The organism is Rhizobium altiplani, assembly GCF_001542405.1.
GTDB classification, from domain to species: domain Bacteria; phylum Pseudomonadota; class Alphaproteobacteria; order Rhizobiales; family Rhizobiaceae; genus Rhizobium; species Rhizobium altiplani.
The window spans coordinates 1-57,671 of the sequence record NZ_LNCD01000088.1; the positions used below are offsets into that span (position 1 = coordinate 1).

General features: G+C 59.7%; 48 protein-coding genes and 1 pseudogene (1 of these 49 running past the window's edge). 37 read left to right on the forward strand and 12 right to left on the reverse strand.

Annotated features, from left to right (window positions below; all coding sequences use genetic code 11):
* A pseudogene (locus AS026_RS21305) lies at positions 1–610 on the forward strand (IS630-like element ISRel6 family transposase); the annotation flags it as partial.
* Positions 611–616: 6 nt separating this feature from the next.
* Here the strand turns inward: AS026_RS21305 and AS026_RS21310 are convergent.
* Entirely contained in the window at positions 617–1,645 is a 1,029-nt protein-coding gene (locus AS026_RS21310) for a LacI family DNA-binding transcriptional regulator (RefSeq protein WP_062371609.1), read from the reverse strand.
* A gap of 182 nt (positions 1,646–1,827) precedes the next feature.
* Between AS026_RS21310 and AS026_RS21315 the strand changes: the two genes are divergently transcribed.
* The 8 genes from AS026_RS21315 (at position 1,828) to AS026_RS21350 (ending at position 13,885) form a co-directional block, all read left to right on the forward strand.
* On the forward strand, positions 1,828–3,753 hold the full coding sequence (locus tag AS026_RS21315) for an ABC transporter substrate-binding protein (RefSeq protein WP_062371611.1): 1,926 nt from the start codon (positions 1,828–1,830) through the stop codon (positions 3,751–3,753).
* Between the two features lie 94 nt (positions 3,754–3,847).
* On the forward strand, positions 3,848–5,956 hold the full coding sequence (locus AS026_RS21320; RefSeq protein WP_062371614.1) for an alpha-amylase family protein: 2,109 nt from the start codon (positions 3,848–3,850) through the stop codon (positions 5,954–5,956).
* Between the two features lie 102 nt (positions 5,957–6,058).
* Positions 6,059–7,045: an ABC transporter permease gene (locus tag AS026_RS21325; protein WP_018855635.1), complete on the forward strand. Its 987-nt coding sequence runs from the start codon at positions 6,059–6,061 to the stop codon at positions 7,043–7,045.
* 10 nt (positions 7,046–7,055) lie between these two features.
* Complete coding sequence (locus AS026_RS21330; protein ID WP_062371616.1) at positions 7,056–8,246, forward strand: ABC transporter permease; 1,191 nt, start codon at positions 7,056–7,058, stop codon at positions 8,244–8,246.
* Between the two features lie 10 nt (positions 8,247–8,256).
* Complete coding sequence (locus tag AS026_RS21335; protein ID WP_062371619.1) at positions 8,257–9,966, forward strand: ABC transporter ATP-binding protein; 1,710 nt, start codon at positions 8,257–8,259, stop codon at positions 9,964–9,966.
* 10 nt (positions 9,967–9,976) lie between these two features.
* Positions 9,977–10,756, forward strand: coding sequence for a 2-oxo-tetronate isomerase (gene otnI / locus AS026_RS21340; RefSeq protein WP_062371705.1), 780 nt, complete (start codon positions 9,977–9,979; stop codon positions 10,754–10,756).
* A gap of 17 nt (positions 10,757–10,773) precedes the next feature.
* On the forward strand, positions 10,774–11,649 hold the full coding sequence (locus AS026_RS21345) for a 2-hydroxy-3-oxopropionate reductase (RefSeq protein ID WP_062371621.1): 876 nt from the start codon (positions 10,774–10,776) through the stop codon (positions 11,647–11,649).
* Positions 11,650–11,755: 106 nt separating this feature from the next.
* Entirely contained in the window at positions 11,756–13,885 is a 2,130-nt protein-coding gene (locus tag AS026_RS21350) for a beta-galactosidase (protein WP_062371707.1), read from the forward strand.
* A 157-nt stretch (positions 13,886–14,042) separates the two neighbouring features.
* On the opposite strand, the gene AS026_RS21355 is transcribed toward AS026_RS21350, so the two are convergent.
* Both AS026_RS21355 and AS026_RS21360 read right to left on the reverse strand, forming a co-directional pair.
* Positions 14,043–14,834, reverse strand: a complete 792-nt coding sequence (locus AS026_RS21355) for an aldolase (RefSeq protein ID WP_062371623.1) — start codon at positions 14,832–14,834, stop codon at positions 14,043–14,045.
* Positions 14,835–14,862: 28 nt separating this feature from the next.
* Positions 14,863–15,567 carry a haloacid dehalogenase type II gene (locus AS026_RS21360; protein WP_062371625.1) on the reverse strand — a complete coding sequence of 235 codons (705 nt, stop codon included), beginning with the start codon at positions 15,565–15,567 and terminating at the stop codon, positions 14,863–14,865.
* Positions 15,568–15,657: 90 nt separating this feature from the next.
* Here AS026_RS21360 and AS026_RS21365 point away from each other — a divergent pair, with 90 nt between their 5' ends.
* A complete protein-coding gene (locus tag AS026_RS21365) occupies positions 15,658–16,557 on the forward strand; it encodes a LysR family transcriptional regulator (protein WP_062371627.1) in 900 nt (299 codons plus the stop codon).
* 173 nt (positions 16,558–16,730) lie between these two features.
* Here the strand turns inward: AS026_RS21365 and AS026_RS21370 are convergent, their stop codons facing one another.
* Positions 16,731–18,659 (reverse strand): adenylate/guanylate cyclase domain-containing protein, encoded by a 1,929-nt coding sequence (locus AS026_RS21370; protein WP_082728568.1) that lies wholly within the window; start codon positions 18,657–18,659, stop codon positions 16,731–16,733.
* 141 nt (positions 18,660–18,800) lie between these two features.
* Positions 18,801–19,424: a GntR family transcriptional regulator gene (locus AS026_RS21375; RefSeq protein WP_425349825.1), complete on the reverse strand. Its 624-nt coding sequence runs from the start codon at positions 19,422–19,424 to the stop codon at positions 18,801–18,803.
* A gap of 371 nt (positions 19,425–19,795) precedes the next feature.
* Between AS026_RS21375 and AS026_RS21380 the strand changes: the two genes are divergently transcribed.
* The 23 genes from AS026_RS21380 (at position 19,796) to AS026_RS21490 (ending at position 42,293) form a co-directional block, all read left to right on the forward strand.
* The gene (locus AS026_RS21380; RefSeq protein ID WP_062371709.1) at positions 19,796–20,920 is read left to right on the forward strand and encodes a BMP family ABC transporter substrate-binding protein; all 1,125 of its coding nucleotides are present in this window, start codon (positions 19,796–19,798) and stop codon (positions 20,918–20,920) included.
* An 18-nt stretch (positions 20,921–20,938) separates the two neighbouring features.
* Complete coding sequence (locus AS026_RS21385; protein WP_062371634.1) at positions 20,939–22,069, forward strand: ABC transporter permease; 1,131 nt, start codon at positions 20,939–20,941, stop codon at positions 22,067–22,069.
* Positions 22,069–22,995 carry an ABC transporter permease gene (locus tag AS026_RS21390; protein WP_062371711.1) on the forward strand — a complete coding sequence of 309 codons (927 nt, stop codon included), beginning with the start codon at positions 22,069–22,071 and terminating at the stop codon, positions 22,993–22,995. Before AS026_RS21385 ends, AS026_RS21390 begins: the two co-directional genes overlap by 1 nt.
* 10 nt (positions 22,996–23,005) lie before the next feature.
* Entirely contained in the window at positions 23,006–24,022 is a 1,017-nt protein-coding gene (locus AS026_RS21395) for a formamidase (protein WP_062371636.1), read from the forward strand.
* Positions 24,023–24,031: 9 nt separating this feature from the next.
* A complete protein-coding gene (gene biuH, locus AS026_RS21400; protein WP_062371714.1) occupies positions 24,032–24,733 on the forward strand; it encodes a biuret amidohydrolase in 702 nt (233 codons plus the stop codon).
* Entirely contained in the window at positions 24,733–25,794 is a 1,062-nt protein-coding gene (gene atzD, locus AS026_RS21405) for a cyanuric acid amidohydrolase (RefSeq protein ID WP_062371638.1), read from the forward strand. Before biuH ends, atzD begins: the two co-directional genes overlap by 1 nt.
* Positions 25,791–27,341, forward strand: coding sequence for an ABC transporter ATP-binding protein (locus AS026_RS21410; protein ID WP_062371639.1), 1,551 nt, complete (start codon positions 25,791–25,793; stop codon positions 27,339–27,341). Before atzD ends, AS026_RS21410 begins: the two co-directional genes overlap by 4 nt.
* Positions 27,341–28,009 (forward strand): cysteine hydrolase family protein, encoded by a 669-nt coding sequence (locus AS026_RS21415; RefSeq protein WP_062371641.1) that lies wholly within the window; start codon positions 27,341–27,343, stop codon positions 28,007–28,009. The genes AS026_RS21410 and AS026_RS21415 overlap by 1 nt, the downstream gene beginning before the upstream one ends.
* Positions 28,002–28,355, forward strand: a complete 354-nt coding sequence (locus AS026_RS21420) for a cupin domain-containing protein (RefSeq protein ID WP_062371643.1) — start codon at positions 28,002–28,004, stop codon at positions 28,353–28,355. Before AS026_RS21415 ends, AS026_RS21420 begins: the two co-directional genes overlap by 8 nt.
* Positions 28,352–30,181, forward strand: coding sequence for an allophanate hydrolase (gene atzF / locus AS026_RS21425; protein ID WP_062371646.1), 1,830 nt, complete (start codon positions 28,352–28,354; stop codon positions 30,179–30,181). Before AS026_RS21420 ends, atzF begins: the two co-directional genes overlap by 4 nt.
* A 365-nt stretch (positions 30,182–30,546) precedes the next feature.
* A complete protein-coding gene (locus AS026_RS21430; protein WP_062371648.1) occupies positions 30,547–31,872 on the forward strand; it encodes an ABC transporter substrate-binding protein in 1,326 nt (441 codons plus the stop codon).
* A gap of 101 nt (positions 31,873–31,973) precedes the next feature.
* On the forward strand, positions 31,974–32,942 hold the full coding sequence (locus AS026_RS21435; RefSeq protein ID WP_025658500.1) for a carbohydrate ABC transporter permease: 969 nt from the start codon (positions 31,974–31,976) through the stop codon (positions 32,940–32,942).
* Positions 32,939–33,892, forward strand: a complete 954-nt coding sequence (locus tag AS026_RS21440) for a carbohydrate ABC transporter permease (protein ID WP_025658499.1) — start codon at positions 32,939–32,941, stop codon at positions 33,890–33,892. The genes AS026_RS21435 and AS026_RS21440 overlap by 4 nt, the downstream gene beginning before the upstream one ends.
* Positions 33,889–34,104 carry a hypothetical protein gene (locus AS026_RS21445; RefSeq protein WP_062371658.1) on the forward strand — a complete coding sequence of 72 codons (216 nt, stop codon included), beginning with the start codon at positions 33,889–33,891 and terminating at the stop codon, positions 34,102–34,104. Before AS026_RS21440 ends, AS026_RS21445 begins: the two co-directional genes overlap by 4 nt.
* Before the next feature lie 3 nt (positions 34,105–34,107).
* Positions 34,108–35,205 (forward strand): ABC transporter ATP-binding protein, encoded by a 1,098-nt coding sequence (locus AS026_RS21450; RefSeq protein WP_062371660.1) that lies wholly within the window; start codon positions 34,108–34,110, stop codon positions 35,203–35,205.
* Positions 35,198–36,205 (forward strand): ABC transporter ATP-binding protein, encoded by a 1,008-nt coding sequence (locus AS026_RS21455; protein ID WP_062371662.1) that lies wholly within the window; start codon positions 35,198–35,200, stop codon positions 36,203–36,205. The genes AS026_RS21450 and AS026_RS21455 overlap by 8 nt, the downstream gene beginning before the upstream one ends.
* 46 nt (positions 36,206–36,251) lie before the next feature.
* Positions 36,252–37,892: a dihydroxyacetone kinase subunit DhaK gene (locus AS026_RS21460; RefSeq protein WP_062371665.1), complete on the forward strand. Its 1,641-nt coding sequence runs from the start codon at positions 36,252–36,254 to the stop codon at positions 37,890–37,892.
* A gap of 22 nt (positions 37,893–37,914) precedes the next feature.
* Positions 37,915–38,529: a dihydroxyacetone kinase subunit DhaL gene (gene dhaL, locus AS026_RS21465; protein ID WP_062371668.1), complete on the forward strand. Its 615-nt coding sequence runs from the start codon at positions 37,915–37,917 to the stop codon at positions 38,527–38,529.
* Positions 38,526–38,924, forward strand: a complete 399-nt coding sequence (gene dhaM, locus AS026_RS21470; RefSeq protein WP_062371671.1) for a dihydroxyacetone kinase phosphoryl donor subunit DhaM — start codon at positions 38,526–38,528, stop codon at positions 38,922–38,924. The genes dhaL and dhaM overlap by 4 nt, the downstream gene beginning before the upstream one ends.
* Positions 38,924–39,268 carry an HPr family phosphocarrier protein gene (locus AS026_RS21475; protein ID WP_062371672.1) on the forward strand — a complete coding sequence of 115 codons (345 nt, stop codon included), beginning with the start codon at positions 38,924–38,926 and terminating at the stop codon, positions 39,266–39,268. Before dhaM ends, AS026_RS21475 begins: the two co-directional genes overlap by 1 nt.
* Positions 39,252–40,832: a putative PEP-binding protein gene (locus tag AS026_RS21480; protein WP_062371673.1), complete on the forward strand. Its 1,581-nt coding sequence runs from the start codon at positions 39,252–39,254 to the stop codon at positions 40,830–40,832. Before AS026_RS21475 ends, AS026_RS21480 begins: the two co-directional genes overlap by 17 nt.
* A gap of 2 nt (positions 40,833–40,834) precedes the next feature.
* Positions 40,835–41,245: a hypothetical protein gene (locus tag AS026_RS21485; RefSeq protein ID WP_062371674.1), complete on the forward strand. Its 411-nt coding sequence runs from the start codon at positions 40,835–40,837 to the stop codon at positions 41,243–41,245.
* A gap of 55 nt (positions 41,246–41,300) precedes the next feature.
* Positions 41,301–42,293: a dihydroxyacetone kinase subunit DhaK gene (locus tag AS026_RS21490; RefSeq protein ID WP_062371675.1), complete on the forward strand. Its 993-nt coding sequence runs from the start codon at positions 41,301–41,303 to the stop codon at positions 42,291–42,293.
* Between the two features lie 469 nt (positions 42,294–42,762).
* On the opposite strand, the gene AS026_RS44610 is transcribed toward AS026_RS21490, so the two are convergent.
* Both AS026_RS44610 and AS026_RS21495 read right to left on the reverse strand, forming a co-directional pair.
* Positions 42,763–43,053, reverse strand: a complete 291-nt coding sequence (locus AS026_RS44610; RefSeq protein ID WP_082728569.1) for an HNH endonuclease — start codon at positions 43,051–43,053, stop codon at positions 42,763–42,765.
* An 82-nt stretch (positions 43,054–43,135) separates the two neighbouring features.
* Entirely contained in the window at positions 43,136–43,816 is a 681-nt protein-coding gene (locus AS026_RS21495; RefSeq protein ID WP_131815330.1) for a hypothetical protein, read from the reverse strand.
* 168 nt (positions 43,817–43,984) lie between these two features.
* Here AS026_RS21495 and AS026_RS21500 point away from each other — a divergent pair, with 168 nt between their 5' ends.
* On the forward strand, positions 43,985–44,851 hold the full coding sequence (locus tag AS026_RS21500) for a DUF429 domain-containing protein (RefSeq protein ID WP_062371677.1): 867 nt from the start codon (positions 43,985–43,987) through the stop codon (positions 44,849–44,851).
* An 892-nt stretch (positions 44,852–45,743) separates the two neighbouring features.
* Positions 45,744–46,130, forward strand: a complete 387-nt coding sequence (locus AS026_RS41730) for a hypothetical protein (RefSeq protein WP_131815331.1) — start codon at positions 45,744–45,746, stop codon at positions 46,128–46,130.
* 43 nt (positions 46,131–46,173) lie between these two features.
* On the opposite strand, the gene AS026_RS40210 is transcribed toward AS026_RS41730, so the two are convergent.
* Genes AS026_RS40210 through zorA form a run of 5 tightly spaced genes read right to left on the reverse strand, consistent with a single transcriptional unit; the run spans position 46,174 to position 54,421 of the window.
* Positions 46,174–46,962: an ASCH domain-containing protein gene (locus AS026_RS40210; protein ID WP_062371679.1), complete on the reverse strand. Its 789-nt coding sequence runs from the start codon at positions 46,960–46,962 to the stop codon at positions 46,174–46,176.
* A 19-nt stretch (positions 46,963–46,981) separates the two neighbouring features.
* Positions 46,982–50,080, reverse strand: a complete 3,099-nt coding sequence (locus AS026_RS21515) for a DEAD/DEAH box helicase (RefSeq protein WP_062371680.1) — start codon at positions 50,078–50,080, stop codon at positions 46,982–46,984.
* A gap of 8 nt (positions 50,081–50,088) precedes the next feature.
* Positions 50,089–51,396 (reverse strand): EH signature domain-containing protein, encoded by a 1,308-nt coding sequence (locus tag AS026_RS21520; RefSeq protein ID WP_062371681.1) that lies wholly within the window; start codon positions 51,394–51,396, stop codon positions 50,089–50,091.
* Positions 51,393–52,391, reverse strand: a complete 999-nt coding sequence (locus tag AS026_RS21525; protein WP_062371683.1) for an OmpA family protein — start codon at positions 52,389–52,391, stop codon at positions 51,393–51,395. The genes AS026_RS21520 and AS026_RS21525 overlap by 4 nt, the downstream gene beginning before the upstream one ends.
* The gene (gene zorA / locus AS026_RS21530) at positions 52,391–54,421 is read right to left on the reverse strand and encodes an anti-phage ZorAB system protein ZorA (RefSeq protein ID WP_062371686.1); all 2,031 of its coding nucleotides are present in this window, start codon (positions 54,419–54,421) and stop codon (positions 52,391–52,393) included. Before zorA ends, AS026_RS21525 begins: the two co-directional genes overlap by 1 nt.
* Positions 54,422–54,854: 433 nt before the next feature.
* On the opposite strand from zorA, the gene AS026_RS21535 reads away from it, so the two are divergent.
* Positions 54,855–55,799, forward strand: a complete 945-nt coding sequence (locus AS026_RS21535; protein WP_062371688.1) for a metallophosphoesterase — start codon at positions 54,855–54,857, stop codon at positions 55,797–55,799.
* Positions 55,800–55,956: 157 nt separating this feature from the next.
* On the forward strand, positions 55,957–57,671 hold the 5' portion of the coding sequence (locus AS026_RS21540) for a BPTD_3080 family restriction endonuclease (RefSeq protein ID WP_062371689.1). Its footprint extends 1,321 nt past the window's final position; only the first 1,715 of its 3,036 coding nucleotides appear in the window; its start codon is at positions 55,957–55,959; its stop codon lies beyond the right edge, outside the window.

Sequence of the window (57,671 nt, forward strand, 5' to 3'; positions counted from 1 at the left end):
AAAAACGCTGTTCGCCCTTGAGCAGGGCCGCGTCGACATTGCCCGGCGCAGAGCCCGCTGGAAAGCCTGGCAAGACCGCTTCGATCCGAAGCGGCTCGTCTTCATCGACGAGACCTGGATCCGCACCAACATGGCGCCGTTACGCGGGTGGGGGCCGAGGGGCAAAAGATTGCGCGGCTTTGCCCCGCATGGCCGCTGGCGCACCCTGACCTTCCTCGGCGCCCTCCGCTGCGACAAGCTCACTGCGCCCTGCGTCTTCGACGGTCCCATTAATGGCGAATGCTTCCACGCCTATGTCCGCCAGCAGTTGATCCCGACCCTCAAACCTGGCGACATCGTCATCCTCGATAATCTCGGCTCTCACAAAGCCAAGGCCATCCGCGATGCCATCAGGGCCGTCGGCGCCAGGCTATGGTTCCTGCCGAAATATTCCCCCGACCTTAATCCGATCGAGCAAGCCTTCGCCAAGATCAAGCACTGGATGCGCCAGGCTCAAAAGCGAACCATCGAGGAAACGTGGCGCCACCTGGGCTTACTCGCCGACACCATAAAGCCAGAGGAATGCGCCAACTACTTCTCAAATGCCGGCTACGCTTCCGTCAAAACATGAAAGGCTCTAGCGTGACGGCTTCGCAGTATCTTCCGAAATGCGCATGTCCTTGCAGGGACCGGCCGAGCGGCGCTCGATAATGCGCGAGGCGATATTGATGCGGCGAGCGGGGTCGCCTGGCCGCCGCGGCGTCTCGATGCGCTCAAGCAGGAGGCGCAGGCCGACCGCCCCGCACTCCTGACCCTCCATGCGCACGGTGGTTAGCGGCGGCGAGATTTGTGTTGCCGGGGAAAAGTCACCGAAACCGACGACGGAGACGTCGTCGGGAATGCGATAACCCTGACCGAGCAATTCGGAGACAACGGTCAGGGCAAGACCGTCATGGGCACAGAAAAACGCGGTCGGCCGCACGCCACTCTCCTTCAGCGCATGAAAGGCATCGGCGAAGGCTCCCTGTTCGTCGAACTGCATCACGTGAAGCGCGACGTCAGCATGACTTTCGGCGATCTCGCGAGCGCCGTAGAAGCGCTCACGGCGTCCCCTGTATCCGGGCGCACCGGACACGTAGGCAATCGAGCGATGGCCGAGATTGATCAGGTACTGGATGACCGCCTGGCCTGCCTCATGGTCCGTGCCAGTGATCTGATCGGCCTGCTCCAACGGGTCGATCCAGCCGAACCGGACGATCGGAATGCCGGTCGCCGTGGCAGCCGCAATCGCCTCGCGATCATGGGGGCCGACGAGAAGCAGCCCGGCGCAGGCACGGGCCAGATCTTCCAACTGACGAGCGCTATGCGTCCAGTGCACGCGCAAACCCATGCCGAGCCTTTGGGCCTCGCCCTGCATTCCATTCTGGACCTGCATGTAGAGCTCGCTGTTAACTGGATCGAGATCGTGAAAAACAACGGCGATATCGGTGGAGCCCGCCTGGGCCGCCGGTTTGGCATAGCCGAGACGTACGGCCATCTCGCGAATGCGCTCGCGCGTTTCCTCGCTGACGCCGCTCTTGCCCGCCAGTGAACGCGAGACCGCATATTTCGAGAGGCCTACCTCCCGCGCGATCGTCTGCAACGTCACTCGTCCCCTGCTCCCCACTGCGCACCTCTGCGTTGTCGTTCCATCTTCGCCTCGCCTACACTGGCTCATCTAAGAAAGCAAACTTCTTCGATAACGAAACATAACGCTTTACCTAACAGTATCCAAGTGTAATCTTCCCGTCATCCAAGCCTGGGAGCAGAACAACAATAAAGGGGCGCGGATCTTTGGAGGAGATATCCATGATCAAGCTGAAACGTCGTGCGTTTCTGGCCGGGACCTCGGCCGTTCTGATTTTGCCTGCACTGCCGGCTCTTGCGACCGGCTACACGGAAGCGTCCGTCCTCAAGGAAAAGGTTTCGAGCGGCGCGCTGCCACCGGTTGCGGATCGGCTGCCGGTAAACCCGCTCGTCGTCAAACCGGTAGAAACTGTCGGAAAATACGGGGGCGACTGGAATATGGCACTGGTCGGCGGCGGATCGCTCTCCATGCTCTTCCGCTATCAGGCCTATGAGCCGCTGCTTCGTTATACGCCCGATTGGTCAGGCGTCACCCTCAACGTCGCGGAAGCCTTCGATGGCGATGCCGAATCCAAGGTCTATACGATTCGCCTTCGCAAGGGCATGAAGTGGTCGGATGGCCAGCCCTATACGACGGCCGACGTCAAGTTCTGGTATGATACAGTCCTGACGGACAAGCGCGTCGCCGTTACCAGCCAGGGCCACTGGAAGACCGCCGGCAAGCCGGCCAAGCTTGAGGTGGTCGACGAACAGACCTTCAAGGTGATCTTCGAAAGACCTAACGGTATGTTTCCGCTCCAGGTGGCCTGGGCCAACAACGACCACACGACCCGCTGTCCGAAACATTATCTCGAACAGTTCCATATTGACTACAATCCGAAGGCCGACGAACTTGCCAAGCAACGCGGCTTCGAAAGCTGGATCGCAGCCTTCCAGGCGGCGTCCGGGTTTCAGGATGACAACGCATTCTTCCTCAATTCCTCGAAGAAGCCCTGCCTCAACGCCTGGATGTTCACGACGGCGCCCGGCGAAAATACCGAACGCGTCATTGCCGAACGCAACCCCTTCTATTGGAAGGTCGATACCGCGGGCAATCAACTGCCCTATATGGACCGGATCGTCTACCAGATGGTGGCGGATCCGCAGGTGTTGCTCCTGAAGGCCATGCAGGGCGAAATTGACCTGATGGACCAGTATATCGCGACGCCGAATAATAAATCGGTGCTTTACGATGCCCGTGAGCAGGGCGGCTACGACTTCTACACGCTGACCTCGACAGAGGCCAACGTGATGAACTTCATCTTCAACCTGAACCATAACGACGCGACCAAACGGAAGCTTTTCCGGAACAAGGATTTCCGCGCGGCTCTTTCGACAGCGCTTGATCGCCAGACGCTGATCGATGCCGTCCTCGTCGGCCAGGGCGTGCCGGCCCAGCCCTCGATCAAGCAGGGAGATCCGCTCTATAACGAGCAGCTCGCCACGCAGTTCACCGCGTATGATGTCGACAAGGCGAATGCCATGCTCGACCAGATCATACCGAAGCGCGATGACCAGAACTTCAGGTTGGACGACCAGGGCCGGCGCCTGACGATCATCTTCGAGATCGACCAGGCTCGTGCGATCTTCCTCGATCTCTTCCAGTTGGTCATCCCGATGTTCCAGGCAGTCGGTATCGATGCGCAGATGCGCACGATGGACCGGTCGCTTTGGGAAACACGCGTCCGCCAGGGCCGCGATTTCGATGCCACGGCCCACCAATTCGGCGCCAATGGCGGTGTCGCCGCAATGCTCGACCCGCGCTACTATGTGCCGACGGATTCAAACGCGATGTATGCCCCGGCCTGGCAGCTCTGGTATCTCGACCGAAACAATGAAAATGCGGAAGAACCGCCGGAAGAGACCAGGAAGCTGCTCGAGCTTTACGACAAGCTGAAGGCGACCGCCGACCCTGCAGGTCAGCAGGAAGTCATGAAGAAGATCCTGCAGGGCGCTGCCGACAACTTCTACGTCTTCGGTATTTCGCAGCCCCCGGACGGCTACGGCATCGTCAAGAACAACATGAAGAATATCACGCGGACCATGCCGAATTCCTTCGGTTGGCCGACACCCGCTCCCACCATGCCGGAGCAATTCTACAAGGCCTGACGGTCTTTCAGGATCAGACAAGTATCCGACGCCGGCCGACCTGGGCCGGCGCCAGATCCCTCGTTGCCTTTTTGCCAAACGATTGGATGAACCGATGCTCGATGCCAGAAGACAAAACACCGGAACGCTCCGGACACCGGACTGGTTCAAGGACGCGACCCGCTGGACCCAGCTGACCTTCGTCGAGGACGACCCGGAGAAGTACGACCCCGCCTTCTGGGTCGACGTCTTCAAGCGCACGAGATCCAACGCAGTCTGCCTTAGCGCCGGCGGCTACATCGCCTACTATCCGAGCGACGTGCCCTATCACTATGTCAGCAAATATCTCGGCGGCAAGGATATCTTCGGCGCGCTCGTCGATGCGGCCCGCAAGCTCGACATGCATGTCATGGCTCGTGTCGACCCACACGCAATCCATGACGATGCCGCCAGGGCCCATCCGGAATGGGTGATGATCAACGCCGACGGGACGCCGCGCCGCCATTGGGCCTATCCCGATGTCTGGGTGACCAATGCCTATGGCGACTACAATACCGTCTTCATGCCCGAGGTCGTCAAGGAGATCGTCCGCAAATACGATATTGACGCGGTCTTTGCCAATCGCTGGCAGGGGCATGGCGTCGACTATAGCGAAGACAGTGCCCACCGCTTCAAGGACATGTTCGGCCATGCCCTGCCAAAAAAACCGGATGCGGAAGATCCGGCTTGGCAGGCCTGGGTACAGTGGCGGCGCCGGGTCCTCACCGACATGATCGCCCAATGGGACGATGCGGTAAAGGCGATCCGCCCGCATGCAAGCTTCATTCCGAACATGGGCGGTGCCTCGCTGATGGAATTCGACCTGTCGGTCATTGCCCGGCATTGCCCCTTCCTCGTTGTTGACCACCAGGGCCGCAAGGGCCTGGAACTCGGCTGGTCGGCCGGACGCAACGGCAAGCGCATCCGCGCCACTTTTCCGGATCGCCCTGTCGTCCTCATCACCTCGATCGGTCCGGAGGAGGAATATCGCTGGAAGGATGCGGTCACGTCCGGCGAGGAGATGCAGCTCTGGATCAATGACGGCACAGCGCATGGCCTCTATGCCTGGTTCACCAAGTTCAACGGGGTGGTCCCGGACGAGCGCTGGGTCGAGCCTGTCGCCGACGCCTTCGCCCTGCAGGCGGCAGTCGAGCCGGTGCTCGAAAGCATGAAGCCCGCCGCCGAAATCGCCGTCATCGACCCCTCCACGACGTTGCGCCACTGGGCGCCGGAGGAGCGGCCCAACGCCGAAAAGCACGATCTCGGCTTCTACCACGCCCTCGTCGAGGCCCGCCTGCCCTTCGAGCTTCTCTCGGACCAGGTTCTGACGAAGGAAAATCTCGACCGTTTCAAGCTCATTATCCTCGCCAACGCCTCCTGCCTGTCGGACGAGCAGAACGCTGCGATCCGCGCCTATGCCGAACGCGGCGGCAGCGTGATCGCTTCCTACGAGACCTCGCTGCGCGACGAAACCGGCAGGCAGCGCCAGGAATTCGGTCTCTCCGAGTTGTTCGGCGCCAAATTCGTCGCCGGACCGCGTGGCATCGTCAAGAACACTTATGTGGCGCTCTCCGGTGATCATCCGATCAACGAAGGCTACGAAGGCGCCGAACGCATCATGGGCGGTACACGGCTTCTCCACGTCGAGGCCACGAACGGCTCCAAGACCCCGTTCCTCTACGTGCCCGACTTCCCGGATCTGCCGATGGAAGAAGTCTATCCGCGCAAGGCGCCGGAGGGGGCCGCGGTCATTGCGCGCGAGACAGGCACGGGTGGCCGCGCGGTCTATATTCCCTGGAACATCGGCGAAATCTTCTGGGAGGTCTTTGCCGTTGACCATGCCCGGCTGATCGCCAATGCCGTCCACTGGGCACTTGGCAAGACGCCGCGCGTCACTGTCATGGGTCCTGGTGTCGTTGATCTGGCCCTTCGTGAAAATTCCGACGGCATCGCCCTCAGCCTCTTCAACCTCACCAATCCGATGATGATGAAGGGGCCGATCCGCGAAAATTACCCTCTGGCGGCGCAGACCGTTTCGGTGGAAATTCCTGCCGGCAAGTCAGTGGCGCGGGCCTGGCTCGTCGTTGCCGACCGTGCCGCAAACGTCAGCGTCAAGGATGGCCGTGCACAGGTGGAGGTGCCGGGGATCGAGCGGCTGGAGGTGCTGCACCTCTCCTGGAAATGAGGTGCAGTGCGCAGAGGAGCGCTTTCGGCCGCTGCTGGCCGGGAGTGGATGAATATCCGACGAAGGCGCAGGGGCGCTCTCAACGGGAGGAGATACATTCCGATGCTTGGCTATATCTTCAGGCGCGTGCTCTACATGATACCGACCCTGTTCGGCATGTCGCTGATCTCGTTTCTGATCATCCAGCTACCGCCGGGTGACTATCTCACCTCGATGATCGCGACGATGAGTGACAGCGGCCAGGCCGTCGATCCGGCGCAAATCGAACGGTTGAAACAGATCTACGGCTTCGACGACCCCTTCTACGTCCAGTACCTGAAATGGATGTGGGGAATTGTCAGCCGCGGCGACTTCGGCTGGTCCTTTGAATGGAACCAGCCCGTCTCGGGACTGATCTGGGCGCGCATGGGCTCAACGCTGGTCATCTCGTTGCTGAGCCTCCTCTTCGTCTGGATCGTATCACTGCCGATCGGAATCTATTCTGCCGTGCGCCGCCATTCCATCGGTGATCACGTCTTCACTTTTTTCGGCTTCATCGGGCTTGCCGTCCCAAACTTCATCCTGGCGCTGACGCTGATGTATATTGCCTACAAGTATCTTGGCCTGAGTGTTGGCGGGCTGGTCTCGCCCGAATATGCAGAAGCACCCTGGAACCTCGCCAAGATCGGCGATTTTCTCACCCATCTCTGGATCCCGATCATCATCATCGGCGCATCCGGAACGGCGGCGATGATTCGCATCCTGCGCGCCAACCTGACGGACGAACTGCACAAGCCTTACGTCATTACCGCCCGCGCCAAGGGCCTGCCGGAATACAAGGTCATCCTCAAATATCCCGTTCGCATCGCGCTCAACCCCTTCGTGTCGGCGATCGGTTGGGTGCTGCCGCATCTTGTCTCGGGCGTGACGATCACGGCTATCGTTCTCAATCTGCCGACCTCCGGTCCCCTGCTTTTCCGGGCGCTGGTCGCGCAGGACATGTACCTCGCCGGCAGCTTCATTCTGCTGCTCTCCGCGCTGACCCTCGTCGGCATGCTTTTGTCGGATCTGCTGCTTGCGCTGCTCGATCCGCGCATCCGGTTCGATTGAGGAGAGGCTGATGAGCACGCACGAAACATTCGGAGCCCATACCGGCCCTCTTCATATCGTTGCCGATGGTCCGTCGATCAGCCCGCTGAAGCAGGGCAAGACGGTCTCGACCGCCGCAGTCGGTCCCTGGCGGTTGATCGCCGGCAAGCTGATCCGCCAGAAGGTGGCGATGGTCGCCGGCGTTATCATTCTCCTGCTTTATCTCGTCGGCCTCTTCGCCGAATTCCTGGCCCCCGGGCTGCCTTCGACCTCCAAGCCGCAATTTACCTATGCGCCGCCGCAGGGCTTGAGTTTCTTCGTGACCAGGCCCGACGGCAGCTCCGAGTTCAACTTTCATGTGAAGGGCTACAAGGTCGAGATCGACAAGGTGGCGCTCAGGCGCAGCTTCGTCGTCGACGATACGAAGGTCGTGCCGATCGGCTTCTTCGTCAAAGGCTCGGCCTACAAGCTCTGGGGCCTCATCCCGATGAGCAGACGCCTGATCGGCCCGATCAACCCGAACGATCCAATGTATCTCCTCGGCGCCGACCGCCTCGGCCGCGACGTGCTCTCGCGGCTGATCTACGGCACCCGCGTCTCCATGTCCATCGGGCTTGTCGGCGTTGCCATGTCGCTGATCCTGGGTGTCGTACTTGGCTCGATCTCCGGCTTTTTCGGCGGCTGGGTCGATACACTGATCCAGCGCATCATCGAGGTGGTAAGTGCCATGCCGACCATTCCGCTCTGGCTTGGGCTCGCGGCGGCGATCCCGCTGACATGGTCGCCGGTCAGTGTCTATTTCGTCATCACGATCATCGTCTCGCTGCTTGGGTGGACAAGCCTTGCCCGCGAAGTGCGCGGGCGTTTCCTGGCCCTGCGCAGCGAGGATTTCGTGACTGCGGCAAGGCTCGACGGATCAAGTGAAGCGCGGCTGATCTTCCGCCATATCCTGCCGTCGCTGACGAGCCATATCCTCGCCGTCGTGACGCTCGCCGTGCCGACGATGATCGTCGCGGAAACGTCTCTCTCCTTCCTTGGCATCGGTCTGAAGCCGCCTGTGGTCAGCTGGGGCGTGCTGCTGCAGGACGCTCAAAACATCCGCACCGTCGCCACTGCACCCTGGCTGTTGATCTGGCCGTCGCTGGCAGTGGTCGTCGCGGTGCTCTCGTTCAACTTCTTTGGCGATGGGCTGCGCGACGCCGCCGACCCCTATGACAATTGAGGAGGAAGCAATGACCGACCTTCCCGATGACGTTGTCCTGTCCGTCGAAAATCTCTCGATCGATTTTCGGCTGCGCACCCATATCCTGCACGCCGTCGAAAATGTGAGCTTCCAGCTCAAGCGGGGCCAGACACTTTGCCTCGTTGGTGAAAGCGGCTCCGGCAAGAGTGTCACCGCCCGCTCGCTGCTGCAGATCGTCGACAGCCCCGGACGCGTGGTCGGCGGCCGGATCCTGCTTCGCAATGGCAGCGCCGTCACCGATATCGCGACGCTTTCACCTGGCAGCAGCGCCATGCGGGCAATTCGCGGCCGACGCATCGGCCTGATCTTCCAGGAGCCGATGAGTTCCCTGTCACCGGTCCACACCATCGGCTCGCAGATCGTCGAAGCCGTACGCCTGCACAGCAACCTCGACAAGGCGGCGGCGCGCGCCCGTACAGTCGAACTGCTGCGGCAGGTCGAAATCCCGAATCCCGAAAAGATGGCCGATCGCTATACGTTTGAATTCTCGGGCGGCATGCGCCAGCGCGCCATGATCGCCATGGCACTTGCCGGCAATCCCGATATCCTGATCGCCGACGAGCCGACGACGGCGCTCGACGTCACGACCCAGGCTGAAATCCTCGATCTCATCAAGCGCCTGCAGGTGGAGCGTGGCATGGCGATGCTGCTTATCACCCATGACATGGGCGTGGTCGCCGAAGTCGCCGACGAGGTCGCTGTCATGCGTTTCGGACAGATTGTCGAGCGCGGCCCGGTCGACCCGATCTACCACGCGGCGGAACATCCCTATACGCGCCAGCTCCTCGCCTCGACAGTCAAGCTCACCCATCACGTCGAAGAAAGGTCGCCGGCAATCGCGCTGTCGGCTGAGGCGCCGAAGCCGGTCCTTTCGGTGCGCAATCTCGGCAAGACCTTCGGCTGGCACGGCAACGCCAACACGCTGCGTGCCGTCGACGACGTCAATTTCGATCTCTATCCCGGCGAAAATCTCGGCATTGTCGGCGAAAGCGGCTCCGGCAAGACAACGCTCGGCCGGCTCATCCTGCGCACTGTCGAACCGACCACGGGCAGCGTCATCTACCGCGGCAAGGGCGGAGAGGAGGTCGAGGTCACGAAGCTCGGCAAGAAGGAACTGCGCGGGTTCCATCGCGAAGTACGGTTGGTCTTCCAGGACCCCTTCGCCTCGCTCAACCCGCGCATGACGGTAAAGGAGGTGATCGGCGATCCCCTCATCGTCAACGGGCTTGCCAAGGGCAAGGCGCTGGAACAACGGGTCGCCGAGCTCATGCGGCTCGTCGGTCTCGATCCATTGGGCATGGAGCGCTATCCGCATGCGTTCTCCGGCGGTCAGCGGCAGCGTATCGGCATTGCCCGCGCACTGGCGCTCGATCCGCGCATCATCATCGCCGACGAGGCGACATCGGCGCTCGATGTCTCCATCCGCAGCCAGATCCTCGATCTGCTGCTCGATATCCGCCAGCGCCTGAATCTCAGCTTCATCTTCATCTCGCACGACATTTCCGTGGTTCGCTACTTCTGCGACCGCGTCGCCGTCATGCATCGTGGCAGGATTGTCGAACTCGGCGAAGCCGAGCAGATTTGCACCGCTCCGCGGGAAGCCTACACCAAGAGCCTCATCTCCGCCGTTCCCAATCCCGATCCACGCGACAAGCGCATGTTGCACCGGCATCGTTTCATCGCGCCTGCCAATGCATAAGGACCTTCCAGTGCCGAAATTCTCCGCCAATCTCTCCTTTCTTTACCAGGAGCTTCCCTTCCTCGACCGCTTTGCCGCCGCCGAAAAAGACGGCTTCTGCGCGCTCGAATATCTCGGTCCCTACGCCGAGCCGAAGGAGAAGGTAGCAGACGCCCTGAAGGCAAGCGGTCTGAAGCAGGCGCTCTTCAACGTGCCCTCCGGCGACTGGGCTGGCGGCGAGCGCGGCATTGCCTGCCTGCCTGATCGCATCGACGAATTCCGCCACGGCGTCACGCTCGCACTTGATTATGCCAAGGCCCTCGACTGCCCGCAGGTCAACGTCATCTCCGGTCTCGCGCCGAAGGGCGCCGATCCCCAAGTGCTGGAGAAGGTTCTGGTCGACAATCTGAAATATGCTGCCGCACGCGCCGCCGATGCCGGCGTGAAGCTGCTGATCGAGCCGATCAACCTGCGCGACATTCCCGGCTTCTTCCTGTCGACGACGGAACATGCCGAACGGATCCTCGACAAGGTCGGCTCCGAAAATCTCTACATCCAGTACGATTTCTACCACATGCAGATCATGCAGGGTGACCTGATCCCGACCTTCACGCGGCTGCGCGACAGGATCGCGCATGTCCAGATCGCCGACAATCCCGGCCGCAATGAACCGGGCAGCGGGGAGATCAACTACCGTTTCATCTTCTCCGAACTCGACCGCCTTGGCTACGACGGCTGGGTCGGCTGCGAATACAAGCCGAAGGCCGGCACCAGCGAAGGTCTCGGCTGGATGAAACCCTACCTCGAGTGAGCCGAAGTGGAGATGATATGAATATCGGATTTATCGGACTGGGTGTCATGGGCCGCCCGATGGCGGAGCACCTGATCGATGCCGGCCATACTCTGCATCTGAGCCGGGTGAAGGAAAACTCCCAAAAGCTCGTCGCCAGGGGTGGCAAGTCCGCAGCCAGCGCAAAGGCGGTAGCGGAAGCCTCCGACATCGTCATCCTCATGCTGCCGGATACGCCCGATGTTGAGGCGGTGCTTTTCGGTCCGGACGGCGTGGCATCCGGCCTGACCGAGGGCAAACTCGTCATCGACATGAGCTCGATCTCGCCGGTGGCCACCAAGGCTTTTGCCCGTCGCATCGAGGCACTCGGTTGCGACTATCTCGATGCGCCCGTCTCCGGCGGCGAAGTCGGCGCCAAGGCCGCCTCCCTGACGATCATGGTCGGCGGTCAGCAGCATGTCTTCGAGCGCGCTCGACCGCTGTTCGAGAAGATGGGCAAGAATATCACATTGATCGGTGGTGTCGGCGATGGCCAGACGGCCAAGGTCGCCAACCAGATCATCGTCGGGCTGACAATCGAGGCGGTTGCTGAAGCCCTTCTCTTTGCCCGGTCCGCCGGTGCCGATCCGGCCAAGGTTCGCTCTGCTCTGATGGGCGGCTTTGCTTCCTCACGTATCCTCGAGGTACATGGCGAACGCATGGTCACGGAAGCCTTCGAACCGGGGTTCCGCATCCGTCTGCACCGCAAGGACATGACACTGGCCGTCGATGCTGCCCGTGCCCTTGACCTCTCGCTACCCAACACCGCTGCAACGCAGCAGCTGATGAACGCCGCGATTGCCAATGGCGACGGCGAGCGTGACCATTCCGCCCTCATCCGAACGCTGGATCTTCTTGCCGGAGGTCCGCGCTAAAGGAACCGCTCAAAACTAACCCCGGACATCATCGTCGTTTGCCCTGACCGGAGGAGGCCTCCGGACGCCGAAGGCATGTCCGGACGTGATCGAAAAGGACAGGACAATGCTCAGAAACGATATCCAGTTCCCTTATGGCGCCGTCTATTTCCGCAAGTCCAACCCGCCCCCCGAAGATTGGGAGCGCGACTACACGACGGCCCGTGAAGACGGCCTCAATATCTTCCGCCACTGGTTCATGTGGAGCGCGATCGAAACCGCACCCGGCATCTACGACTGGGAGGAATACGATCGCCAGATGGACCTTGCCGCAAAGAACGGCATCAAGACGGTCATTGCCGAACTGATCCATGCCGTGCCCGACTGGGCGGTGCGCAAATATGCCGATGCTCTTCAGGTCAATGCCGACGGCACGAAACTCGGATCCTACATGGGCGTCTCGGCGGCAACCGGCGGCTTTTCCAACAATGGCGGCGGCGCGGGCGCCTTGACGCTCAACTGCCCGGAGGTAAAGGAAGCGGCTGGTAAATTCCTGACGGCGCTTGCCTCCCGCTACAAGGATCATCCAGCGATCTACGGCTACGATGTCTGGAACGAGTGCAACTATTCCGCCGAAGTCGATTACAGTTCCTACGCCAAGGCTGCCTTCCGCATCTGGCTGGAGAAGAAATATGGCAGCCTGAAAGTGCTGGCGAAGGCCTGGAATCGCTACAGCTATGCCGATTGGGCGGATATCGAGCCGCCGGCTCATATGGCGCCCTACCCCGAATGTGTCGACTGGCTGCAGTTCAAGCGCGACAATTTCTACGACCAGATGCAGTGGCGCATCGACACCATCCGCGCCGTCGACCAAAAGAACGTCATCGCCGCCCACGGCATCTCCGGCTCGATCCCCAACATGGCGTCGAACGGCTGCGACGACTGGCTTGCCGCCTCCAAGGTCGAGGTCTACGGCTTCACCTGGATCCAGGCGCGCAAGGGCACTGAGCCCTGGAAGACCTGGTACGGTGTTGACATCAATCGGGCCGCGGCCCGTGGCAAGCCCTTCTGGCACGCCGAGCGTCAGGGCGGGCCGCTCTGGCTGCAGCCCCAGGTGATCGGCCGCGACAAGGAGGACGGCCGCGTTGCCGAGCCCGAGGATATCCGCATCTGGAGCATGACCTCGCTTGCCGGAGGCGCGCGCGGCGTGCTCAACCTGCGTTGGCGCCCACTGCTCGACGGCCCGCTGTTCGGCGCCTTCGGCGCCTATGGCATGGATGGTTCGCGCACGTCCCGCTCGGACATGCAAAGCGCCATGGCAAAATGGGCGAACGACCCGGCGCGGGCCGCCCTCTGGGAAGCCAAGCCTATACGCGGCGAGATCGGCATCCTCGTCGTGCGCGAGACCCAGGAATGGGATTATCTGCTGAATTACGACCGCAAGGAAAAGCCCTATCCGGAGGCGATGTGGGGCGCCTATCGCGCCTTCCTCGACAGCGGACTCCAGCCGGACTGGGTACACATCGACGATATCGACGCCCATGATTTCCTCTATTTCCCCTACCCCATCATGTTCACCGCGAAACAGGCGGAGCAACTGAGAGCCTGGGTGGAAAAAGGGGGTACGCTGATCGCCGAGGCGTGTCCCGGTTATTTTGGCGATCGCGGTCGTGTGGGCACCGTGCAACCGAACCTTGGCCTCGACGCGGTCTTCGGTGTGCATGAGGAAACGGTCGAGTTCATGCCCGATATCGGGGACCGCATCCATTTCGACTTGGACGGCCTTCCGGTAGACGGCGGCGGCCTCCTGCAATCCTACGGCCTGACCGGCGGGACCGGCCGCGGCCGTTTCACGGACGGCCGCCTTGCCATCGTCGAGAACAGATATGGCAAGGGCCGTACGCTTCTGATCGGTACCAATCCCTCGGTCGCCTATTACCGCACCGACGGAAGGAAGAACGGCGCATTCTTCGCCGCCCTGCTGGCCTGGAGCGGCCGCGCGAAGCACGTGACACTCGATAACAGCAATCTTTTTGCCAGAGTACACACGGGTGAGAAAGGCAGCTTCCTCTGGCTGGTCAATCCAACACGGACATCTCAGTCAACGAAAGTGAAGCTCGCCGAAGGCCTGGGCCAGCCCGACTTCGCCGGACCTGTCTGGCCGGTCGACCATATCCATGGTGACGGCAATATCGAGGTGTCGGCTCGCGACGTGTTGATCCTCCCTCTCCGTCCGAAGTCCGTTTCGCAATGGTAGCCGGGTCGTTGGCTACCGCGGGTCGGCCAGCAGTTCGAGGAAGTCGCAGGGTGGGCCTGTTGTAAATCGGCCCATGACGATCTTGCCCCGCGTCCTTTCGCTGGTCGGAAGGACGCGCCGGTGCCCTATCGAACATCGGCGCGATCGCCGTCCTTCTCTATGACCTGTAGTCTGGCGCCGTGACATCAAGCCTGCGCTTGAGGCTTTCCAGGTGCAGGCGGGCGCTTTCTGGGTCGCCTTCCCGCATCTGCCTTGCAGTGGCAGCGGCAATTTCCGGCTTTACCGGCAGCAAGGGTCGTCCTGTGCTCATGGCCTTCAACTGAGCCTCCGCCGCCCGCTCGAGATAATAGAGATCGTCCCAGGCCTCCGCGATGTTGGGCGCGCAGACCATGACGCCATGGTTCTTCATAAAGAGAATATCCTTGTCACCAAGAACGGTCGCCAGACGATCGCCTTCCCGCTCATCGAGCGCAAGACCGTGATAGTCCGTGTCAACCGCGGTGCGTCCATAGAACTTCAACGCGGTCTGTCCGGCCCAGACAAGCGGTTCCCCTTCGATCATGCTGAGCGCCGTCGCATTCGGCATATGGGTGTGAAATGCCGCGCCAATGCGCGGCGCCATCTTGTGCAGGCGGGCATGAATGAAGAAGGCCGTTGCCTCCGGTTCACCATCGCCGGACAGCACATTGCCGTCGAAATCACAAATCAGCAGTCTGGAGGCCGTTGCCTCCTCGAAGGCCCAGCCGAGCCGGTTGACAAGAAAGAGGTCGGCATGTCCCGGCACGAGAGCCGAGAAATGATTGCATATCCCCTCTTCGAGGCCATGCCGTGCGGCTGCCCTCAGACAGGCGGCCAAATCCACACGCGCCTGCCATACCTCCTGGGCGTCGAGGTCGGTGTTTCGCAGTATTGCCGGTGCCGACTGTCCGCGCTTGAGTTCATGGGCCATGACAAAATCTCCTTAAAAACAATTGGCCCTATTCCATCCAGCCTGCGGCGGAAAGCAAGTCGGGAAGCTCGTCAAGTCGGGCAATAATTGCGTCCGGCGCGTAGTCGGCAAGCGGCTTGCGGCCGGTTCCGCGGTCGACCCATACCGTTTTGAAGCCAAGCTCCCTCGCCGCAGCGAGATCGAGATGAGGGCTTGCACAAACATGAACCAGTTGTTCCTTTTCGACGCCAAGCTCTTGCCAGGCATATTGGAATATCTGTCTTGTCGGCTTGTAGGCTCCGGCCTGCTCTGCCGTGATCACCCGATCGACCCAACCGCCGAGTTGCGCAACATTTCCGGCTATGATCGCATCGTCCGTATTGGAGATAATGGCAAGTTTGAACCCCGCCGCCTTCAGTCTGGCCAATGTCTCAACCACCTCCGGAAAAGGCGGCATGCGGCTGATGGATGAGGTGAGAAGATCCGCGTCGCCGGGCGATACCTCGAGGGCGAATTCCTTCATCGCCAGCGCAAGAGCGGTTGCGCTTACATCCTGGAACGAACGGTGTGGACGCTCCGCCTCGAGCCGATGCTCGTGCCGGTCGTACACGGCAATGAAAACATCCCGGTCGATCGATCGCCTATTTCCTGCGAGGATCCTGTCCATTGCCGCAAGCAAGCCTTCGTCCCACTGGATGAGGGTGCCATAGCAATCGAAGGTCAGCCATTTCGGGTGCGGTCCTGAAAGTGTCATCTCGGTCTCCTGATTGTTTCCAGGCAGGATTGACATCGGGCGCCATGATTTGGAAATTAAATGTCACCATGTTTATTATTGGAAACGCAAATGAGCTTCGGTTTCGACCTCGACCTTCTGCGCACTTTTACCGCCGTCGTCGAGACAGGCGGGTTTACACGGGCGGCTGAGCGCGTTCACCTCACGCAATCAACGATCAGCCAGCAGGTCAAGAAGCTCGAGACCAATCTTGGACGCACGCTTCTCATCCGCGACCGCGCCTCGGGCCGTGTGCGAACGACAGAGGAGGGTGAACTGCTGATGAGCTACGCCCGGCGGATACTGTCGATCTTGGCGGAGGCAGACGAAGCTCTGGGCCGCTCGGTCCCGGTTCCGAAGACCGTGCGGCTCGGCGTTCCGGAAGACTTTGCCGGGCGGCGGATGATTGACCTGCTCTCCGGCTTTGCGCGGACCACTTCACATACGAGGCTCGATACGATCAGCGGCTGGAGCGTCGAGTTGCGAAGGCTTCTTCAAGCGGGAGAGCTCGATCTAGCCCTAATCAAGCGCGAGCCGGGCGATGGCAGCTGTATTGCCAAGTGGGAGGAACCGCTGAGTTGGGTGGGTAGCCGAACCCTTTCCGGCGGGACCGATCCGATCCCGCTCGCGGTGTTTCCACCCGGGTGCATCTATCGCGAACGGGCCATCCGGGCGATCGAGGAAAGTGGAAGACGTTGGCGTATCGCCTATTCGAGCCAAGGCCTGATGGGAGTTCAGGCGGCGGTTGCATCCGGGCTTGGCATCAGCTTGCTTCCCGTCGATGCAATACTGCCCGAGCATCAGCCGTTGAATGATGCTGACGGTTTTGCGCAGGAACCGGCGTCCGAGCTTGCGCTAATCGCGGCCACAAGGAAGCTGGAACCTGCGGTCAGGGAGACGGCCGATTTTCTGATAGCGAACCTGACCGCGCTGAGGCGAAGCACCAAAACGCCGATCGCCCGCGTGAACTGATTTCGGCCCTGATTGCTGCGAGCACACACAAGGCCGTTTCGCTCTGACCAAAATCTGGCCCACCGTCGGGAAAAACGAAACCCTATAAGACCTGGCGATACCGGCAAAGACGGGATCGAACACCGGCCACCGGCAACGTCGAACTTTGCTGCGCAGGATCGAAGAGGTTTCAACTAGCAAACAAGCTCGAACACCTCGATCTGTTCGAAACGGCCCTTGGCTTGCGCCAGTCCAAGAGACCGAAAACGGAATGCATCTCCCGCCTTTGCGGTGATCGCCCTGCTTGCGAGGATAGAGGTGCCGAACTCCTTGTTCATGCCTTCCAGACGGGAAGCAACGTTGACCGTGTCGCCCATAGCTGTGTACTGGCGACGGGTCTGGGCACCAACACTGCCGACAACCGCCGGCCCGGTATGAAGACCGAACCGGGTGATGAATTCCGGGCGTCCCGAGGCCCGGCTTGCCGCATTGAATTCGTCGATCGCCGCCTTTAGCGCCAGGGCGCAACGACAGCCGTTCTGCACGTGCTGAGGATCCGGCACCGGTGCGTTCCACATGCCGAAAATCGAGTCACCCAGATATTGGACGATAACGCCGTTATGCTGCTCCACGATATCGTTCATCAACTGGAAATAGGACGAGAGCAGCGCAGTCACGCTTTCCGGGGAATACTGTTCCGAAATTGTCGTAAAATCCCGGATGTCGGTAAAAAGCAGGGTGACGTCCTGACGCGAGGCAACCCCGGTTTCGACTTTCCCGGCGCTCACGATCTTGCGGACAAGTTCCCGCGGCACATAAAGAGAAAAATTACGGATCGCGTCACGTGCTGCGGCAAGTGCGTTTGCGAGAATGTTGATCTCGGCGATCATGGAGCGGTAGGCTCCCTGTCCCTTGAAATCCAGATCCCCAATCTGCCTGGCTTCGGCAGCCAGGGAAAAGAGCGCATTGCTGATGAGCCGCGCGACGACGAGCGCTGCCACAATACCCGCAACAAGAACACCACCGGCAATCATCAGCGTCTTGATCAGCAAGCGGTTGCTTGGACCGACAAAGTCGTCGACAGGTGCCGCAATGACGAGCGTGTTGCCCTTGAGCAGCCCGGAAAACTCGACCGGCGAGATCTGGGCCATGTATGGCACCCCCGCAACCGAAAAATGCGCCACACCTCCCCTGGTGCCGGCTTCCGTCAGCAGCAATTGCCTGACCGCGTCGAAGGCCGGATCCCCTGAATAGGGTGCAGCAACTTCATCGCGCGAGGTATTGGAAAGCGTTTCGAGGATTAGAGCCATGATCGACGGGTCAGAGTGGACGATCAGGCGCCGGTGATCGTCGAAAACATAGCCACGTGCATGTGTCGATATTGCTTCCTCGTTCAGCAAGCTGCTGATGGTTTCCAGAAGCACGTCTGCGCCCGCCACGACGCGCCTGTCCTTTTCCATGGGCGTGGCGAGCGTCAGGCTCAGTGACTGCGTCGCGGCGGTGACATATGGGCCAACCGAGGCGGGCCCATCTTTTGCAACGGCAGCGCGATACCAGAGCCGTTGCCGAGGATCGTAAGTCACGTTTTTGCTGTCGCGCTCGGCGAGCAGGTTGCCGTTGACATCCAGGAACCGCCAGGTGGACGTCATCCCATCCGTGGATTGCCCAATGGTAATCAGTGCAAATGCAGTGCCGGACGGTGCTGAAAGGACTTGGCTCCATTTCGGATTGGTGAGGACACTGGCTGCCTGAATAAAGGAACCGTCCGGATAGCCGGCATACAAGCTGTCCAGTTTCGGTGACCCCTGCAGCGCCTTCAGCAGGAAGTCGCGCTTTGCGTCGACCTCCGCCGGCGGCGCCGATACCATTGGTGCCAGGGCCGAGCTTGTCTCGATGGCGGAATAGCCGCTGTCGAGGACGCTGCGATAGTGATCGAGCGCATGCAAGCTCAACAGCCGCATCTTCTCCTGCGCGGCTTCGATCGCGGATGAGCGCCCATGTTGGTATGTAAGCCACATCAGCGGCGTGCAGACGCTTACGAGCAGGAATACGATCACGATGCTGAGGTGCAGGCGTAGCGGCTGGGACCAAGGCATCTCGGGATCGTTTCGCGAGGAAGACACTTTCACTTCCTCCACTTAAGGCCAGCCTGTCTAAGTCTTATGGCGTCTTTGCCCTTGGTCATTTCTGAGGTCGCCGTATTCGTTCACGGCCTTATCTTTCACCGATTTCGGGCCTGAGCAAGATGGATCGGCCACAGCTTCTCAGGCGTTCTTCACTGTGGCGAATGTTATGCTTGCGTCGCTCACGATGGCAACGTGCGAATAGGCTGCCCGACCGGCAGCCGCCGAATCTCCACGCATGATCGCTGTCACGATGACATCGTGCTCGTCATAGGATTTCGCCAGGCGGCCGGGCAGGCGGAACTGCGCCCGGCGGAATGGTGCCAGTCGTGCGCGGGTTTGCGTCACCAATTCGAAGATGTGCTCGTTATGGGCGCCACGATAAAGGCGAGTGTGAAACTCCGTATTGTGCGCGGCGTAGGCTTCTTCGGCTCCAGCGTGCACCAGCCTTGCCGAGGCCCGATGCTCGAGTTCGAGGGAGCGCCGCTCATCGACCGTCATGCGTTCGGCCGAGAGCCGTGCGCAGATCGCCTCCAATTCCGACATCGCCTCGAACATCGAATGCAGATAGGCCTCCGTCACGTTCGCGACGACGGCACTGCGGTTGGGCTCGCGATCGACGAGCCCCATGGCGCCAAGTTCGCGCAGCGCCTCCCGGACCGGCGTGCGGGAGACATCGAAGCGGGCGGCCAGCGAGATCTCATCCATCCTCTCGCCGGGGACGAAAGTGCCGGTCACAATCATATCCGCGATGGCGCGAACCATCTGCTCGACGGTCGTACCCGCCCTGATTACCTGCCTGCGCTTGATCTCTGTCACGATCCTGATTCTTGCTACGTCAACTGCATACAGATGCGACCGGTTAGCCGACAAGTCAATTATCTTCTTGTTTCTAGAGGCATTGCGTTGCCCCAGCGAGTTTTTGTGAAGGGCCAGACGACAAGGGAATGAGTGAATAGTAATCATCGATTAAATTTTGGTCATTCCGACTGTTAAACTGCATACAGTTTGGACAGGCGGAACAGTACGGCGAATAATGGTGCTATATTTCAATGACTTAGAATATGGCACGGTCATTGCATACACTTTTCTGCAACGTTTTTTTCGAACCGGCCCTGGCCGCAAGGAGCATTCCGATGACCAAACTCCTTTCCATGAACCGCCGCCACTTCCTGCAGGCTTCCGCCGCCGGCGCACTCGCCTTGACGCCAGGCCTGCTGTCGGGCCGCGCTCTTGCCCAGACCGCACTCACTGTCGGCTTCATCTATGTCGGCCCCAAGGACGACTACGGCTACAACCAGGCCCATGCCGAAGGGGCGGCGGCGCTGAAGGCCCTGCCGGGCGTGACGATCGTAGAAGAAGAGAATGTCCCCGAAACCGTCGATGTCCAGAAGACGATGGAGTCGATGATCAACCTCGATGGCGCGACGCTGATCTTCCCGACGTCGTTCGGCTACTTCGACCCGCATATGCTGGCGATGGCGGCAAAGTATCCGGATGTCCAGTTCCGCCATTGCGGTGGCCTCTGGCAGGAGGGCAAGAACCCCTTAAACACGGGTTCCTATTTCGGCTACATCTTCCAGGGCCAATACCTGAACGGGGTCGCGGCTGGCTACACGTCGAAAAGCAAGAAGCTCGGCTTCGTCGCGGCCAAGCCCATTCCGCAGGTGCTGCAGAACATCAACGCCTTCCTGCTCGGGGCACGCTCGGTCGATCCCTCGATCACCTGCCAGGTGATCTTCACGGGCGAGTGGTCGCTTGCCGTCAAGGAGGCCGAAGCGACCAACGCGCTGATCGACCAGGGCGCGGATGTTATCACCTGCCATGTCGACAGCCCGAAGGTTGTTGTCGAGACGGCAGCCGGTCGCGGCGCCTTCGTCTGCGGCTACCACGCAAACCAGAGCCCGCTGGCGCCTGAAAAATATCTGACCGGTGCCGAATGGGCGTGGGGCAACGTCTACACCGATTTTGTCAAGAAGGCCCAGGCCGGCGAGAAGCTCGGCAATTTCGTGCGCGGTGGCCTCAAGGATGGCTTCGTCAAGATGAGCCCGCTCGGACCTGCCGTGCCAGCCGAAGGACGGACGAAGTTCGACGCAACGCTCGCCGAGATGATGACGGGCAAGTTCTCCGTCTTCAAGGGGCCGATCAAGGACAACAAGGGCAACGTCGTCGTCACGCCCGACAAGAGCTATGCCGAAGATGCCATCGAGCTCGAGAGCATGGCGTATCTCGTGGAAGGCGTCGTCGGATCCACGGCCTGACCCGGAGGGAGAAGCGTCATGACAGTCGAGGCGAATACCTCAGCAATAGCCATCGCTTCCCAACGATCGTCCGTAGTTAGACCCATCCTTGAGTGGGTCGCACGACGCGCGGAACCTGTCGTCATCAGTTGCGGCGCGATCCTGATCGGGCTGGCGCTCTTCTCCATCTTCATTCTGGTGATCGGCAAATCGCCGGCCACCTTGTTCCAATTGATGTACACAGGCGGTTTCGGCAGCTGGTTCTCGATCCAGAACAGCCTCAGCCGCGCCGCCCCCCTTCTCCTGACGGCGCTTTGCGTCGCCTTGCCGGCGCGTCTCGGGCTCGTCATCATCGGCGGCGAGGGCGCGGTCGTATTGGGTGGCGTTGCTGCGGCGGCGGCCGCATTACCGTTCGTCGGAACGCTGCCCGCCTTCCTCGTTCTGCTGCTCATGGCGGCGGCGGCGATGCTCGTTGGCGGCATCTGGATCGGTCTTGCCGGCTTCCTGCGGCACTATCGCGGGGTCAACGAGACCATTTCTTCGCTGCTGCTTGCCTATATCGCCATCGCCCTCATGAACCAGTTCGTCGAAGGGCCACTGCGCGATCCGGCGAGCCTCAACAAACCCTCCACCACCCCCCTGCCCGCCGAATACATGCTCGGCAAGATACCCGGAATGGATGTGCACTGGGGGCTCGCAATCGGCGTTGTCGCCTGCATCGTCTCGTGGGTGCTGATCGAGGTCACGAGCTATGGCTTCGCGGCGCGCATCGCCGGCGGCAATGTTCGCGCCGCGCAGATACAGGGGTTGCCGGTCGGTCGCCTGATCGTCGGCTTCACGGCGATCGCCGGCAGCTTTGCCGGCCTTGCGGGCATGATCGAGGTCGCCGCCGTCCAAGGCAGCGCCAATGCCTCGCTGGCGGCGGGCTACGGCTATACCGGTATCCTCGTCGCCTTCCTGGCGCGGCACAATCCACTGGCGATCATTCCGGTCGCCATCCTGCTTGGCGGCATCGATGCGTCGGGCGGCCTCATCCAGCGCCGCATGGCCTTGCCTGACGCAACGGTCCTGGTGCTGCAGGGCATGCTCTTCGTCGTCATCCTCTTTTGCGAGACCTTCTACGGTCGCTTCAAGATCTTCAATCCCGACCTCTGGAAAAGGAGCCCATGATGGAAGCGAGCGGCATCGGCATCTGGGGTGTACCCCTCGCCGTCCTTGCGGGCGCGATCCGCGTCTCGACGCCCTTCATCTTCGTCAGCCTCGGCGAGACCATCACCGAACGCTCCGGCCGCATCAACCTTGGCCTCGAAGGTACACTGGTCTTCGGGGCCATGACGGCCTACGCGGTCGCCGTGCTTACCGGCTCGCCCTGGCTCGGCGTGCTGGCGGCCATGGGCTCCGGCACCGTCTTCGGCCTCATGCACGGATGGATCTGCAAGTGGCCGAAGGTAAACGACATCGCGATCGGCATTGCCATGATGCAATTCGGGCTGGGACTGGCCTTCTTTCTCGGCAAGCCCTTCATTCAGCCGGCAGCACCGCATCTGCCGTCGATCCCGCTCGGTGGGTGGTCCAACCTTCCGCAGGTTCAGGCGGCACTGAACATCAATGTGCTCTTCATCGTGGGCGGCGCGCTGGCTCTCTTCCTGTGGTGGGGGTTCAAGAACACCCGTGTCGGTCTCGTATTGCGCGTTGTCGGCGACAGCACCGATGCGGCACGGGCGATGGGGATCAATCCGGATCGTGTCCGGCTGCTCGCCACCGGCGTCGGCGGATCGCTCGCCGCCTTGGGCGGGGCCTATCTCTCGCTCTACTACCCCGGCTCCTGGAACGAAGGCATTTCTTCCGGACAGGGCCTGATGGCGGTGGCGCTGGTGATCTTCGCGCGCTGGAACCCGATGGGCTGCTTCCTGGCCGCCCTTCTCTTCGGCGGCGCCGGCGCACTGGGTCCTGCCTTGCAGTCGGTCGGCGTCACGCAGGGCTACTACCTGTTCTATGCGGCTCCCTACGTGCTGACGCTCGTCATCCTCATTGCCACGTCCTCACCAACACGTTCGCTTGCCGGTGCCCCCGGCGCATTGTCGCTCACGAAATAGGGGATCTGCCATGAATGGTCTCGGCGGCCTTAACAAATCGGAACATGGCGTCGGCATTGGCCTCGTTCAGCTTCAGCTTCCTGTCACGGTCACCAGGGAGGACCTTGCAAGGCAGACCAAGGTTATCGTCGACCTCGTTGGCAAGGCCCGTCGCAACCAGGCAGGTATGGATCTGGTTGTCTTCCCCGAGTATGCGCTGCATGGCCTCTCGATGGACATCAATCCCGAGATCATGTGTTCGCTCGACGGGCCGGAGGTTGCTGCCTTCACGAATTCCTGCCGCGAAAACCGCATCTGGGGCTGTTTCTCGATCATGGAATTCAATCCGGATGGGATGCCGTACAATTCGGGCATCGTCATCGACGACAGAGGCGAACTGAAACTCCATTATCGCAAGATGCATCCATGGGTGCCGGTCGAGCCCTGGGAGCCCGGCAATTTCGGCATTCCGGTGATCGAGGGACCAAAAGGCGCGAAGCTCGCACTGATCATCTGCCATGACGGGATGTTTCCGGAGATGGCCCGGGAGTGTGCTTACAAGGGCGCCGAGATCATGATCCGGACGGCCGGCTATACCGCTCCGATCCGCGACAGCTGGAAGTTCACCAACCAGTCTAACGCCTTCTGCAATCTGATGGTGACCGCAAGCGTCTGCATGTGCGGTTCGGACGGCACGTTCGACTCCATGGGCGAAGGCATGATCTGCAATTTCGACGGCACGATCATCGCCCACGGCACGTCCGGTCGTCCGAACGAGATCATCACCGCCGAGGTCCGCCCCGACCTGGTGCGTGAGGCGCGGCGCAGCTGGGGCGTCGAGAACAATATCTACCAGTTCGGCCATCGCGGTTATGTCGCCGTCGCCGGCGGCGCGGGGGACGCGCCTTACAGCTACATGCACGATCTCATCGCGGGCCGGTACCGGTTGCCCTGGGAAGATGAGGTCAAGGTCGTCGACGGGACGTCCTGCGGCTTCGACAAGCCGGCGCGACGCTATGGCGAAACTTTCAAACTTGCGGGCGAATAGGAGATGACGATGGATGCGATGGTCGAAAACAAGGGACGCTACATCAATGCCGATCCCTATGCCTGGCCCTACAACGGCGCGCTGAGGCCGGACAACACGGCGCTCGTCATCATCGACATGCAGACGGATTTCTGCGGTCCAGGCGGCTACGTGGATCATATGGGCTATGATCTCTCGCTCGTGCGCGCACCGATCGAGCCAATCAAGAGGGTCCTTTCGGCCATGCGCGCCAAGGGCTATCACATCATACACACCCGGGAGGGTCATCGGCCCGATCTCGCCGACCTGCCGGCGAACAAGCGCTGGCGCTCGCAGCGTATTAACGCTGGCATCGGCGATGCCGGCCCTTGCGGCCGCATCCTCGTTCGCGGGGAGCCGGGCTGGGATATTATAGACGAGCTGAAACCGATCGAGGGCGAGACGATCATCGATAAGCCCGGCAAGGGCTCTTTCTGTGCCACGGATCTGGAGTTGATCCTCAACCAGAAGCGGATCGAGAACATCATCCTGACAGGCATCACCACCGATGTCTGCGTTCACACGACGATGCGCGAGGCCAACGATCGCGGCTTTGAGTGCCTGCTGCTCGAGGATTGCTGCGGCGCCACCGATCATGGCAACCACCTCGCGGCCATCAAGATGGTGAAGATGCAGGGCGGCGTATTCGGATCTGTGTCCAACGCGGCTACCCTGATCGAGGCCCTTCCCTGATGCCCTCCTTGCGTGCTCATGTCTTTCGCGTCCCGGCAGGCAGTCCGGACGATGTCACCGGTGTCGAAGCCCTGTTTGCCGGCCTAGTTGACGCCTCCGACGTGGTCGCCGTGCTTGGCAAGACCGAGGGCAACGGCTGCGTCAACGACTTCACCCGCGGCTACGCCACACGCAGCTTCGAGCGGCTGTTCGATGAGCAGGATGTAGAAGGCGTCTCCATCGTCATGTCCGGCGGCACGGAAGGCGCGCTCTCGCCTCACTGGACCATCTTCACGCGCAAACAGGTCGAGGAGCCCGGAGAAGGGGCTCTGGCAATCGGCGTGGCGCGCACCCCTGCCCTGCCGCCTGAACAACTCGGCAGGCGAGAACAGGTCCGCATGGTGGCGGCGGCGGTTAAAGCCGCCATCCGCGATGCCGGGATCGAGGACGCCGCCGATGTCCACTTCGTGCAGATCAAATGCCCGCTGCTGACCTCTGAGCGGATTGCCGACGCGGAATCAGCCGGCAAGACGACGGCGACGCGCGATACGCTGAAATCAATGGCGCTGTCACGCGGCGCGTCGGCCCTTGGCGTTGCCGTTGCACTTGGCGAGGTGGATATCGACGCCATCGACGACACTGACATCTGTAGCCGCTTCGATCTCTATTCCCGATGCGCCTCGGCTTCTTCAGGCGTCGAGCTCTTGGATCATGAGGTCATTGTACTCGGCATGAGCGCAAAATGGTCCGGGCCTCTCACCATCGACCATGCCGTCATGCGGGACGCGATAGACACTGGATCCGTCCGCGCTGCCTGGGATCGTCTGCCGGCGGAAGGAAGGCTCGCGGCCGTGCTGGCCAAGGCCGAACCGGATCCGTCCGGTCACGTTGGTGGCAGGCGCCATACCATGCTGAACGATTCCGATCTCGCCGGCACACGCCATGCCCGCGCGTTTGTGGGCGGCGTACTCGCCGGCGTCTTCGGCATGACCGACTTATACGTATCGGGCGGTGCCGAACATCAGGGACCGCCAGGTGGCGGGCCGGTGGCAATTATCGTCGAAAAAGGAGACCTGAAGTGAGCATCGTACGCGACACGCCTCTTCCCCAGGCTGGCAAGGCCGTCGGCATCCAGACGCTCGACATGACGATGCGGTTTGCCAGCTTCACGGCGCTCGACCACGTATCGATCGATATCCCGGCCGGAACCTTCCATGCGCTCCTCGGCGAGAACGGCGCCGGCAAGTCAACGCTCGTCAAGTGCATCATGGGCTTCTACCATCAAACCTCGGGTTCGCTCTCGGTCGATGGGCGCGAAGTGGCGATCGCCTCTCCCAGGGATGCGGCAACCTATGGGCTCGGCATGGTCTACCAGCATTTCACGCTGGTGCCGTCGCTGACGGGCGCGGAAAACCTCGTCATCAGCCGGGCTGCCGTGCCCGCGGTGATCAACTGGGTCAAGGAGCGTAGGGACCTTGCAGCCTTCATGGAGCACATGCCGTTCAAGATTCCGCTCGATCGCCCCGTCAGCGAGCTGGCCGCCGGCGAAAAGCAGAAGCTCGAAATCGTCAAGCAGCTCTATCTCGGCCGCAGTTTTCTGGTGCTCGACGAACCGACATCCGTGCTGACGCCAGCCGAGGCGGACGAAATGCTCGGACTGGTGCGCGGCATGACGGATCGCGGCGAGCTGACCGTCCTGATGATCTCACACAAGTTCCATGAGGTGACGAAGTTCGCCGACGCAGTTTCGATCCTGCGGCGCGGCAAGCTGGTCGGCGGCGGCGGGGTCGGCCAGCTGTCGACCTCAGAGATGGCGGCGATGATGATTGGCGACGTCAAGCTCGCCCAGCTCGACACACGCGTGCCAGTGTCTGAGATGGCAAAGCCTGTTCTCAAGGTGGAAAAGGTCAAGGCACCGGATCGCTCGGGGTTGAAAACCATTGAGATCGAGACGCTGACGGTTCGCTCCGGCGAAATCGTCGGGATCGCCGGCATATCGGGCAGCGGCCAGAAAGAGCTGACGGAGATCCTGGCCGGCCAGCGGCCGACCGAGGCGGGCAGCGTGCTTGTCAACGGCGACGCCTACGGCGCGACACGGCCCGAAACGCGCCGGAACAATGTGCGCTTCATTCCCGAGGAGCCTCTTCAGAATGCCTGCGCGCCGCGCATGACCGTCAGCGAGAATATTGCCTTCCGTACATTCGATCTCAAAAGCGACGGAAAAGATGCGATATGGCTCAACAAGGGCAGGATGAAGAAGCGGGCGACGGATCTGATCGCCGATTTCAAGGTCAGGACCGCCTCCTCCGCCTCGCCGATCGCAGCCCTTTCCGGCGGCAATGTGCAACGCGCGGTGCTGGCGCGTGAATTGACTGGCGAGGTCGATCTCCTGATCGTTTCCAACCCGTGCTTCGGCCTCGATTTTTCGGCTGTGGCGGAAATCCGTGCTCGCATCATGAGGGCGCGCAACTCCGGAGCTGCCGTGCTGCTGCTGTCGGAGGATCTCGACGAACTGTTGGAGATGTCCGACCGGATCATGGTCATCTCGGACGGCAAGCTGGTCTACGAAACCCCGGCGCGCGCGGCCGATATCTCGGTCATCGGCGCGCATATGGCAGGACATCACTGATGGCAGACATCAAGGCACAACCTTTTGCCTTTCCGGCCAGGCCCGACCAACTGGCGCTGATCGTCATCGACATGCAGCGTGACTTTGCCGAGCCAGGCGGTTTCGGCGCAAGCCTCGGCAACGATGTCAGCCGCATCACCAGGATTATTCCCGACGTCAAACGGTTGATTGAGGGATTTCGCGAGGCCGGCCTGCCTGTCATTCACACCATGGAGTGCCACAAGCCGGATCTTTCCGATCTGCCTCCCGCCAAGCGCAACCGCGGCGCTCCAACCCTTCGGATCGGCGATGACGGGCCGATGGGGCGGATCTTGATTGCCGGAGAGGCTGGGACGGCGATCCTGGCGGAGCTCGCCCCCGTCGAGGGCGAAATCGTGATCGAGAAGCCGGGCAAAGGGGCATTTTACGCGACCGAACTCGGCGACATCTTGAAAGCGAGGGGCATCAGCCAGCTTGTCTTTGCCGGCGTCACAACCGAGGTCTGCGTTCAGACGACCATGCGCGAAGCCAATGATCGCGGATACGAATGCCTTCTCGCCGAAGAAGCTACCGAGAGCTATTTTCCCGAGTTCAAGGATGCCGCCATCGCCATGATCCGCGCCCAGGGCGGGATCGTCGGATGGACTTCACATGTGGACGACATATTGGAGGCGATTGGTCATGCCTGAGACTACACGCGAGCTTCTGACGCTAGGTGGCTGGAAAGAGCTGACTTTCTCTCCATTTCGTGAGGATGTTTCGATCCACTGGATCCGCCCTTTCGAAAACGATCAGCCGGGGGTCGCCCTTTTGAAATACGAGGCCGGGGCCTCCGTACCGCGGCATCGACACGAGGGGCTCGAAACCATCCTGGTCCTGGAAGGCACACAATCCGATGAGGCCGGCGACTACGGCCGCGGCAGCTACGTCGTGAATGCGGCTGGAACCGAGCATTCCGTGTGGAGTGACACCGGCTGCGTGGTGCTGATCCAATGGGATCGGCCCGTAAGGATACTGGAAGAGGAAATAGCATGACCGGCGCACCGGCTTTCGACATCGCATCGCTGCACGCATTCTACGCTTTGGGTGGAACCCCCGACACGATCATTGGCCGGGTGTTTGCGCGCCTGGCCGAAGTCAACGATCCGGGTATCTTTCTTCACATCTCCGATCGCGAGGCGCTGCTTGCCGAAGTGGAAGCGCTGGGTCCGTTTGATGCCGAGGCCAAGCCGCTCTGGGGCATCCCCTTTGCCGTGAAGGACAACATCGATGTCGCCGGCATGCCGACAACGGCTGCCTGCCCTGACTATTCCTATGTAGCGGCTGTTGATGCGACCGTCGTTCGCTTGCTCAAACAGGCCGGGGCCCTCGTCATCGGCAAAACAAACCTCGACCAGTTCGCCACGGGCCTCGTGGGCGTCCGCTCGCCCTACCCGATCCCTCGCAACGCCATCGACGCCAACCTCGTTCCCGGCGGTTCCAGCTCCGGCTCGGCCGTCGCCACCGCCCAAGGGATCGTCAGTTTCGCGCTCGGAACGGATACGGCCGGGTCCGGCCGTATCCCCGCAGGACTTAACAACATCGTCGGCCTCAAGCCGAGCGTCGGCGCCCTTTCGACAGCGGGGGTGATACCGGCCTGCCGCACGCTCGATTGTGTTTCCATATTTGCCCTTACCGTCGATGATGCATGGCGTGTCTTCGACACCACCGCGCGCTACGACGCGGCGGATGCTTACTCGAAGGACATACCCGCATCCGGCTATGGTTCTCTTCCGCCGGTCCTGAGCATCGGGGTTCCTGCAAAGGCAGACCGCCGGTTCTTTGGCGACGCCACCATGGAGGCTTCGTATGAGAACGCGCTCGCGATGCTGACGATGCTCGGCCATCGCGTGGTCGAGGTGCCGTTCGGAGATTTCTACAAGGTTGCCAATCTGCTCTACGAAGGCGCCTGGGTGGCGGAACGCTATGCCGCGGTGAAGCCCTTCTTCGATGCCAACGAGGCAAGTTTCCATCCGGTCACACGCAAGATCTACGGTGGCGCGAAGGCGCTGAGCGCAGCCGATGCCTTCAATGGTCTCTACGCACTTCAGGCTCTGAAGCAGACAGTGCAGCTGCTCATCGACGCTGTCGACGTCTTCTGTGTGCCGACGGCCCCGAGCCACTACACGCTGGCCGACCTCGCCGCCGAACCGATCCGCGAGAACTCGCGGCTTGGGACCTATACCAATTTCGTCAATCTGCTCGATATGTGCGGGATCGCCGTGCCGACTGGCAAGCGTGCCGACGGCCTCCCGGCGAGCGTGACCCTTTTGGCACCGTCCGGCCGGGATGGCCTGGCGGCGTCCCTTGCCCGAGAGATCCACCAAGCAGCCGGTGTCAGTCTGGGAGCGACAAGCTGGTCTCTGCCACCGGCTTTTCCGAAGCCGGCGAGAATTGATGAGGATGGGATGATCGATCTCGTTGTCGTCGGTGCGCATCTCTCCGGCATGCAACTAAACGTCCAACTGCGCGACCTCTACGCCGTTTTCTCTCGGCAGGCGCAGACATCGGATGCCTACAGGCTCTATGCCCTTGCCGGCCAGGTGCCCGCCAAGCCAGGGATGATCCGTGTCGAGGCCGGCAGAGGCGGCCGCATCGACGTGGAAGTCTGGCGCTTGACGCCCGCTGCCTTCGGGCAATTCGTGGCGGCAATACCCTCCCCTCTCGGAATTGGCTCAATCAGTCTGTCAGACGGAACTGTAGCAAAGGGCTTCCTTGTTGAGCCCGCAGGGATAACAGGGGCCACCGACATCACCAGCTATGGCGGCTGGCGCAACTATGTGGCGGCGGACACCGACCGGAGAGCGCGAAGCGCAGGCTGATCAATCCCGGCGATTGTGGATCGCAGAGCCGGGGAGTTCTCACTCATCTGTTACGGCAGCGCCAGCTGCCAAGATAACCGGCTGCGTTGCCACGACGCCAATGCGGTCGCTCTCTGGCTCCGTTTCTGAGGTAACCGCGGTCGGTTCAACCGGCAGCAATGATCTTGTGGCCATGGGCGCAGGTAAGCATGGAGGTCAGCAATTGCTGCGGAGCAACAACGATTGCCACTTGCAATGTTTATAAAAATATCTATCACTAAACATCTTGCTAAACATGAGAGTTGAGGAGTTCATGTAGGCATTCTCGCAAATGGGTGAACTTGCGCGGTCGGCGGGGAGCCGGCCTTTGGTTCTGGGAGGAACTTATGCAAAAGAAATCGAAAGCCCTTCTCGGGCTGGCCTCGGCGTTCATCATCTCGTCGGCGCTGCCCAATCTCGCCAAAGCCGACCAATTGACGCTCTGCTGGGCCGCATGGGATCCGGCAAACGCACTGGTCGAACTCTCCAAGGATTTCACCGCCAAAACCGGCACTGAAATGAAGTTCGAGTTCGTACCGTGGACGAGCTATGCAGACCGCTTCCTCAATGAACTGAACTCCCATGGCAAGCTCTGCGACCTGATCATCGGCGACAGCCAGTGGATCGGTGGCTCGGCTGAAAACGGCCACTACGTCAAGCTCAATGACTTCTTCGACAAGGAAGGCATCAAGATGGATGACTTCGTGCCGGCGACGGTTGTCGGCTATTCGGAATGGCCGAAGAATACGCCGAACTATTGGGCGCTGCCCGCCATGGGCGACGTGGTCGGCTGGACCTACCGCAAGGACTGGTTCGAGCGGCCGGAACTGCAGAAGGAATTCAAGGCAAAGTATGGTCACGATCTCGCGGCGCCAAAGAGCTACGACGAGCTGAAGCAGATCGCCGAGTTCTTCCAGAAGCGCGAGATCGATGGCAAGACCGTCTACGGCGCCTCGATCTATACGGAGCGCGGCTCTGAAGGCATCACGATGGGCGTGACCAACGTCCTCTATGATTGGGGCTTCCAGTACGACAACCCAGACAAGCCCTACGAGATGGAAGGCTTCGTCAATTCGCCCGATGCGGTCAAGGGACTGGAGTTCTACAAGGCGCTCTATGACTGCTGCACACCGCCCGGCAGCTCCAACGTCTACATGGTTGAATCCGCCGACGCCTTCAAGTCCGGCCAGGTGGCCATGCAGATGAACTTCGCCTTCACATGGCCGGGTCTCTACAAGGATGAGAAGGTCGGTGGCGACAAGATCGGCTTCTTCCCCAACCCGGCGGAAAAGAAACATTTCGCCCAGCTTGGCGGACAGGGTATCTCGGTCGTCTCATACTCCGACAAGAAGGACGCGGCGCTGCAGTACATCAAGTGGTTCGCCCAGCCTGAAGTGCAGGCCAAGTGGTGGCAGCTCGGCGGCTACTCGTGCCTCAAGTCAGTTGTGAACGCCCCGGACTTTGCGTCCAGCCAGCCATATGCCCAAGCATTCCTGGACTCGATGGCGATCGTCAAGGATTTCTGGGCCGAGCCGAGCTACGCAACCCTCCTGCAGGACATGCAGAAGCGCGTTCATAACTATGTCGTGGCTGGCAACGGCACGGCTCAGGAGGCGCTCGATGGCCTCGTGAAAGACTGGACCGAAGTCTTCAAGGACGACGGCAAGATCTAGTGTCCGGCTGGACGCAAAACATTCTTGCCAGAATGGCGGCCCGGATCGCCAAGACTGCCGGGCCGCCACGTGTCTCACATACGCAAAGACCAGGTGATATCTTGAACATTTCATCTTCCTCCATGGTCGAAAAGGCAGCTGACGCGACTGCGAGGGCGACGCCGATATCAGTCGCACGCCGTGTCCGAGGACTATCCGACCGAGCGATTGCCTGGTTGTTCATTGCACCGGCCATCATCCTGCTTCTCGCCATCAACATCTTCCCGCTCATCTGGGCGATCTATCTGTCCTTCACGAACTATCGTGCCAACCGCCCGAATGCGCCTGTTCTGAACGTCGGATTTAGCAACTACCAGCGTGTCCTGAACGACCCCGATATCTGGCAGGCCATGCAGACGACGGCGCATTTCGTGTTTTGGACGATCCTGCTGCAGACGGTTATCGGCTTTACGCTCGCCTATCTGATCGATCGCAAGTTTCGTGGCCACGCCTTCTGGACGACGCTCATCCTGATACCGATGATGCTGTCTCCGGCTGTTGTCGGAAATTTCTGGCGCTTTCTCTACGAGCCGCAGATTGGTCTTTTCGCCTACGCGGTTTCGCTCATCACCGGCATTCCGACTGCCGACATCCAGATGCTCGGCAGTGTCACGCTGGCGCCTTGGGCCATCATCATTGTCGATACCTGGATGTGGACGCCTTATGTCATGCTGATCTGCCTGGCGGGCCTGCGCTCCATCCCGGACTACATCTATGAGGCAGCCGAGGTCGACCGCGCCTCCCCATGGCGGCAATTCTGGTCGATCACCGTGCCGATGGCCCTGCCTTTCATCATGCTCGCCGTACTGTTCCGCGGCATCGAGAACTTCAAGATGTTCGACATGGTTACACTGTTGACGGGGGGTGGCCCGGGTTCGACCACCGAAGTGGCCTCGATCACCTTGAAGCGCACGGCCTTCGAGAGCTGGGCAACAGGTCGGGCCTCTGCCTTTGCCATCATACTCTTCGTTGCCGTGTTCGGCCTCGCCAACATCTACGTCAAGGCACTCAACAAGGTGAAGCAACGATGAGCTCCGTCACCTCAGCCCATTCCGTCGTCGAACCGAGCCGGGCCAACAAGCGGATCGCCGGCACCATCGTGATCCTCTACGCCCTGATCACCATGATCCCGCTCGTCTGGATCTTCCTGACCAGCATCAAGTCTCCGCCGGACTCCATCAGCTATCCTCCGAAGATCATCTTCACACCGACGCTGGAAGGCTACTGCAACCTCCTGACAACAAGGACGCGGCAAACGCCGGAATACATCGCCTCCCTGCCCGCGCCGACAGGCACCTGCGACGAGGTCACCCGCAAGCGCAACATGGTGATCGCCGGTCCCTCGAATTTCCTGCCGCGCTTTGCCAACTCGCTGGTGATTGCCTTCGGCTCGACATTCCTGGCCGTCTCATTGGGAACGCTGGCCGCCTATGGCTTCTCGCGTTTCAGGGTCCCCCTTGCCGACGACCTGTTGTTCTTCATCCTGTCGACCCGCATGATGCCGCCGATCGCCGTCGCCATCCCAATCTATCTCATGTACCGGGAGCTTGGTCTTTCCGACACGGCGCTGGGCATGATCCTGCTTTACACCGCGGTCAACGTCTCTCTTGCAGTCTGGCTCCTGAAGGGCTTCATAGACGAGATCCCGCGGGAGTACGAGGAGGCTGCGATGATCGATGGCTACACGCGGCTGCAGGCTTTCTGGAAAGTCGTCCTGCCGCAAGCAACGACCGGCATTGCCGCCACCGCGATCTTCTGTCTGATCTTTGCCTGGAACGAGTATGCCTTTGCGGCGCTACTGACATCGGGCGAAGCCCAGACGGCACCGCCCTTCATTCCGACCATTATCGGCGAAGGCGGTCAGGACTGGCCGGCGGTCGCGGCGGGAACAACGATCTTCCTGATCCCGATCCTCGTCTTCACCATTCTCCTGCGCAAGCAGCTCTTGCGTGGCATCACCTTCGGAGCGGTCCGCAAATGACCCACCTCGTAGAAACACCGCGCCGCCCACCTCGCCCGAAGCGCCCGTTCTTTCTGCGTCGCGGTCCAATGGAAAATATTGCAACCGCGTTGATTGCCATCGGCTTCCTCATGCTCTTCCAGCCATTCCTGTTGGTGCTCTACACCTACTCGCTGGTGACGCTGCTTGCGGGCACGGCCATGTTCATCATCGTCTCGAAGTTTCCGGAGTGAGCCATGGCGGACATCAGAATAGAAAATCTCCGCAAGCAATTCGGCAGCTTCGTCGCTGTGCAGGATTCAAGCTTTACCATCCATGACGGCGAATTCCTGGCACTGCTCGGTCCGTCCGGCTGCGGCAAGACGACGACACTGCGTATGATCGCCGGTCTGGAGCTGCCGACCAGCGGCAAGATCTATCTTGACGGCGAGGACGTCACCTTCAACCGCGCCAGCGCGCGCGATATCGCTTTCGTCTTCCAGCTCTTTGCGCTCTATCCACATATGAACGTGCGCAAGAACATCGGCTTTCCGCTGCTGTCGCAAGGCATGCCGAAGGCCGAGATCCGCCAGCGCGTCGAGGAAACCGCGCGGCTGCTGCAGATCGATCATATCCTTGACCGATCGGTCTCCGGTCTTGCCGGCGGTGACCGGCAGCGTGTGGCGCTCGGTCGCGCCATCGTACGCCGTCCGAAATGCTTCCTGATGGACGAACCGCTCGGGACGCTCGACGCCGAATTTCGCGAGGTCATGGTTCACGAACTTCGTGAACTGCACAACCGCATTCAAGCGACGACGGTGTACGTCACCCATGACCAGCATGAGGCGATGGCAATGGCCGACAAGATTGCCGTCATGAACCACGGGGTCATCGAGCAATTCGGTACGCCCCAGGAAATCTACAGCAAGCCCGCCACCATGTATGTCGCCGATTTCATCGGCTCGCCGTCGATGAATTTCATGCGCTTCACCTCGGGGCTGCAGACAGGCGCGCGATCCGTCTCGCTTGATGGGGTCGATGTCGCCGTTCCCGAGGTGCACCAGGACCTGGCCGAGGCCGAACTGGCGCTCGGGGTTCGGCCCGAGCATATTCGCCTGAGCGATACGTCGCCCTTGAGGGGAGCGGTCTATGGCAGCGAATACCTCGGGACCAATCAGGTCGTGACGATCGAGACGTCGAGCGGCGTCATCAAGGCGCGAGTTCCGGCAAACCGCAACTTCCGTATCGGCGAGACGGTCGGTCTTGACTTCAATTCGGCCAAGCTCGCGCTGTTTGACTGCCAGTCTGGCCGCGCCATTGCTTCGGCACTCTACTCGGAGGCCGAGCATGGCTGACATCGTCCTCAAGGGCCTCGACAAGCGTTTTGGCGATACGCAGGCTCTGTCTGATCTCAACCTTTCCATCCGCGATGGCGAGTTCGTCGTCCTGCTTGGGCCGACCGGTGCCGGCAAGACGACGACGCTGCGCCTCATTGCCGGCCTCGAACGACCGGATAGCGGACGCATCGAGATCAATGGTCGCAACGTCTCGGGCGAAGCGCCCGCCGAGCGCGACGTCGCCTTCGTCTTCCAGCAGTATTCGCTCTATCCGCACATGACGGTTTACGACAACCTCGCCTTCCCGCTGCGAGCGCCTGTGCGCAAGCTAGGGGCTGAAGAGATCGACCGTCGCGTGCGCGAAATTGCGCGTATGGTCCGGATCGACCACAAGCTTGAGAACCGTTCGACGCGTCTGTCGGGCGGGGAAATGCAGCGTGTCGCGATCGGCCGGGCGTTGGTCCGTCGGCCCGCCATCTACCTGATGGACGAACCCCTCTCGTCGCTCGATGCGAAGCTGCGTGCCGAACTGCGCCTGGAACTCAAACGGATCCAGAAGGAACTCGGTTCCACGTTGCTTTACGTGACCCACGACCAGGTCGAAGCCATGACGATGGCGGATCGGATCGGCATTGTTGCGGGAGGCAGGCTGTTGCAGGTCGGAACGCCGCGTGAAATCTACGGCAATCCCACCAGCCTCGATGTCGCTGCCCGGCTTGGCCAACCGCATATCAACTTGCTGCCTGCCGATCTCCTGCCAGGTGCCAATCCGCCCCCAGGTACCAGGACGATCGGTGCGCGAACCGAGCATCTCGATATCATGGTCGAAAAGAATGCCAATGCCGAAATCGACTGGATCGAGCACCTTGGCGACCAGAACCACCTTCACATCCGGGTGCGCGACCACAAGCTCGTCACACTTGCCGATCCATATCTCTCTATCCGGCCGGGTGATCGAATCAGCCTCACGTTACGCGATCCGCTCTATTTCGACGCCAGCGGCCAGCGTCTGGGCTAGAATTGAACGATACAAAACACACTGCATAAAAGACGGGTCTCTCTCCATGAAACATTTCTTCAATCGCCGGGAAACCATTGTTACCGAAGCCCTCGATGGTCTGCTCTTGACAAGCAGTGCCGGTCGTCTTGCCCGTCTCGATAGCTTCCCCGACATAAAGGTGATCCTGCGCGCGGATTGGGATAAATCGAAGGTCGCGATCATCTCCGGCGGCGGCGCGGGTCACGAGCCCTCGCATGCCGGCTTCGTCGGCGAGGGCATGCTGACAGCGGCTGTATCGGGCGAGATTTTTGCTTCGCCGAGCGTCGATGCCGTGCTGACGGCCATCCGTACGGTAACAGGCCCCAAGGGCGCCCTGCTGATCGTCAAGAACTATACGGGCGACCGGCTCAACTTTGGCCTCGCTGCCGAAAAGGCCCGTGCCGAAGGCTTCGATGTCGAGATGGTGATCGTTGCCGACGATATTGCGATCCCCGGAATCAACCAGCCCCGGGGCGTTGCCGGTACCTTGTTTGTGCATAAGATCGCCGGCTACCACGCCGAAGCAGGAGCCGGCCTGAAGACGGTCGCCGCACAAGCGGCTGCCGCAGCCCGAGATATCGTTTCGCTCGGCATGTCGCTTTCGACCTGCAGCGTTCCCGGTCAGGCGCATGAGGATCGGCTTGGCGCCAATGAAGGGGAGCTTGGCCTCGGCATCCATGGCGAGCCCGGTGTCGAGCGGATCGCCTTGCAACCGGTTGTCGACCTTGTCGCGACGATGACCGAACGACTGGCCGCAAGACTGGATAGTGCGCACGACCACGCACTGTTGATCAACAACCTTGGCGCAGTGCCGCCACTTGAGATGGGCGTCATTGCCAATGCCGTGTTGTCCTCGCCGGTCACGCGCCGCGTGCGCCTGATCGTCGGACCGGCACCGATGATGACCGCGCTCAACATGAACGGTTTTTCGCTTTCGCTCATTCGGCTGGACGCTGCTCGCGAAGCCGCGCTGAAGTCCGCAGTCGGGCCGCATGCCTGGCCACCCGTCGCCGAACGGCACGAGATCGCCATCGTTCCCGCCCCGGATAAGATATCTGGCCGGGATGAAGTGGCCTCGGCTAGCGATGACAGCCGGAGCCGTCGCCTTTTGACGGCGGTCTGCGAGCATCTGATTTCCCTCGAAAGCGAGTTGAATCGCCTCGATGGCCGCGTCGGCGATGGCGATACCGGTTCCACCGTGGCAACAGGGGCGCGTAGCGTTCTTTCCCGCATTGACACGCTGCCGCTGAAGGATGCTGGTGCCACCATGGCCTCGATCGGTGAGATCCTGAGCACGAGCATGGGCGGCTCCAGTGGCGTACTGCTCTCGATCTTTTTTACGGCTGCCGCAAAGGCCATGGCGGAAAAGGCTGATATAGCCGCTGCCCTGCTTGCCGGGCTCGATCGGATGACGTTCTATGGAGGCTCCGGCATCGGCGATCGCACGATGGTCGACGCGCTGGCGCCCGCACTCGCGGCCCTGGCATCAGGTGATGTCGCGGCCGCGGCGAAGGCTGCGGCTACCGGTGCTCAATCGACAAAGGCGATGCTGAAGGCGAAGGCCGGCCGCGCCTCCTATGTCGGTGAGAAGGATCTGGAGGGAGTGCCGGATCCGGGGGCTGTCGCTACGGCGGGCGTGTTCGAAGTCGTTGCAGCGCTGGCATGAATTGGCGATTGGAGGATATCGGATGCAGGCAGAACCGGTTCTTCTGACGGGACTGATCGAGACTTGCCGGGCAACGATTGCGGCAAACAGCGAACATCTCTGCGCGCTTGATCGGGCGATTGGGGACGGTGACCACGGAACGAATATGCGCCGTGGCTGCGACGCAGTCAGCGCCGAGGAAGCCTCTGTTGCAACTCTTCCCTTGGCCGACGCGCTTGAAAAGATCGGACTGACGCTCGTTATGAACATCGGTGGAGCGGCCGGCCCTCTCTATGGCACACTCCTCATGGAGATGGGTCGCGAGCTCCGTGCATTGAACCAGAACCAAGATTTTCCAGCGGTACTGAGGCAGGCAATTGATGCGGTCGCCCGTCGTGGCCGCTCGCATGCCGGGGACAAAACCCTTCTCGATGTTCTCTATCCGGTTCAGGACGCACTCGCGCATCGTTCATCTTTGACGGACATCGCACGTCAAGCCGAAGTTGCCGCCGAGCGGACGTCTGCCATGAGGGCGATGCGCGGACGGGCGTCCTATCTCGGTGACCGGTCAATCGGCCATGTCGATCCGGGCGCTTCAAGTTGTGCGCTTCTGACAACCGCGATCTGCCGCTATCTCGAGGAGCACCGCAGCGCATGAATGTGAAGACGCCAAACGTCGGAATTGTAATTGTCTCCCACTCGCCGCTGATTGCGCGTGGCACCGCCGATATGGTGCGGCAAATGGTGGGCGACAGCGTGCCGCTGGCCTGGTCCGGTGGCAATAGTCACGGCGAGTTGGGAACGGATGCCGGCGGAATTCTCAAAGCCATCGAAGAAGCCTGGTCGGACGCCGGCGTAGCCGTCTTCGTCGATCTGGGTGGAGCTGAAACCAACAGCGAAATGGCAATCGAAATGCTCGGCTCGCCCCGGTCGAAGCGGGTATCGATCTGCAACGCCCCTATCGTTGAAGGAGCCGTTATCGCCGCTGCCGAGGCCTCCGGTGGCGCATCACTGACCAAGGTGGTCGCAACGGCAGAGGAGCTCTCACCCTGATGAGCAGTGGATTGCGCATAGGAACCCATGAGGCCGGGCAGGTCCATGCCAGTTGCCAGACGGAGGTCGAGGTCAAGCATGGCGTCGGACTGCATGCCCGGCCTTCGGTGACGTTCACGCGGTTGGCAAAGTCGTTCCCCTGCTCCATCGAGGTCGCTGTCAATGGCAGCGACGTCTGGCTGAACGGAAAGAGCATCATCAAGATCATGGGCGCCAAGATCCGCAAGGGCTCGGTGCTTAAGATTCGCGCCGACGGAATCCTCGCCGAAGAAGCGATCCGGGCATTGAAGGGCCTCGTCGAGCGCAATTTCGATGAGGAAAAGAAGCATGGCCGCTCCGCTTAGATTGAAAGGCACGAGCGCGGCGCCAGGTGTTGCCAACGGACCGGCCTTCGTCGCCGAACCAATGGCCCCTGCCCCGTCACCGCCATCAAGCGTCTCCGGCCATGCCGAACTCGCCAGCGCAATCGACACCGCAATCCGCGAACTACAGGACCTTGGCACCGGGGCAGACCCCGAGGGCGGCGACATCGTCGAGTTTCAGATTGAGGTGCTCCGCGATCCAACGCTGACCGAGATGGCCGGCGCGCGCATCGATGCGGGTGAAAATGTCGCTTTCGCCTGGATCGGAACGCTCGATGGATACATCCGGGAACTGGAATGCTCGGAAGAAGATCAATTAAGGGCGCGTGCCGTCGATATACTGGACATCAAGAACCGCGTACTTTCCGTACTCACCGGAACGCCCGTCGACGACTTTCCAGCCGGATCCATCTATGTCGGAAAGGACATGGAGCCCAGCCGCTTCCTCGCCCATGACTGGTCGGCAGGTGGCGGTATCGTTCTCTTCGGAGGGAGTGCCGTCGGTCATGTCGCCCTGCTTGCCAAATCCCGGTCCGTTCCGATGGTGATTGGTACCGGCCGTTTCGCGACGGGGGGAGGGCAACACATAGGCGTCGACGGTGATTCAGGTGTTGTCATTCTCAAGACAGCCAGGGACCATGCGACGTCGACGCAAGTCAGACGTCCGCCAACAAGCACCGCACCGCCACTCGACAGCGGAATCCTGCATACCGCGGACGGAGCGCAGGTCCTCTTGTCCATCAATGTCAATGCTCCCGACGAAATCGATGCGATCCCGGTCGCGACAACCGCCGGAATAGGGTTGGTGCGCTCGGAGTTCGCGGTGACGTCGCTCGGTGATGCCGCAAACGAAGAAAAGCAATTCGAGATCTATCGCCACCTCCTGGATTGGGCGGATGGCCGGTCCGTGACAATCCGTATGCTGGATATCGGTGGCGACAAGCCGCTCTCCGGCCTCACGGAAATGTCCTTGTTGCGCGGGATTCGTCTTCTGCTAGCCCGGCCCGAAATTGCGCGGGTTCAAGCGCGAGCGCTTTTGCGCGCGGCCGTCTTCGGCAATCTTCGCATCATGCTGCCGATGGTGACATTTCCGTCTGATGTCGACGATATCAGGCAGATCTATCGCGAGGAATCCAGCCTGCTCGCAAGCCGGGGTGTCCCGCACCGTATTCCCCCTGTTGGCATGATGGTGGAGGTCCCGGCGGCAGCCCTGATGCTCGATCAATTCGAAAACGCAGACTTCTTTTCGTTTGGCACAAATGATCTTTCGCAATACCTGGTCGCTTCCGCACGCGAGCAGGCCGACTTTGCTCGATATCAAGCCCACGCAGTGCCCGCAGTGCTGCGCCTGGTGGCACATGCGGTCAAGCTTGCCGGCGGCAAACCGGTCAGCATTTGTGGAGACATGGCCGGCGATCCATCGCGTATCTCTGATCTTCTCGCCGTCGGTCTGCGGCATTTTTCCGTGGCGCCAGATCGGCTTCCCACGATAAGATCGGCCATAGTCGGCCTGAATGCCGATGGGACAAGGGCAGCCGGAGAATAGGGATGGCGCGCGAAGACACCGAAGACGCCATTATCGCCTATAAGAATATTCTGGCGCAGATCATCGAAAACCGGCCTTCGGGAACCCGTCAGCGACTGGCGACGGAACTCGGCAAGCATCGCAGCTTCGTCACCCAGATAACCAGCCCCATTTATGCGACGCCTCTTCCGGCGCGGCATCTTGCGACGATCTTCCGGGTTTGTCATTTCAGCGCCGCCGAACAGGAACGCTTTCTCGACGCTTATCAGATCGCCCATCCCGGCAAACTGCCGGAATTTGGCGCCTCGGAGAAATTGCGTCACCTTTCCATCATGGTGCCTGACTTCGGTGACGAACGACGCAACCGGCTGCTTGAAGAGGCCATCACCGACTTGGTGCAAAAGATCGCTGCAATTTCGGGATCGCCGGATTGAATGGGCCATTGCGCGCGACGAGGCGCTAGATGATCATCGCCTTGGGAGGGGCTTGATGAAGAAATTCATGAATACAGCGGAAACAATGGTCGCCGAAAGCCTCGACGGATTTGTGCGCGCCCATGAGGAATTCGTTGTGTTCGGCGCTGATCGTAAATTTGTCCGCCGTCGTCACCTCATTCCCGGCAAGGTGGCAATCATCTCCGGCGGTGGCGCGGGTCACGAACCAATGCATATCGGCTTCGTCGGCCGCGGCATGCTCGATGCGGCATGTGTCGGGCATATCTTCACCTCTCCTACTCCGGACCAGATCGTTGGCGCGATCGAGGAAGCGGATACCGGGGCTGGCTGCCTGCTCGTGGTGAAGAACTACGACGGCGATGTCATGAACTTCGAAATGGCAGCAGAGATGGCATCGAGCCGCCACAAGATTGAAATGGTGATCGTGAGCGACGACATCGAAACGGCGCGGACGCAGGACGGGCGCGGCCGACGCGGTGTTGCCGGTACCGTCATCGTTGAGAGACTTCTCGGCGCTGCAGCCGAAAAGGGCATGGCGCTCCCCGCATTGAAAGCCCTTGCCGGTGATCTTTCGCCCCGCGTCAGATCGATGGGTGTCGCATTGACTGGCGTAACGGTGCCTCACACGCAACGATCAACCTTTGCGCTCGGCCCGAGTGAGATAGAAATGGGCGTCGGCATTCACGGGGAACCAGGCCACGAGAGAGAGCCCTTCTCCAGCGCAGATGCGATCATCACGCATCTGAGCGAAACAGTCTTCAAGGAAGTCGCCCCGGTTGCGGATAAGGCACTGCTTTTCGTGAATGGACTTGGCGGTACGCCACCGGCCGAACTCTATCTCGCCTACAATACTGCGCACCGCTTCATGACGGATCATGGCCTGAGGATCGTACGCTCGCTGGTCGGCCCTTACGCCACTTCCCTCGATATGCAGGGCCTTTCCGTCACGCTCGCCATCCTCAGCGAGGAAGAACTCCTCCTATGGGATTCGCCGGTTGCGACGGCGGCGTTGCGCTGGGGGTGCTAGGGGCGGTCACTGATCGCAAGCGCGAACCGGAGAGAATCATGGATGCCAAAGCTAAGGATTTTGCCCTTTTCAGGCCTGGTTAACAAACCCTTGTCACCTAATATCCTTGCACGACACTCTTGTACGACTTTTCGAAGCGGCAGTCCGGGAGAATATGGAAGGGTGCGGAAACTATCTCCGTGTAGGCAGCATGCGATGCAGTCGCCGCGGCCAACTCGGAAGTGCTGGAAAACCACGATTCTGGCTTCAGAAGGGCAACTTGGCTGGGGCGCCAGGATTCCCAGCTAAGGATTTTGCCCTTTTTCAAGCCTTTGAGAAGGTTAACAATTCCTGATCACCTAATATGCTTGTACGACACTCTTGTACGACATTCCGGAGCGGCAGTCCGGGAAAATATGGAAGGGTGCAGAAATTATTTCCACGTAGACTCGATTGTCGCCCTTCCCATTCCTTCTGCAGCCCGCTCAATCTACGTCGCCTGGCTAGCCGAATAAAATAGCGCATACAGATGATGTGGCAGCCACTTCCCTCGCGTGAGGCGTTTGCGAACGTGGGCGATATGATCGGAGGATGACAAGGGTTCCTTTCTTCGATGTCGAGCTCGATTGCAAAACTGGCAGGCGGCGACAATGTTTGCCTGACCATTGTGTCCCCCTTGGTGGCGCGCAACAAGGTGCTCCGCTGTGCAGCGAAAGCGTTGCGCCTCCTTTCGCGATACTCCGTACCGCCGGGCGAACAATTGGGGATCGCGTTCCCACATCGGCAGCCCGCAATAGTAACAAAGCCACCCTTGGCGGGAAGCGGCCCTGGTTCTTGCATTCGTCAGTGTCAACAGGTGTCCCTCACCTCTTCTCTAAATCCGAAGCGCTATTGCCGAAAAGATCGTCTTGAGAATCGTCGAACTGGCCGCGAGGATCGCTGCGCGCGAGAGGAAGTAGGTCGTAGCTCGCAAGGTTGGCCATATCCAAAAAATACCGGCTCTTGCGTTTCGGCGCTTTACGAAGCCAACCTGCGAGTTCCGACTGGGATTGCCGTAGCCATGGGGGGAAGGCCTCAGGGCTATCGTATTCGCCGTTGATCAACCCAAGCAAAGCACTTAGGTAGACGGAACGTCCAACACCGGGAAACTCGTAGACCTCGACGCCGCGGTTCCCGCTTAGTCTTTGCTCCAAGAGTTTGTGTCCGAGACCCAAGATCAGCTTATCTTCGGGATAACGCTCATCGGGGAGAAACCAGTTCGCAATCTCTCGTCTACGCTCAATGTCAGCTGAGCCATGGAACGCACCGAGCCCCATATTGCAAATGGTGCAACAAGGAACCAGCTTACACTGGCCAAATTGGTTCCGTATCTCTCGTTTGGTGACGAGCCCACCTTTGGCGAAGCGGTGAAGAACATAGACCGGCGGCTGGTGGTCAACTCTGCCGTCGCTTGGCATGCCGCAATAAGTGCATTGGTCCCCGGTAACGGGCACATAAACACTCGAAAACCGCTTCTCAGCAACACGCCGACTGTACTTTAGCACGCCCCTGGCCCAAGCTCTTCAGGAAATGCAATACACCAACCTGAAGAGGTTCCCTTCAGTTCGGGATAAATTACAGTACATCAATCAGAATCGGCGAATATTTGTTTGGAATGATTAACAATCATCTATTCAGTATATTCGCAGCATCCGGGCCCCATAAGAGGAATGATGAGCCAAGAATGGGATGCGGCAACCGGCGGCACTCGTGCAGCTGTCATCGGCATAGACGCTGCGTGGACTTTGACACAACCGAGTGGCGTCGCGCTCGCCGTCCTAATTGGCGATGAATGGCAGCTTCGAGCAGTCGCTCCGTCGTATCAACGCTTTCAGGCTTTGGCTGATGAAAGTCTTGTTTGCGAACCCAAGCCTCTCGGACGAACACCGGATGTCAATGCACTTCTCCAAGCTGGCAGGAAAATGGCTGCAGCGCCGATCGACATCGTCGCCGTAGACATGCCCCTGTCAAAATCTCCGATTGTCGGCCGGCGCCGGTCGGATGATGCGGTATCACGAGCCTATGGCAGTCGGAAATGCAGCACGCACTCACCGAGTGACGTCCGCCCGGGCGTCATCAGCGACACGTTACGCGCGCAGGCTGAAGGTGAGGGCTACGCCTTGGCCACAGAGGCAATTTTCCCACGAGCTCTGATTGAAGTTTACCCTCACCCCGCCTTGGTTGAGCGTGCTTGTGCTGAAGAACGGTTGCCTTACAAGGCGCAGAAGGCTCGGAAATATTGGCCGAGCATCAATGCCCAACAACGGCGAGAAAGTCTTCTCTTTCAATGGTACGAAATTGTTAGTCTGCTCGAAGCCAACATCTCCGGCGTTGGGCGAATGTTGCCGCAAATCGAGCCGAAGGCCAGTGCAGTGGAGCTAAAGGCCTTCGAAGACATGCTGGATGCAATCGTCTGCTGTTGGGTTGCCATCTGCGCGCTTCAGGGACGCGCGATCCCATTTGGAGACGACACGTCCGCAATCTGGATACCGACACCCCTTGCCTCGACGACAAACGCAACCCCTGCCTTGGGGAAATAATTTCCGCATCAAGCGTCCTGTCTGGACACGCTGCCTACCTGTGCGCCATCTTTGGTTACATTGAAAACCTATCATCTAACGGATAGGTGGAAAGGCGAGCGTGACGGGCCACAATCACTATAGCGATTGCACCTGCGGCTGGTGCGTGAATTACGGTCGGTCAAGAGCGGCGATTGCGGACTACACACAGAGCTTTCGCGAGCGTGATGCTCGGCTTCTTCTAAAACAGCACGGAGCAAATTCGTTATCAGGATGCTACGTCAACCCCAACGCACGTTGCTTTCGCTGCGGCGAGCCCGTTTTCTTCTACGCGAATGCCGCGGGGAGCCGCGTCTATTTCGATGATCTCGGCCCCCCTTGGCCAAAACACCCGTGCACAGATACCGCCCGAGCGTCGGTCTCATCGAGCACCGGGCCAGTAAACCGGCCAACGCGCCGCAACAAAGGGGAAGTAAAGGAGTTACTCAGCGCCTCCAGCACCGCGGGCCTCTCCAAGTTCCGGACTTTCGGCCGGCGATACGAAGGCGAGTGGACACTTGTTGTCGTTCTAGCGGTTGACCGACGGGGCCACCAAAATAGAGTTGAGGGCGAGTTCCTGAACTCCGACACAAATGAAGCATTCAGGTTCACCTGCCACTCGGAAATGCCGCTCTTCGAGGTCGGCGAGTTTATCAGTGTCAATGGCGATCGAATCTCGTTTGTCGAGCGAGAGACTTTGCTGCCTGTGGTGTTCACCGCGGGCACAAGGGTTACGCCGGCGCCGGCACGGTCAGCGGTCGCGCGGCCCGCGACCAAATCGCGCCCAGTCTCTCAGCCAGCTAGTAGGTCGAACCAACCGCAACTGATCCGGAAGAAGCAAAAGCCCAACAGCGCCAACGGTTCGAAGTATGACATGACCAAGGCGGAGATGGTGCATTTCAATAACAAGAAGGTCGAACTTGCTGATTTATTCGGCAAGCTGGAGCCAGTCGTAAGGACGTACGCCAGAGAAGGGACGAGAAAGCCGAGAGATGTGGCCGTTCGCCTCAACGCACAAGGCTACAAAACAGCGTCAGGCTCAAAATGGACGCCCCGTCTCGTCTATTTCTTGTTGGGCTTAATGTTCAATGACAAGCCGGCAGCACCCACAGACAACGAACCGCATGGCAAGACCCGGCAACCTGGGAAACCGAGGCCAGACGCCACTCCAATGGCAGCGTCAGGAGAGATGTCTGTTGATGAAATCGCGAGCCGTCTTTCCCGCATTGGAAGGGTTGTGAGAAGCGAATCCGCCGAGTGAACGCCGAGACCATTACCACAATCAAACACAGCCTTCGGCTGTTTCACCTTCGGATGCGAACCCTGTACTGATAGGGCGCGCCTTCTTCGACCAGTACACGATCCCCGGGCCTAGCAGCGTTATGGCGGAAGAACGATCCTATCCAGCCCCTCGCTCGGAAAAACTTCTTCGATCCATCCAGATCGGTGACAACCAACGGACCGCCATCCCACACGATCGATATCTCACGAGAGGCCCTCTCTGATTTGTTCGAGCCACCCACGGCCCCCTTTGGAAATCGATCAAAAAATTCACGTAGATAAATGTGATTGTGATCGATGTTGCCTTGGGTAAGAACGCTTTCGCCGATTTGACGCCACACAGGGTCCGGGTGCGTGCCATTTGCGTCCAGGTTCATCACCGGCGCCGGCTCCGGGAGGGGTTCAGCTAGCGCTGCAATCTGATCCCTAATGGCCAAGCTTACGCTTTCGCTTAACTCGACCCAGGTCACGGCACCGTTCGGATGCTTGTAACGCACTGGCGAAGGAAGCCTTACAACATCAGCCAGAAACCAGGGCCTGTTCCATTTAGCAACCGCACCCGAACGGATCATCTCTTCTGGAATACGGTGGTGTTCAAAAGCCTCGATCATTTCCTGCGGGCTCATAGGACCGCCGGCGCCGGCCAATCGTGCGACGCCATAGACGCTCCCCATCCCTTTCCAGATCAAGCCAAACCATCCGCGGTGGCTTGTACCGGTGGAGCGCATCTCCCAATCTTTCTGGCCACTCAAGATCAAACTGATCCAGGGCGCGTCGATGACCAGCCCTTTGCTCACCCAAATGTCATTCATGAAAATCTGCCATTCTGTATCAATGGATGGGGTAGGAACCGTCGGCTTCTCGCGGCGGCAACTCCAGCTCGTCGCGAGCAAACATGGCCGCCATGGTCTTGCCAAGAGGGTCAGCCTCCATGCCTAACCGCTCGGACGCCATGCCCTTCTGAAGGCCAGCAACGTCGTCATCGACGTCCCCCATCGGCCAAAGCGCCGAACTGGCGAGCCGACGCTTGCGCATCATCAAGCTCTGGAGGAGGCAGTCGAAAGACTGCTCCCGATAGCCTTCATGAATGGCCATAGGCAAATGCACTGTAACAGGCCGCGTCTGGCCAATCCGGTGTACGCGATCGTTGCACTGTTCCTCAACTGCCGGATTCCACCATCGAGACAAGTGGATGACGTGGGTCGCCGCCGTTAGCGTCAGCCCGGTGCCCGCTGCCTTCGGACCGAGAACTAGAAGGTCGAACCCCTGGTCGTCATCCAGATGGCGCTGGAAACGGTTCACAATTGCCTGACGTTGAGGAATGGGCGTGTCGCCGTTGATGAGGTCAACTCGCGGCAGACCCAATTCACTGCGAACCAATTCGATAAAGCGATACTGCATCTGCCGGTGCTCGATGAAGACAAGGGCACGTTCGCCATTCGCTTTGATGCGATTCAGGATATCCATGGCAGCCTGTAGCCGCGCAGACGATACGACGAACTCATCGTTACTTGCTTTGATTTCCAGCGCCGGGTGGACGGAAACGCTGCGAATGTGATGAAGCATCTTGAGCTGCGCGCCCATGCCGCCTCGCGCAAGCTTCAGTCGGGCATCGTCATATGCCAAGGCCTGAACATCCGGCATCAGGCGGGGATGAATACGACGGGATTTGGCGGGCAGATCGGTTGCGACCGTTTCCTTCAGGCGGCGGACAGCAAGAGGCGGCGTGCCGCCACGGGGCAGAAAAACCCTGCCGTGCAGCTCGGCCATGTTGTCTTCCTCTGGCTTCGCATAGCGTTGACGGAAATCTTTGAGGCTGTCGAGCGATCCCGGTGCCAGTTGGTCCATGATTGCCCAGAGGTCAACAGTGGCATTCTCGATAGGAGTACCTGTGAGGCCAATTCGAAAATCAGCATTGATCGAACGGGCAGCAACTGCGCGGAGGCTGACAGGGTTTTTCAAGGCCTGGATTTCGTCAAAGACAACGGCGGAAAAGGGTATGCGAGCCAGCGAATGCTGATAGTTCGTCAGCGTCGTATAGGTGGTGAGAAGCCAGTAGCGATGCGCCCGCCCCTCTGCCACGGCTTCATGCAGCGCGCCCAAGTCAAGCTTGGCCTCCCCATCGTCCGTGTCCTTTCCCTTCGCTCCCGTCAGCTTGCGTCCACCGATACTCGACCCATAGAGGCGGATCAGATGACCCAGCCCAGGCTCGTGCATGTGTCGGGCGACTTCCTGCTCCCAATTTTCGAGAAGGGATGTTGGCGCAACAACGAGAACAGGCCCCCGGCTCTGGGCTTGAGGACGAGCGATCACTTCCTTGAGCCAGGCAAGGAAAGAGATGGTTTGGAGAGTTTTGCCGAGGCCCTGCTCGTCGGCATTGAGGACGCCCGGCAATCCGGCCCGCCACGCGCCAACCTGCCAGCTGAAACTCTCCTTCTGATGCCCTTTCAACGGCGTTCGAATGCCCTCGGGTAGAGTGTCCGGCAACTCGGACATGCGCGGCCTGAGCTTAGCGAGCCATTTGAGATCGTCGTAGTTCACTTCGGTATCGAGAACGAATGGGCCCACCTTTTCTGGTTTTGCCTCATCCTCGCCACCGTCGTCAGCGTCTCCCGACACCATCCGCTCGTCGATGAGCTGCAGCATTTCCGGTCGAGCGGGGACCTCCAAATCCTCGAAATCGACGGTCGGCCTTCCAGCCTCAATTGCTTCCTGGACGCGCTCGCGCAGGGTGTGCAGCTCGGCAGTACCCTGCCTGTCGAGGATATCGATCAGGCGCGCGCTGAAGTCCTCTGGCAGCCAGCTTGTCCCGCTATCCTCGAACTCGCCGAGACCCGGCTTTTCATACTTGACGACACCAGTAACCCGTTCGGAAAACTCACGGGTTTCAACAAGCACGGGACCAACCGCTGCCTCTATCGCTTCCTGCTCGGCCTGGGGCGACAAACCGTCCAATTGTCCGGAAGAACGGAGCTGCGCCTCCATCGCTTCCGTTACTCGTGGCAAGGGATTACGGATGAACGCACGCCGCTCATCTGGTGCTGCCTTCTGCATTTCAGCCATCACGGCAAGGGCTGGCGACGCTGACTGTTCCACCACCACATAGCGTCCGGGAGATAGGCGATAGGCAGGCAGCGCCCCCCTTCCCCTTACCAATGTCTGAAATCGCTGCAGGTCCAGTCCCTGTACCTCGCTCATGGACTCGGAAACCTCAGCGGCTTCAGAAGCGCTACCATGCGCCTCCAAAGTATCACCAGAGAATGGTACTACGTCGAAGTCCGTCTCCCCCTTTGGCGAGAGTGAGAAGCGGTCGACGAGACGCACCTCCAGACCGCTCAGAAAATCTGTCATCGAGATACGCGACGCCTCATCCGAGGCTCCGCTGACAGCACCAGGATCGAGTGCCTTGCGGAAACGTCCTAGCGCCTCCCAATCGGCGGCGTCGTTTCCATCCGGCCGGTAGGCGTCTGCGATGGCGATGGCGTCCATCATCCACACAGGAATTCGTCGCAAACCATTTGCCGTTTCGAGAATGGCTCCAGTTCGACGTGGCATTTGCCGTTGGCCGTTGCGCGACCATTCGTACCTGAGCCGGAAACCTGACGAACCGACAATTCCCTCCGCATCGGTCTTCAGCGTCATCTCTACCAAAGGCGGCAGACCGAGCACTGCGCCCGTTTCACCGGTGACGGACGCAGCGATGCGATGAGACATGACGATGCGATCAGAATCGATCGAAAGCTGTTCGCCGAGCGTGTCCGCTGCCGCCCGTAGATCGGCAATAGCATAGGCCAGCGAACGTTCGTCGGGACTCAGGTTCTGAAGATCAGATTTGACACTACGGCGCACCAACCGGTGCAGTAGACCCGCGCGCTCGTTCTTTGCGGACAGAGTGATTGCATCTGGAGAGAAAGAAGCTTCCAAGTTCATTTTTTCACCTAGATGTGTTCCAAGACCCAACTCTGCCAATCGCCGTTGTGCGATTTCGCATTGGAGCCGGGAATGAACCTGATTGCTTCACAGTCATATCGCCACTGGTAGAGCGCAGGCGCACGCTGGTTGGACTCGTCGAAAATGTGGACCTTATAGCTGTGAGAGCCCTCAACGACGATCTTCCTGCCGATCTTCAGTATGAGCAGTGATGTATTCGCGCGACCGTAGCCTGCCGTTTGAACGCCAAATCTCAACGTCCCCTTACCTCCCGCCCCGCGTCGCCTTGCCTCTTTCGCGGCGGAATCGCTGAAAGCAACCCAGGCTGCATCGATACGGCCACGATCATGCAGGCCGAGCCAAAATCTCCTGCGAGGCTCCCACATGTGGCTGTCTTCCACCTCAGAGACGACATCAAGGAAGAACCGGATGTTCTCGCCCGTCAGCCAGCGCAGGATAACCGCCATCCTGTCTTCCGGTACTGCTGACCAAACGCCGCCACGCTGGACACGAGGATCACCGTAAATGCCGATGATGTTCTCTGTCAGGTAGCGTAGGTCATCGGGCTTCGGAGAATGCTTGACCCAGTGTCCAAGCAGAGCCGAGATCGCTTCGCCGGCGCCGGTCGTCTTCGCCTCCCTGCCCTCCGGCTTCAGCCACTCGATCAGCCGCTCCATCTCCACACGCTGATCGAGATGCGGCTCGATCTGCTTCACATAGGCTAGGTGGACGGCATTCATCAGACCAGGTGCATGGGGGCTGCGAATACCAAGCTTCTGTAGGCCGATCCAGAGATCGTCCATCAGCACCATCTGTCGCGCGACGGCATCGGCCACTGCATCGGGCGAGAGCATCTCGGGGATGGCATCGAGCATCATACGCCAGCGAGCTCCGAGACGCCCTGCCGCTGCCGACAATGCACCGGCCAGTTGCCACGTATGTTCCGCCTTGGCATCAAAGCTGTCCATGTAGATGGAGAACATTCCGCCGAGAAACCCCGCCCGTGTCGAGGCGCGGGTCTCGCTGTAATAAAAATCTCGCATCTCCGCCAAATCAGGTCTAGTGCGACGATCCTCGTCGAACAACGCCCTGCCAGCGCTTGTAATCAGCGAGAGCTTCGTGTCCTCCCAGCTATTATTCTCCAGTTTGTCCCGAACAATGGCCACGAGTTTTTCACGGTCTTTCTCGGGTGGATTGGCGACGACGTCCGGCCAACGGGATAGAATTCGCTCTGTCCTAGATGCAAGTGAGTTCAAAGCCGGCAAGGCGGGCCTGACGAACTGACGGTTCTGGGAGAGGCTCTTGCTGAGGGTCAATTCGCGATACCCCGGGAGCTGTCTTGACTCAACGCCTGACGAATGCGGTCGATTTCCGCCGACTGGCTAGGCGTGTACATGATGATTCGCAGGTCGACGCGGCGGTTCGCATCTCGTCCCTCCTTCGTCGAGTTGTCCTTAACCGGACGCATTTGGCCGTATCCGGCGACGGACAAAACTGGTTGATTTCGGAAGTTCAGAAAATCGACTAGCTCACCGGATTTGCCGAGAATTGTAGAAAAAGTGCTGTTTGCGCGATTAGTGGACAGGGCCAGGTTGGCCGTAAAATCCCCGGTTGAGTCGGTATGTCCTTCAATCTGCAAAGCTTCAATAATCGCATTGCCTGGATTACATTCGGCCGTCCACTTCGAACGCGGGCCAATCGTATAGCAGGGCAAAATCTGCGATAGCCTCGTTGCGACAGTTTCAACGATTGCCCTCCGGTCGGGGCGCAACGTGGATGATCCGGTTGCAAATAGGCCGTCGCCCTGAAAGCGCAAAGCGTCGGTTTCTTCACTGATAACCACCTCGAGATCAGGAAAATCAATCTTCAGCTGATCGCGTAGAGTTTCGAGAATTCGTCGTCTCTCGATCGCCGACGTGGCTAGGTAGGCTTCCAGTGGGTCAACTTTCCGAAGCTTTTCAAGCGCCTCTCTTAGCTCTTTGAGCTCGGCCTGCAGCTTCGCGATCTCAGCCTGTAACCGCTCGATCTCCACCTGCTTCCTGTTAATCTCCTCCTTGAGGTTAGCGATCGTCTTCTCATGAACAGCGATGATTGCCTGCAGTCGGACTATCTTCTGTTGCGCGACATTCCTTTCTTTAATGACCTCCTCATGTATAGGCCTGGGTACGGTGTCCTTTTCGCTATATTGCTGGGCGAAGTAAGCCAGCAAAAGGATGATGATGAAGAGGAAGCTGACAGTCATGTCCGTCATGGACACAAATGCGCTCTCCTCCTCTTCCTCTTTGTAACGCGTCCGGAAACCTCCGCGCATCAGGCTCTCCGGGACTGCGGAGCGAATTGCTCGGCCTGTTCAACGATTTCACGCATGGTGTCGAGCGCAGGATTTAGCCTTTCCTGCAGATCGCGCACGTGACCGAACATGCCCTGGACGGACTTCTCCACATTTTCCGTGTAGAGATCGAAAGCCTGGCCGAGCTTTCCATCCATTTCATCGAGGCGGTCGCCCTGCCCCTTCAGACGTTCCAGCATCACAGAGACACCGCCCAGCGCGTTCTCGATGGATTTCGCTTCCGCCTGGAGGATTTCCTTCGCAGCGGCAAGAGCAGAGGCAGCGGACTCGGCGGTCGCCTCCGCAGACCTCGATACGGTGCTCGCCGCGTGTTGCGTGCTGTCAGTGAGTTGCCGGATCGAACCTTCCATGCGATCCACGACGGCCTTCACGGGAGTGACAGCAGCCACAAGTGAGCTTGCCGCCCCGTTAAAGGTACCCGCAGCCTTTTCCGAAGCATCGGCACCAGCCTTCACTCCGTCGGCCATGCGCCGCATGTCTGACGTGCCGTCATTGAGCTGCTTGACCAGACCTTCGAACCTGTTGCCTATTTCAGCCAGAGGAGCGAGCAAGCCGGCGCCGGCTTTCTCGGAAACCTCTTCCGCGACCCGAGCAATCTCCGCGCTGGTGCGGCTGAACACGTCTGCCACGTCCTTGCCGGCATCGCCGATAGCCGAGCTCACCTGCTGACCTGCAAGTTTCATGCGTTCCTGCGCGGCTTCTGTTCCTGTTCGCGCTGCGGACTCGATCTCCTGCTTGAAGGATTCGGCCGCCTGGCGCATGTCCTCAGCCGCTGCCGACATGGCGCGCGCACCTTCGCCCGTATTATCGCGAATGCCCTCAAGCGTACGGTTCATGACCGCAAGGAGCTTCTCGGCACCTTCGTTAAACGTCCCCCCGGTTACCTCGGCCGTATTCGTGATAGCCGCACGGAGGTCTTCCACAGCTTGGGCGACACGCTCCGTAACGCCTTCCATCTCCGAGCCTATCCGCCCCGAGCTTTGATCGAGACGGTCAGCAAGCAACCCAAGCCTTTCACCTGCATCCGAGATTTTCTGGCTAGCCTCGGTTAGCGCAATACCGATTGAATCTGTAAGCTTGTCCGAAATTCCGGACACCATATCTCCCACGCCCTCTGCGCCGAGTTTGCCCACTCGCTCTACGATCGGTGCCATTGCACCGGCGATCGAACTCTGGATTGCCGCCGGGAGCTCCTCTCTCAAGGGACGGCCAATCTCCGCGACCAACTCCATCCCAATCAATCGGAAATGCTCCCGCTGTTCCCGGGTTGCCTTCAGCTGTTCTGTGGCAAGGGCCTCCAGACTGATGTAGGTGAGACGCTGCTCAATGGCGGCACATAGTTCATGGATCGACTGCTCCAGTCGCCCGTAGATGCTTCTAAGAAGGATCGTGAAGACGATCGAGCAGAAAAGCCCCGTCAACGACATAATAAACTTCGCCGAGGCCACAGAAAGCAGCTGTCGCATGACACCGCTATCGATCTCTGCTCCTTGCGCCATCGTCGAGAGAGCGGCGATCAACCCCAGGAACGTCAGAAAAAGCCCAACCGAAACAAAGAGCCCGGGTACGATGCGCCAAAAGCCAACCCCAAAACCCAAGTCCTCTGGATTGAGAAACATGGACGGTCGGACGGCATTGCGAAGCACGACCTTGCCGTCTTCCTCGTGAGGTACAAGGGTCTCTCTGTATTTCTCCCACGCAGCCGCCAATTGCCGGCGATACCTGTTCGTGCCCGTTTTCTTGATGGAGGCGGACAGAACGTCGATGTCACGGCTGAAATCAGCGCCTGTCGGGCTGTTTTGAATTTCACGTCTGAGCCACTGAACTGCTTTCTGGCGCTGAAAGACTTCTCGAAAGAAAGCCGCAGTAAAAACCACCAGAAGAACGACAATTCCTAGAGCGACAATACCTGGAGCAGCCGCATCCTTTACAAGATAATTCGCCGCGCCAAGAATCGAGGCAACGACGAAACTTCCAATTTCCTGAATCACTTAATCCCATCCCCAACCACTACCCATGAGTGGTAACGGATTGGAAACTATTAGAGGCGCGGCCGGGCAATCAAGCGTACCCGGGCGGTTTGGCCAAATCTCCACAAAATTGAAATGCGATGTGATTTATTTTCCACAACTTGTGAAAGAGTGGCGAATCTCCGTTCGGAAGTGTGTGAGACCGGAGATGCCCATCCGGGACGCTCGCGCAGTAAATCTTCGGCGTCGTGCATGCTGTTGCAATACGGAAATGATTTCCGTGTGCAGTTCTCGCGAAGCACAGCAATGAGCATCACAGGAGTTGCATTGCCCTCGTTGGGCCGATTGAATGGCGATACCGATTCTGGGACCGATTGCATGACCAAGGTCTTTTACGCCGATGAGCTGCATAGATGATGCCAAGGCGTAATACCTAGCTAGCGAGGGTGTTCGTTTGCTACAAAACCATTCACATATCGACGTCATTCCCGACATTCACGCTGATCTGGATCGCCTAACAAAAACTCTCACTTACCTCGGTTATCGGGAATCAGCTTCATGCTGGGCGCATCCTGAGGGCCGAATTGTCGCCTTTCTCGGGGACTTCATTGATGGAGGGGATCAAAACTCCGTAGTGATCTCTCTCGTGCGCGCAATGCAACTGCGCGGTCACGCGATAGCGATCATGGGCAATCACGAACTCAACGCGTTACTCTATCATGAGCGAGGTGAAAATTCGGAGCGCACTAGCGACGGGTTCATGCGCGCTCACACGCTAAAGAATACCGCACAGCACGAAACGTTCTTGAAAGAATTTCCGGTTGGCGCGCCTCATACACAAGACGTGCTCGATTGGTTCATGACGCTTCCGCTGTTTATCGATCTGCCGGGGATAAGACTTGTCCACGCATACTGGGACGATCGTCACATAGACACCATTCGCCATAGAACCGGCGATGCCCGCTTGAAGCGAGATGATCTGCAAGAGTTGGCATTCGAGAAGGATGCCACTCGGTTTGCCGACGCGGTCTTATCCAGTCTAAAGGGGCCAGAGGCCGAGCTGCCGCACGGCCATTCGTTCACGGATATAAAGGGGCATACCCGCACTGCGGTCCGGCTGAAATGGTGGCAGGCAGGCGTCCGCACGTGGCGAAGCTCTGCGCTGTCTGTGCCTCGTTCAGACGACCTTCCGGATACGCCCGTGATCGAATGTGGCGATATCAACTTTTATGGCGCGCAGGAAAAGCCTGTGTTCTTCGGGCACTACAAAATGCTCAGTCAGCCTGAAATTGCTGCACACAATGCCCTCTGCCTTGACTACATAGAAAGGCCCTGCGCGTATCGGTGGAATGGAGAGCGGTTGTTAAGTACGGACAATCTTATCCTGGTGCCAAAATAACAACGACAAAGACGCATCCAACAGACGGTTATCGGGCTACAATGCGGAAATAATTTCCGTGTGCAATTCTTTGCTAAACACAGCAATCCGCATCGTAGGAGTTGCATCACCCTCGCGGGGGCGATTGAATGGCGATGCCGATTCTGGGACAGATTGCATGACCAAGCCATTTTACGCCGAGCCAATTCTTAATTCGCCATACGAAGTTCCCACGCGCCATCATGCGCTGTCCGAAAGTGGCGAGCCGCTCAATCAACCGCCCATCGAAGGCCGGCGCCGGTCGAAATACGTGGCACCCGTTCCGAAGAGCCGCAAGATCAAAGCAGATGCCAAAAAGCAGGCTACGCTTGATCTCGACCAGACCAAGGACGGCAGCAGCCACTACAACCCTACGCCGATCATCAACGAAATTCGCGGCCACATCGCGTCATGGCGCTCAATTCCCAATCCCAACGACTGGGGCGTCACGCCCGTTACCCAGCGATTGCTCCAATATTGGCGAAGTGACAACTTCTCCGGCCCCCGCCCCTTCTATTGCCAGGTGGAAGCCGTGGAAACGGCGATCTGGCTTGCCGAGGTGGCCCGAAAGAACAAGCAGTACGCTCATATCTTCCGGCATCTCGAGGAGGCGAACCGCGACGCCAACCCCGAAATCTTTCGTCTAGCGCTGAAACTGGCCACCGGCGCCGGCAAGACAACCGTCATGGCCATGCTGATTGCCTGGCAGGCAATCAATGCCGCTCGGCAGCCGAACTCCAGTTTGTTCTCGAGAGGGTTCCTCATCGTTGCGCCCGGTATCACCATCAAGGACCGACTGCGCGTACTGAAGCCTTCTGACGGCAATAGCTACTATCGTTCCCGGGAACTTGTTCCACAGGACATGATGCCCGACCTGAACAAGGCGAAGATCGAAATCGTCAACTATCATGTTTTTCAACGGCGCAAGGCTCACGAGCTGAACGCAGTAGGTCTCCGCCTGATGAAGGGCTGGAAAGGAGAAGCAATCGAGGAACTCGAGACCGAGGGACAGATGCTTCAGCGGGCCTGTGGCGATCTCCTGCAAATGAAAAACGTCGTGGTCATCAACGACGAGGCGCACCATTGCTATCGCGAACGTCCGGGAAGCCACGAAGAAGATGAACTGAAGGGGGAGGAAAAGGACGAGGCGAAGGAAAACAACGAGGCCGCGCGGCTTTGGATTTCCGGCATCGAGGCTTTGAAGCGGAAAGTCGGCGTTCGCGCGGTCTATGATCTCTCGGCGACACCGTTCTTCTTGCGCGGGTCGGGTTATGAGGAAGGCACCCTCTTCCCCTGGGTGGTCTCCGACTTTTCGCTCGTCGATGCTATCGAGTGCGGCATCGTCAAGCTGCCCCGCGTGCCGGTGTCGGACAATGCCGTCAATGCCGCCACCCCCGTGTTCCGCAATCTATGGGACCACATCGGCAAGAAGATGCCGAAGAAGGGGGCGGGCAAATCCGGCGATCTTGATCCCCTTAGCATACCTGCCGAATTGCAGACCGCGCTCTACTCGCTCTACTCCCACTACGAGAAGGAATACGATGCCTGGCAAAAGGCCGGCATCGGCGTTCCGCCCGTATTCATCGTCGTCTGCAACAACACCGCCAGCTCAAAACTGATCTTTGAATGGATTTCCGGCTGGGAACGCGAGGTTGAAGGAGAGCGCCAGACAAAGCACTACGGGCATCTGGAGCTCTTCCGGAACTACGATGACCGCAACGGCAATCCGCTGCCGCGCATGAACACGCTGCTGATCGATTCCCAGCAGCTCGAATCCGGCGAGGCGCTTGATTCCAAGTTCCGCGACATGGCCGAGGCGGAAATCGAGCAGTTCCGTAGGGAGATCAAGGAGCG

Bases quoted from the DNA above. Each gene is read 5' to 3' on its own strand.
- AS026_RS21390 (WP_062371711.1), top strand. From the start codon at position 22,069: ATGGAAGCGAGCGGCATCGGCATCTGGGGTGTACCCCTCGCCGTCCTT.
- AS026_RS21350 (WP_062371707.1), top strand. From the start codon at position 11,756: ATGCTCAGAAACGATATCCAGTTCCCTTATGGCGCCGTCTATTTCCGC.
- AS026_RS21360 (WP_062371625.1), bottom strand. From the start codon at position 15,567: ATGACACTTTCAGGACCGCACCCGAAATGGCTGACCTTCGATTGCTAT.
- atzF (WP_062371646.1), top strand. From the start codon at position 28,352: ATGACCGGCGCACCGGCTTTCGACATCGCATCGCTGCACGCATTCTAC.
- dhaL (WP_062371668.1), top strand. From the start codon at position 37,915: ATGCAGGCAGAACCGGTTCTTCTGACGGGACTGATCGAGACTTGCCGG.
- atzD (WP_062371638.1), top strand. From the start codon at position 24,733: ATGCCCTCCTTGCGTGCTCATGTCTTTCGCGTCCCGGCAGGCAGTCCG.
- AS026_RS21480 (WP_062371673.1), top strand. From the start codon at position 39,252: ATGGCCGCTCCGCTTAGATTGAAAGGCACGAGCGCGGCGCCAGGTGTT.
- AS026_RS21365 (WP_062371627.1), top strand. From the start codon at position 15,658: ATGAGCTTCGGTTTCGACCTCGACCTTCTGCGCACTTTTACCGCCGTC.
- AS026_RS21375 (WP_425349825.1), bottom strand. From the start codon at position 19,424: ATGGTTCGCGCCATCGCGGATATGATTGTGACCGGCACTTTCGTCCCC.
- AS026_RS21450 (WP_062371660.1), top strand. From the start codon at position 34,108: ATGGCGGACATCAGAATAGAAAATCTCCGCAAGCAATTCGGCAGCTTC.
- AS026_RS21320 (WP_062371614.1), top strand. From the start codon at position 3,848: ATGCTCGATGCCAGAAGACAAAACACCGGAACGCTCCGGACACCGGAC.
- AS026_RS21345 (WP_062371621.1), top strand. From the start codon at position 10,774: ATGAATATCGGATTTATCGGACTGGGTGTCATGGGCCGCCCGATGGCG.
- AS026_RS21420 (WP_062371643.1), top strand. From the start codon at position 28,002: ATGCCTGAGACTACACGCGAGCTTCTGACGCTAGGTGGCTGGAAAGAG.
- AS026_RS21415 (WP_062371641.1), top strand. From the start codon at position 27,341: ATGGCAGACATCAAGGCACAACCTTTTGCCTTTCCGGCCAGGCCCGAC.
- AS026_RS21475 (WP_062371672.1), top strand. From the start codon at position 38,924: ATGAGCAGTGGATTGCGCATAGGAACCCATGAGGCCGGGCAGGTCCAT.
- AS026_RS40210 (WP_062371679.1), bottom strand. From the start codon at position 46,962: ATGAATGACATTTGGGTGAGCAAAGGGCTGGTCATCGACGCGCCCTGG.
- AS026_RS21515 (WP_062371680.1), bottom strand. From the start codon at position 50,080: ATGAACTTGGAAGCTTCTTTCTCTCCAGATGCAATCACTCTGTCCGCA.
- AS026_RS21525 (WP_062371683.1), bottom strand. From the start codon at position 52,391: ATGCGCGGAGGTTTCCGGACGCGTTACAAAGAGGAAGAGGAGGAGAGC.
- AS026_RS21440 (WP_025658499.1), top strand. From the start codon at position 32,939: ATGAGCTCCGTCACCTCAGCCCATTCCGTCGTCGAACCGAGCCGGGCC.
- AS026_RS21485 (WP_062371674.1), top strand. From the start codon at position 40,835: ATGGCGCGCGAAGACACCGAAGACGCCATTATCGCCTATAAGAATATT.
- AS026_RS21380 (WP_062371709.1), top strand. From the start codon at position 19,796: ATGACCAAACTCCTTTCCATGAACCGCCGCCACTTCCTGCAGGCTTCC.
- AS026_RS44610 (WP_082728569.1), bottom strand. From the start codon at position 43,053: ATGTGGGAACGCGATCCCCAATTGTTCGCCCGGCGGTACGGAGTATCG.
- AS026_RS21315 (WP_062371611.1), top strand. From the start codon at position 1,828: ATGATCAAGCTGAAACGTCGTGCGTTTCTGGCCGGGACCTCGGCCGTT.
- dhaM (WP_062371671.1), top strand. From the start codon at position 38,526: ATGAATGTGAAGACGCCAAACGTCGGAATTGTAATTGTCTCCCACTCG.
- AS026_RS21385 (WP_062371634.1), top strand. From the start codon at position 20,939: ATGACAGTCGAGGCGAATACCTCAGCAATAGCCATCGCTTCCCAACGA.
- AS026_RS21395 (WP_062371636.1), top strand. From the start codon at position 23,006: ATGAATGGTCTCGGCGGCCTTAACAAATCGGAACATGGCGTCGGCATT.
- AS026_RS21335 (WP_062371619.1), top strand. From the start codon at position 8,257: ATGACCGACCTTCCCGATGACGTTGTCCTGTCCGTCGAAAATCTCTCG.
- AS026_RS41730 (WP_131815331.1), top strand. From the start codon at position 45,744: ATGACCAAGGCGGAGATGGTGCATTTCAATAACAAGAAGGTCGAACTT.
- AS026_RS21490 (WP_062371675.1), top strand. From the start codon at position 41,301: ATGAAGAAATTCATGAATACAGCGGAAACAATGGTCGCCGAAAGCCTC.
- AS026_RS21355 (WP_062371623.1), bottom strand. From the start codon at position 14,834: ATGGCCCATGAACTCAAGCGCGGACAGTCGGCACCGGCAATACTGCGA.
- AS026_RS21430 (WP_062371648.1), top strand. From the start codon at position 30,547: ATGCAAAAGAAATCGAAAGCCCTTCTCGGGCTGGCCTCGGCGTTCATC.
- biuH (WP_062371714.1), top strand. From the start codon at position 24,032: ATGGATGCGATGGTCGAAAACAAGGGACGCTACATCAATGCCGATCCC.
- AS026_RS21500 (WP_062371677.1), top strand. From the start codon at position 43,985: ATGAGCCAAGAATGGGATGCGGCAACCGGCGGCACTCGTGCAGCTGTC.
- AS026_RS21325 (WP_018855635.1), top strand. From the start codon at position 6,059: ATGCTTGGCTATATCTTCAGGCGCGTGCTCTACATGATACCGACCCTG.
- AS026_RS21460 (WP_062371665.1), top strand. From the start codon at position 36,252: ATGAAACATTTCTTCAATCGCCGGGAAACCATTGTTACCGAAGCCCTC.
- AS026_RS21445 (WP_062371658.1), top strand. From the start codon at position 33,889: ATGACCCACCTCGTAGAAACACCGCGCCGCCCACCTCGCCCGAAGCGC.
- AS026_RS21455 (WP_062371662.1), top strand. From the start codon at position 35,198: ATGGCTGACATCGTCCTCAAGGGCCTCGACAAGCGTTTTGGCGATACG.
- AS026_RS21330 (WP_062371616.1), top strand. From the start codon at position 7,056: ATGAGCACGCACGAAACATTCGGAGCCCATACCGGCCCTCTTCATATC.